We start from the raw sequence: 51,832 nt of genomic DNA on the forward strand, positions 1-51,832 counted from the left end.
CGTTCCTGCCGGCCGGCAGGAAGCGCATAAACCCGCCGACAAGGCAGAGGGGCCGCCTCCGCCCCAGGAAGACTACCTACGAGCAGACCAGATCGAAAGTTTGGCCCGTGAAGTTGCCGACGAGACCGTGCTCCGGCTCATTCACGATCAGCTCGAAGGACACCGGCAAGCCCTGCGCGAAACGCTATCCAATGAGCTAAGCGCAATAAAGGACAGCATCTACGAGCAACGCTACCAAACCGCCGTACAACAGAGTAAACGCTGGCGCGTAGCGGCTGCGCTAACGCCGATCATTGCCTTATCCCTCGCGTTTGTACTTGCAAACTTTCTCGGCAATCGCGACCACCACACCCTCGATGTGCATCTAGCCGCTAGTACAGATATCGATCAAACGGATGTGGGCGAACGTGGCGCGCTGATACAGCGCCTGATCGCATTACGCCTGGAGGCGGACCAGGAGAGACAATCGCTATTGAACGCGCTGGAGTGGTCGCTTAACCAGCACAGCCATTTCGAGTACGGTCGTATTCCGTTTGACGATAGCCGCTTATCGCTACTTAATGAGCTAGCCTACCATTTGCAGCAAAGCGGGTTCGGCGGTGTCGTTCGGCTGGACGCTCATGTGGGTGACTTTTGCCTCGTGCGCGGCGACAACGGAGAGTTGCAACTAGCACCCGATCGACTCCCGGTCGGCGAATGCGATAGCATCGGCTTCGACCCTGCTACTGCCCGCCGCCTAGGCGAGCAACAATCCTTGGCCTTCGCCAATTTCACTCGCAGCTCTCCCTTATTCACCGAAGGCAACATACGCCTTGAGATTCGCTCCCACGGCCGAGCCTACCCACGCGTCGACTATCCCAGCACCGATAGCGATATAAGAGCCGCCGAATGGAATGCTATTGCTCAGCGCAATCAACGCGTTGAAATCTCTTTACTACCCCACTCCACCGCTACCGACGCTTTCGCCAACCGACCTTTAAGAAACATCGAATAATACGTTTGCCTCAACAGCCCCTTGCTGGCATCGCAGAAGGGCGGCACTCGTTCCATTAAACGGCAAGGGCGACGAATGCTACAATCGAATGATTCTTCGCAAGGCGCTCTCGGTGCACGCTGCCGAATTGAGCCTCTCAGCATCGACACGATCCGGACGATACAAGTTCATGAATACCGATCTCGAATTCGACCGCACACACCTGTGGCACCCCTATACGTCAATCAGCGAACCGCTTCCTGCCTATGCGGTAGACCGATGCGAAGGTGTTCATATCATTTTAGAGAACGGCACCCGCTTAATCGATGGGATGTCTTCTTGGTGGGCGGCTATCCATGGCTACAACCACCCCTACCTGAATGCGGCTGCCGAAAAGCAACTCGGGCGTATGGCGCACGTTATGTTCGGGGGTTTAACGCATGCTCCGGCAACCGAGCTGGGCAAGCGCTTGGTCGAACTGACGCCTGCCCCGCTACAGAAGGTCTTTCTTGCCGATAGCGGGTCGGTGGCGGTTGAAGTCGCCATTAAAATGGCGCTCCAGTATTGGCTGAGCCGCGGCCACGCAAACAAGACACGCTTACTTTCGTTGTACCATGGCTACCATGGGGATACCTTCGGTGCGATGGCTGTCTGCGATCCGATCAACGGGATGCATGAGCTATTTCAAGGCATACTGCCCCGGCATTACTTCGCCAAAGCCCCCCAAAGCCGCTACGACGGTGATTGGAATCCCGAAGATATCGACGATGTCCGCACCACCTTGGACAAACACCATGAGGAAATCGCCGCGGTCGTCTTAGAGCCGGTGGTACAAGGCGCCGGCGGTATGCGAATTTATCATCCGGACTATTTGAAAGCCGTCCGCGAGCTATGCGACCAGTACGGCGTGCTGTTGATCTTTGACGAAATCGCGACAGGCTTCGGCCGCACAGGCCGGCTTTTCGCCCTGGAGCATGCCGGTGTTTGTCCGGACATTGCGTGCTTTGGCAAGGCACTGACCGGCGGTTACATGACGCTGGCAGCCACCTTATGCACGGAAGAGGTTGCCAATGGCATCAGCGAAGGGCAAGCAAAGGTTCTTATGCACGGCCCGACCTTTATGGGCAATCCGCTTGCTTGTGCCATCGCCAATGCGAGTATCGACCTCCTGCTCAAGAGCGATTGGAAAAACAAAGTAGCCGCTATCGAAACGCAGCTTAAGGCGGAGCTCGCACCCTGTTTACAGTCGCCGAAAGTGGCTGACGTTCGCGTTCTAGGCGCCATCGGAGTGGTCGAACTGCATGAGCCGGTAGACGTTGCCAAGGCCCAAAGCCTATTTATCGAGCATGGCGTTTGGATCCGTCCTTTCCGCCAATTGATCTATATAATGCCGCCCTATGTTATAGGCGCACAGGATCTAAGCAAACTCACCACCGCCATTCGCGCCGTTACCGCCTGAACCACGACCGGAGGCCAGATTAGATGAGCGCGGAACCGACCGTCGGCCAAAGCGAAATTGACGAAGCCGTTGCCCGCTTGCGCAACGGCGAACAGGTCGTCATGCCTACGGAAACCGTATACGGACTGGCAGCCGATGCGAAAAACCCAATGGCGGTACAAGGGATTTTCCGCCTAAAAGGCCGCCCTCCCAGCCGTCCGCTGATCGTTCACTTAGCGACAGCGGCACAACTCGACGACTGGGCCCGCGACATTCCCGCTTATGCCCGACGGCTAGCGGAGCATTTCTGGCCCGGACCGCTCACTCTGGTACTCAAACGTGCAGCGGACGTCCCGGATGCCGTTACCGGCGGCCAAGACACCGTAGCGTTAAGAGTACCCCAGCACCCCCTTGCTTTAACGCTTCTTGACCAATTCGGCGGTGGCCTTGCCGCCCCCTCTGCCAACCGGTATGGCCACATCAGCCCCACGACGGCAGATCATGTCAAAGGCCAGTTCGGTGCCGAAACGCCTTTAATTCTCGATGGCGGGCCCTGCCATATAGGTATCGAATCGACCATCGTTTCCTGTCTCGGCCAAAGGCCTGAGATACTTCGGCCAGGCATGCTAGATTCCGCGACCCTAGCGGCCGCATTGGGGGAGTCGAGGGCTATCGAGCTGAAGCAGCAGAGCGAGGTGCGCGTACCGGGCCAAACGCTTTCGCATTACGCGCCGAACACGCCTACCTATATGGTTGCGCGAGAAGCTAGCGAAGCCTGGGCTCAGAACCGCCCGGGCCGTGGAGGCTTTCTCGGTTTTTCCGAGCCTCCCGTCAATACTGCGATACATATTGCGCTAAGCCCGGAGCCCGCACAGGCTGCACGTCAGCTATATGCGGCTTTACACCAGCTAGACGCCGCCGGCCTTGATTGGATTCTTATCGAAACACCGCCCGCTACCGCTGCTTGGACAGCGCTGCGAGATCGTTTGACGCGTGCTTGTGCGCCTAAAAGCGCGGAGATATGAGGAGGACGGATCGGGCGGCGATAACGTAGGTCGTTGTTTTCCTAACCGCCAGGGCAGTCGCAATTAGCGCAAGCTACCGGGGGCTTGTTTCCGCTACGGTGTGACACATATCAAAAGCCGCTTCATGATATGAAGCGGCTTTTGAGTCGACCCAAAACCTGAGTCGGTTTATTGCGCCATGGCGCGCTGCTGCAGGTCCATCATCTGCTGTTGCAGCTCTTCAAATTCGGCAATCAATTCTTCGATTTCCGGATTCCGGTCCGTCATGCTGGCCAGCAAATCGTTCTGGAACTGCTCCTGTGCAGCCATAAGATCGCTGTCCTGCATCGCATCGCGTTGCGCGGCCTCCAGAGCCACTTGTTCTTCCTGGGCAGCCGCAAACAGCTCCTGCTGGCGCTCCTGGTCGTCTTGGGCGGCCTGTAGCTGGCCCCGCAGCTCTTCTAAGCGGTTGATGTTACCTTGAGGATCGTGCCCCTTGTCTTCCATCGTCGAGATGGCCAGGGCCTCCAGGTCTTCCAACTGAGCCTGTAAGGCTTCGTCGTCCTCTAGCGCTTGCTGCTGAGCCTGCCCGAGTTCCTGGTGAATCTCCTGCATACGCTGCTGAATACGCTGCGCCTGCTGCATCACCTCCGGGTCAACCTGCTGTTGAGCCTGCGGAGCTTGCCCTTGCGGCTGCCCCATCGGCGCTTCGGCAACCGCGGCGCCGCTAAAGACAATGGCACTGCAAAATGCAACCGTTGCCGTTGCCAGGGCAGCCCGAGCTTTGAAAGTCTCCAGTTTTCGCATGATCGTATTTTACTCCGTTGAAACTAGCCTGACCCTCTCATAAACGGGAAGGCTTTTCAAATCCATGCCACATAAACCACCTATACCGGCGGTTCTTCCCTTCTTCTCAGAGTCCTACCGGCTTGCCCGCATACCGCCACCTCCGCCGCCGCCAGGCGGAGGCGTCCAAACATTCCGAAACGGCTGCCGCAACCGCTCCGGAATGTCTTTAGAAAAACGCAGTTCTTGCCCTGCACCGGTACGCACCGCCCGTATCTCGCCTCGGCTCAGGCCATGCAAGCGGCAAACTTCTTCGCAGGCGGAAGCAAAACCCGGCGGAGGCTTACCTCGGATCACACGAGCCTTGCCATCTTGGATTCGCAGAACAAAAACCACCGCAGCGCGCCGGATGACGATAATAACAACGCCAGCACCGACAGCTAGGAGTATAAGCATGACCGCTATCGGGTCCATCGCTCTCCGCACTCCTTGTGAAAACGCCCGCTACCGACATAGCGGCAGCCCTGATGAGACAGGGCCGTCGCTAAGCAGCTGGCGGGCGTGTTCACGACCAGCGGAGCGAAAGCCCCACTAATACGCTATTAGCAACTGTAATACAAATCAAACTCGACCGGGTGGGTGGTCATCCGTAAACGCTGCACTTCTTCCATCTTCAAAGCGATGTAGGCATCGATTACTTCATCGGTAAACACGCCACCGGCCTTCAGGAACTCCCGATCGGCATCCAGGGCCGTTAACGCCCCTTCCAAGGAGAAAGCCACCTTCGGGATATCTTTCTCCTCTTCCGGCGGCAAGTCGTACAAGTCTTTATCCATCGCATCGCCAGGATGAATCTTGTTCTGAATCCCATCCAGCCCTGCCATTAACATCGCCGCAAACGCGAGGTAGGGATTGGCCGTAGAATCGGGGAAACGCACTTCGACCCGCCGCGCCTTAGGATTAGCCACGTAAGGGATCCGAATCGATGCCGAACGGTTGCTCGCGGAATAAGCCAACAACACCGGCGCTTCAAAATGAGGCACCAAACGCTTGTAGCTATTCGTCGATGCGTTGGTGAATGCATTCAACGCTTGCGCGTGCTTGATGATGCCGCCGATGTAGTACAACGCAGTCTCCGACAAGCCGCCGTACTGGTTGCCGCTGAAAACGTTCTTGCCTTCGCGAGCGAGCGATTGATGAACATGCATGCCGCTGCCGTTATCGCCAACGAGCGGCTTCGGCATAAAAGTCACCGTTTTGCCGTAAGCGTGAGCGATGTTGTGGATGACATACTTAAGCTTCTGCACTTCATCGGCTTTCTTAACCAGCGTATTGAACTTAACGCCGATCTCGCATTGCCCGGCAGTCGCAACCTCATGATGATGAACCTCGACCGGAACGCCCATTTCTTCCAAAGCGCCGCACATCGCACTGCGAATTTCATGCAGGCTATCTACCGGCGGCACCGGGAAATAACCGCCCTTCACCCTCGGACGATGCCCCATATTGCCATCCGGATAGACTTTCTCCGAATTCCAACCGGCTTCTTCGGAGTCGATCTTATAGAAGCTGCCGCTCATATCGGCGCCCCAGCGAACGTCATCGAAAATGAAGAATTCGTTTTCCGGGCCGAAAAAAGCCGTATCGCCGATACCGGTGGATGTCAGATAAGCTTCCGCCCGTTTCGCGATAGAACGAGGATCGCGCTCATAGCCCTGCAACGTCTTAGGTTCGATAACGTCGCAGGTAAGATTCAGCGTCGGATCGATAAAGAAGGGATCGATGGTTGCGGTGCTGGCATCGGGCAGCAGGATCATGTCGGAGTCGTTCACCCCTTTCCAGCCTTGGATCGAGGAGCCGTCGAACATGGTACCCGATTCAAACAGGTCTTCGTCGACCGTAGAGGCCGGCACAGTGAGGTGCTGCTCCTTTCCGGCGGTATCGGTAAACCGAAAATCTACATATCTAATTTCGTGCTCTTCGATGAGCTTAAGAACGTCTGCTGCTGTGCGAGACACGTCTCGACCTCCACTCGGAAAGAAGCAAAAAGAACCGTGGGCGGGAAGGTTTACCAGAATCCGAGCGAAGACGAAAGATCAATATGTTCTTTTTTGGTGCAAGTTGTCCGCAAAAACATCCGGTACCGCACTATATAAAAGCAAAAAACCAGGCGACGCACACACTTAGTGCAAACCCTTCAATGCCGAAAAATCTCCTTCAGGATTGTGCCGCATTCCCCTGATCCATTCGCCGTATGGCCGCCTCTCCCTCGCTAGTCAGTTGTTCAAGCTTATCGATCTGAGCATCTAACTTAGGTAATGCATCGCGACGGTAACGCGACACCTCGTCCAGAGCCTCGATCACATCGGCAAATGCCCCCTGCAGCTGCTCCATATCCAGAACAGAGGAAGCGGCGCGCGTTTGGATTTCGACGCCTTGGCTACGCAAGGCGCGCGAGGTACCGGCAATGAGGTTTCCCGTCGCTGCATTGAGCGCCTCGACACGATCCAACACCAGCCTTTGATTTGCCAAAGCCAATGCAACCGTGACCGCCACATTCAAGGCCGACACCGTGACGTTAATCGCCCTATCGACGCCACGCATCAACTCACGGTTATTGCGAATAACAACTTCCAAAGCCAATATGCCCTGCTGGCAAACGGTTAATTGCTGTTGCAGGTCAACAATCCGCTGCCGAAGCGGAAACAATAACTCTTCTTCGATAAAGCGCCCCGCATCGGCATCCGTCCCTTTCTCAATCAAAATGCTCTGCAAACGCCGATCGATCAGCTTCCCAAGACTAATCTGCCGACGTAACTGCCCTAAGCTGTCACGAAGCGCCTGCTGGTCGTCGGCCAGCGTTAGGTTATCCCGTCGCAACATCTCGCGCCCGGCTTCCAAATCCTTGATGATGGCATCAAGCGCCTCTTGCGAACTCTCGAACTTTCGAAAATAGCGCTTAACCCGGCTGCCGACCCCAGGTAGAAAAGAAAATACCCGCTCAAAGCGGCTTATCGAGAAATCACGCCGATTAGGGTCAAGATCCTCCATCTTGCCCCTGAGCTCCAACAAAGCCTCAGCCACCGGCCCCCATCGTCGCCCTGATGCGCCAGGTTACGGATCGGAGTCTGTAACATCGCACTGCGGTGAGCCGCTTGCTGCTGAACGTCCGCCCCCATGCGGTCCACCGCTTGGCGTTGCTGTTCGGCACCCTCCCCGTTACCGGAAGACAATACTTGCCGCACAAAGGCGTCAGCTATCGCTATCAGGTCCGGGTCCGCTTCAAACGAATCGGCACTCCCCTCCCGCTTAACGTCAGCCGCCAATGATTCCACCGGCGGCAAGGAAAGATTAAGCTTGGGGTCGGCAGCCTCTTTATCTTCCGACTGACGCATGAAGCCCTCCTCATTGGCCGTCCCTTCCCGTCCATCGGATAGCCATCCGTTCGCGGCTATTCTTTGCGGCTATAAGCACTCGCCTTATCGACAAATCGGCGCAAATCCTGCAAGGCTTGATCGGCCGCCAACGATGCGTGAGGGCGATCCGTCTCAATAGCGGAAACCGCAACCGCCACATCGTCCAGCGCTGTCAATACCGCTTCGTTGCGACCGCTCAACTCGCGCAATCGCTGCTCTCCCTCATGGACAAGCTCTAGGCGTCGCTGTAAGGCCGCACGTTCCGCACCCGCCAAATGCCCCCTTCGCCGGCCAACCGGCGCTCGACGTAAGCAAGGTCGATACCGCCAATGCCAGAAGCCAACGATGCCATAGCTCCCAAGTTGTCGATGGCGGTCGAACTCACTTCTGCAATCATGCCGCGGGCGCGGTCGTACGTAAGCTCCTTTGCGTCGAAAGTGCTGCCAAGGCTATCCAGCGCGCGCACGTAACGGGTATATAGGCGATCGGCCTGAATCGCCAAGTCCGGGCGCCTCACATCCAGTAATCGTTGCTTAGCCGAGCAGAGATTGATAACCACCGAGTCGGCATCCGCAGGCGGCTTTGCTGGATTCAGCACGGCCACACCTGCTTCGCGCTGCTCCCCCTCCAGCTCAGCCTGCCGTCTCGCCGCCGCTTTAGCACGGGCAGCTTCATGGCGCCTCTGCCTCCACGCCTCGCGCCAGCGCCGCCAACGACGCTCTAAAGGCACTTCGACAGCGATGGCGGCAAGCCCAACCAGCCAACCTATTAAACTGGGGCTAAATCCGCCCCAGAGCGAGGTTAGCCAAAGCAAAAAAGCAATGAACGGGATAATGAGCCAGTAGCGGACAAGTACCTGCCAGCGCCGCGGCGGCTCGTAAGGCACGGCCAACCTAGGGTTGACCATCCCTATGAAAAACCAAAAGAAACAAGAAAGGAATAAGCCGTATGCGAAACCTTGAAGAAAACCTAGCATCCACTCAGCACTCTGGCAGCAGAAAGGAAAATACCGCCGGTTCCGGCATGGCCAGCTGCGACCACGACCTAATAAACCGCTTTCTGCTAACCCTATCGCATTGCGCGCTCAAAAAGGAGCCCTGGACAATCGCCGCAAAACACGCCGCAAAGGCTGGTCTTTAACGCCTCAGGATCGCATAGAGTAGCCACACCACGATAACGATCAGCAAGATACCTACGACACCGACCCAGACGCCGGCTTCAAAATCGTCGCAATGACTTCGCATCCTGCAAGGCCGACCAGAAAAAACAAGAGTAACGTATAGCCCAGTACACGCATCGAAAGCCTCCCTGCACCTTCCAGTGGCCGAACACCTGGCCGCTTTACGCGTACCGGCGACTAGTCCTCGACCGGCTCTAACCGATACACACCTCCGTCCGCTTCGTCGGTGGCCACATACAGCATTCCGTCGGGGCCTTGCCTAACGTCGCGAATACGACCGACAACGCCGTCTAACAAAATTTCGTCGTCGACGACTTCATCGCCATTAAGGGTTAAACGATGCAAGCGCTCCTGCGCCAATGAGCCGGCGAACAGATTACCCCGCCACTGTGGGAAAGACTCGCCGTCGTAAAAGGTCAGCCCCGACGGGGCCATTGACTCTTCCCACCAGTAGGCAGGCTCGACCACGCCCGGCGCTTGAGATCCGATCCCGGTAAATTGCCCCGTCGAGTACTCGGTACCATAAGCAACCTGCGGCCAGCCGTAATTGGCTCCCGCCTCAATCCGATAAAGCAAATCGCCGCCAAGCGGGCCGTGATCGACCGCCCAAATGGCACCCGACCCAGGGTCTATGGCTATACCCTGCTTATTTCGATGCCCAAACGAGTAGATCTCCGGACGCAGATTCCCTGGCTCTCGATTAACGAAAGGATTGTCCTCCGTCGCGCCTCCGTCTTCGTGCAACCGAATCATCGATCCGGCCGGATCCGTTAGATCTTGCGAGGGGTAACGCAGCCCTCTATCTCCTATCGAGAACATCACGGTGCCGTCGCCCGGGAAAACGATTCGAGATCCGTAGTGCCTACCGGGGTCGGTTCTCGGCGCTTGGACGTATAGCGGCTCTACATCTACTAGCTCGCTTCCGTCCTGGCTTAAACGCCCACGCGCCAGCGCCGTGCCGGTGCCGTATTCGGCGTCGCCGAGCACGGCATCGTCGTCGCCCGGGCTGGAGTAGGTAAAGTAAATCCAGCCGTTATTCTCGTAATCGGGGTGCAAAGCAATATCCAACAAACCACCCTGCCCCTCCCCTTCGGCGGGATCGTCTTCCTCGGTAGCAACGCCGATCATGGGCAGACCGGATACTTCGGTGACTTGCGAGCCGTCCACCAACTGTAATCGCCCTGGCCGTTCGGTCACGAGCATTCGCCCGTCAGGCAACCACGCCATCGCCCAAGGATGCTCAAGACCGCCCACAACCCGCACAACGCGAAACGACGCTTCGTCGCTCTCAAGAGCCGACTCTACGACCTCGTTGACAACTTCAACCTCTGCCTGAACGTGAAAGCTGACTCCTATAGCTACCCCCCCGCGATAAGACCTGTCCCAAACCATTTAGGGCATCCTTGCTGCATCTACCGACCTCCTAGCTACGCATCCCGATCCGCCGCAACCGCGGCCTACCGCTCTATAACAGCGGCTGAGCACTGCCTAAAATACCTTGAGGAACACGTTCGGAATTTCTCCAAGAACTGGGGCGATAGAAACCGCTCTACAAGTACACAGGGGCCAACCTGCCCACCTACCCGAGCCTATGAAACAAAAAACAAATTCGCATCACGTTCTGCAGCGAATATAAGTCATGCTTACGGTGACAGAGGCGTCATATTTGACGTAATGTCGCCCAAGGCATCGCGCAGGTACTAGCCTCTGTAACAAATCACTGTTATGTTTCAGCAGAAAAGCCCAAACGGCTTAGCAGGCTGCTGAACTATTGCAAAAGCGAAGGAAGGGAACCACTGACAAGCCGAGGGAGCGTACCGCGAGGTAACGTTGTCAGCGGTCCTAAAAACGACCGACTCAGCTTTTTGAAGCTTGAAAGGCCATAATAATAAAACAATACGATAATAACGAACGAGGAGAACTCATGAATCTTCCCCAATCGGTATACGATAGTCGGCCGTGGATTCAGCACTATGGTTCGATGCCGGCAGAGTTGAAGACGCCAGAATATAATAATGTGGTCGAGATGATCGTCCGCAGCGCGGAGCAGTTTGCCGCTCGCAAGGCCTTCACCGCCGTTACCGCCAATGGCATGAACGGCACATTGAGCTACGCCAAGGCCGACGAGCACTCGGATGCTTTCGCGGTTTATCTAAGAGAACACCTAGGACTCAAGGAAGGCGCGCGGGTCGCTATCCAAATGCCCAATTGCCTTACGTTTCCGGTTGCCGCCTTCGGCATACTCAAAGCCGGTTGCGTCCTGGTCAACGTCAATCCGCTCTACACTGCGGTAGAGATGGAAAAACAATTTATCGACAGCGGCGTCGAGGCGCTCGTTATTGTCGATATGTTCGCGGATAAACTCACAGATATCTTGCCGCGGACGCAGGTGAAGCACGTCATACTCACCAGTGTTTCCGAGATGTTCCCGCCTGTTGTGAAACAGGTGATTAAACTCGTTCAGCGCTACTGGAACCGGATGATTCCAAAGTGCGAGGTCCAAACTACGCCGTTTCGGGAAACGCTGCACAAAGGGTACGAGCTGAAGCAGAATCGGCAGATCGCAGTTAAAACGTATTGGGAGCACCTGACCCGCGACTCCGTTGCCGTATTACAATATACTGGCGGCACCACCGGCATCGCCAAAGGCGCGATGCTTACGCATGGCAATCTGCTGACCAACGTCGACCAAATACATGCAACGGGCGTGGCCCATAACGACGAACGCCAGGAGGTAATGCTAACGGCGCTGCCGCTTTACCATATCTTCGCCTTCTCGGTTAACTTGCTCGCCTTCCACCACATGGGCGGGAATAACATCCTGATTCCGAGCCCACGCCCCATAAGCAACTTACGGCGGGCGATCGAAAACTATCCAGTCACATGGATGACCGGGGTAAACACCTTATTCAACGCCCTCCTGAATGAAGATTGGTTCAAGGTCTATCCGCCCAAGCACCTACACGCGGCCATCGCCGGCGGTGCCGCCTTGCATCAAGCCGTCGCTAAACGCTGGGCGGAGGTGACCGGTACTCGGCTGGTAGAAGGTTACGGGCTTACCGAAACGTCGCCGGTTATTACGTTCAATCCTCTAGAAGGCAAGGTGCGCCCGGGCAGCATTGGGGTTCCCGTTCCTGGGACGGACGTACGCATCGTAGACGACCAAGGTCGTCCCGTACCGGTCGGAGAATCCGGCGAACTCATCGTTCAAGGCCCACAGGTAATGCTTGGATATTGGAACAGGGACGAAGAAACGGCGAAAGCGGTCAAGGACGGCTGGTTCTACACCGGCGATATGGCGCGCATGGACGAAGACGGCTTCTTCTATATCGTCGACCGTAAAAAGGACATGATCCTCGTTAGCGGGTTTAACGTCTATCCGAACGAGGTTGAAGACTGCATTGCTAAGATCGACGCCGTACAGGAAGTCGCCGTGATCGGCGTACCGGACCAGGGTACCGGCGAAGCGGTTCGGGCCTATGTGGTCAAACGCGACGAAGTCACTGCCGAAGAAGTACGGCAACACTGCCTGAAAGCCCTCGCCCGCTATAAAGTGCCGAAGCAAGTCGAGTTCCGCGACGAGCTACCGAAGACGCCCATCGGCAAAGTCCTACGGAAAGACCTGCGCCAGGAATACCTGCAGCAGCACGCACAATAAGACAATAATAATTAGAGGAGAAAAACATGTTACAACCGTGGGAACAATCCCTGCTGAACCTGATGATGATCGTCATCATGTTGGGTATGGGGGCTTCGTTAACGTTCAAAGACTTCCGCTTAGCCTTTCGGCAACCGCAGGCCATCCTGATCGGTTTCGCCTCGCAATATTTATTCATGCCACTGATTGCATTCATCTTGGCCCGCAGCCTGGGCCTGTCTCAACTGCATACGGTTGCGTTAGTACTCATGGGCTGTATACCCGGCGGCACCACGTCCAACCTGTTTGCCTATTTCTCGCGCAGCGTGCTGGGCTTGAGCATTCTGATGACGGTTTGCTCGACCTTAGCGGCCGTCATCATGGTTCCCGCCACGCTTGCCCTCTATACCGCAGGCATCGATGCCGAGTTCAGGATTCCGTCGGATAACGTAGCGGCAATTCTATTCGTACTACTGATACCGACCGTACTCGGTATTGTTCTGCGAAGGAGCAACGCTAATGTTGGAGCGGTTACGGAATTGATCGGCGGCGTTGTCGGGGTTCTTGTCATTCTCTTCCTGATCGGCGCCTATATCCCGCGCAACCTCGATCTGCTAAGCACAACGCCGAAGGAGATTTACATTGCGGCGATCGGGCTCGGCCTGTGCGGCTTCCTCATCGGCTACTGGTTCAGCCGGGCTCTGCGTTTGAACTCGGCCAAAGCGCGTACCGTTTCCCTCGAAACAGGGATTCAGAACGGCCCCTTAGCCATCCTTATCGTCGGTATGACCTTTGAAGGCACGCAACAACAAGAAATGCTCTTGATCCCAGTGCTGTACTCGATGTTTATCGTATTTACATCCAGTTTAATAACGATTTATTATCGTGCACGCAGCTTGAAAGAAGAACTGGCAAGAGACCAAGCTAAGGTAGAACCGGCATAAGCGCAGAAAGCCGGAGCCGGCAGTAAGTGCCGGCTCCGGCTTTCTCATACTGAGCTGGACAAGGACTAAAAGCGCATTCCGGCCGTCACCATCATGCCGGCAACCCCGAACACGATCACATCCGCCTCCACGGCTCGCCACCTAACCCCAATCGACGGCAAAGCTGCTGGAGCGACACCAAAGTCGTTGAATGGAATCTTGTTCTGATACTCGCCTTTGTAACCGCGTATAAACCCCGCGCTAAGCTTTGCTCTTACCTCTAAGTCCTGCTCCGAGCGCCACAGCGGGAACTCGTGCCCAACATAGAAGTACCAAGTAGGCTGGTCAAAAGAATTCTTAAACCAGCTCACTCCGGCTAGCCATCGATCAGGATTATGTACTTCCAGACTTATCAGATTCTGCGTGTTGTTATGTTCAGGGTCAGGACTAAAGTGGGTCGTCCAGATACTTGTCTGTAAGTAACTATGACTATACTCCAACTCTGGCCAAGGCAACGGGTAGAAGGAAGAAAAGCCTGCCTTCGCCGGAGCACTCAAGCCGAGGCTCCCTAGCAACAACAATACCCCTATCAACGGGCTGGGTAAGCCCTTCGACTTTAAGCGTTCGTTACCGCTCATCATAAATCACTCAGACCTAACACCAGCCATCGTTAAACAGAAGCGGCGTAAGAGTACGGTTAAGCTTTGCACGACACAAGTGCACAAATCACGCTGCCTAAACGACCCGGCCCGCCGTCGCTGCAAGCGAGACCCGCAGGCATCTTCATACACAAAGGTGACGACAGGCGCCGCCAAGGTTTACAACGAACCCTCCACGAGCGCGACTAGCGAAAACAAAGAACATAAAAGACAACTAATCGCCTTCACAAAAAAGCCAATTAACTCATCAAAAAAACCAAACAAAATAGTTTCGCACAGCAGAACAGATCTAGAAAAACACAAACAGGCAAGGAGCGAAACCTCTTCTCAATTTCATAAATCCTCTAGGAGAAACAAAGAAAATATATTAAAAAACAGCAACTTAACTATAAAATTGATAACAAAACCCGCATCCGCTAATCTTAGTCCGGCAATACAACATCGCGGCCAAACAACAAAACGCACCCTAAAAGGAGAAGAGAAAATGAAAAAATCCGCATTACTTGCACTGTTTTTAATCGGCCTTCCCTTAGCCACCGTTAAAGCGGCCAACGAAGATGCGGCCGGTGCTTGTACGTTTGCACAACTGGCCTACCATGAAGATCGGGGGTTACCCGCGGATACTTGGGACGACGACGACGTTTACGCCTACTGCAACGACACACCCTATTCCGCAGAGAAATGGACTTGCGTACTTGACGAACTCGATGCCGGCGAAAGCTATGCCGAGGCCGAAGCAGCGTGCGGCCTCAGCGACTCCGGGTTTGATTGGTAAGCGCACGGACTCGGTAAGCGACGCTCAGCCTGGCCGGATATTCGTTCCGACCAGGCCTCACTCGCCTATTTTCCCCTCCATCGACACCAAGAGCACCTCCTTCGCGAACGACACTTAGCCACGTAAGCCTTCAGCTCCTCCACCGACTGCCGCTATTTAAAAAGAGAACTGCCGATGTCTAAGCAATGGAGTTCCTTAGCCTGTTTAAGGCGCTGCACAGGCGACAATGGCAGGTCGGTATGGATCGGCTACGAGGTGGACTTCAGGTATGCCCCACGGGGAACCGGTAACCAATCACCGCATCTCTCATCATGGAGCGGAGATGCGCAACGGAAATCTGCGGGCCTACTTAATACGGCAACTTTTCGAGTCGTTTCGCGGTGTTTATACCCTGACGGTTGCCGCCTCCATCGCTGCCGCCATCATCTTATGGCCCTATTTACCGGCTTGGCTGATCCTTAGCTGGGTTACCGCTGTCGCCGCTGCCGAATGCTTCAAAGCCGCGATTGGCTACGCCTATCTTTACTTCGACTCTCCCAACAACATTAAGCGATGGAACAGGCTGTTTGGCACCGCCACGAGGCTCGGTAGCGCGGCCTGGAGCTTCTGTGCGCTTTTTCTAATCTGGCCTCTTCCCGACATGATGGCCTTAATCCTCGGCATGGCTAGCTTGTGCCTGGCGGCCGTTACCCTGAATCCGTTAATCGGCTTCCACCGCATTTATCGCGACTGCACGCTTATCCTGATTATTCCCATCAGCACCGCCCTAATGTTAATGCCGCCGGCGTTTGGCAAAGATGCGTGGGCGGGCTTAGTCATTTTAACGTCTGGGCTGTACTTGATCGTTCTGTCGGTACGGCTCCAACGACGACGGTTGCGCGCCTTGAAGGCATTCTTTAATTATCGAGGCCTTTCGCGACAACTCCATTTCGAGCGCGACCGGCGCCGTGAGATTCAGGAACGTCTTGCCCAAGCAACCACCATCGACATGCTCACGGGCCTACCGAATCAGAAACGTTTTTTGGAACAAGCCCAGGAGTTACTTAATCGCGAACTGGAAACAATACCCTCGCGCGACATAGTGATTCTACTCATCGATCTTGAAGGCTTCACTCAGATCAACAGCAGCATCGGGCGCGCCGGGGGCGATTATCTGTTGCTCCAAACCGGACTTAGGCTCAAATACGTAATTTCCGAAGGAGCTATCGGTCGTATTGGCAACGACGAGTTTGCGATAGCCACTCCGCTCCCTCCCGGCGCAACCCATGCCGGACGACTAATAAACCATTTACGAAGCGCGTTAGAAGCGCCGGTTCGTTGGGACGAACGCAATGTCGAAACGGCGGTGAGCATAGGTTACAGCCTGGCACCTAAACATGGCACCGACATCGAAACGGTGCTGCGTAAAGCCGACATAGCCCTTCATCAGGCTCGCATATCCAGTAGCAATCAACCGCTTGAGTTCAAACTCGAAATGGAAACGCATATCGCAAACCGATTTGCGCTACAGCGGGCACTGCGACACGCGATGGAAAATAATGAGCTGAGCTTAGCGTATCAACCGTTGATTCATCTAAATACCGGGCAGGTCGTCGGGGCAGAGACGCTGCTGCGATGGCACAGCAAAGAGTTCGGTCCCGTCTCGCCAGTCCAGTTTATTCCATTAGCCGAACAAACTGGGCTAATCAATGAGATCGGCCGCTGGGTGCTGCGCGAAGCCTGTCGGCAAGCGGCGCTATGGATGTCGAGCCGGAAAGATTTCGCTATCTCTGTGAATGTGTCCTTAGAGCAATTGGCCGATACCAGCTTCTCCGACACCGTTCGCGATGCACTTCGAATGTCCGGCCTCCCGCCTAAAGCGCTGCTAATAGAAATTACCGAGAGCGTTTTAATGACGGACCCGGCTTCGATTATCCGTTTGTTACGCGAAATCCGCCAGCTAGGCGTTCGGATTGCTCTGGACGACTTCGGTACCGGCTATTCGGCGCTTAGTTACCTGATTCAGCTCGATATCGATTACCTCAAACTGGATAAGACGTTTATAAGTAACCTTACCCGTAGCGACAGAGCCGCTACAATTGTCCGCTCTACTATGGCGCTGGCAAAAGCCTTACGCCTACAGGTAATCGCCGAAGGCATCGAAACGCCGGATGACTGGCACCGACTGAACGACGAACACTGCATGTTCGGGCAAGGCTTTCATTTCAGTCGCCCCGTGCCGGCAGCCCAGTTCGAAGCGTTACCGGAACGTTATCCACTGCCGCGACGAAGAGAACAGGCGTACTAATACACCTGCTAATCCTTACGCTCATATTCGCCTTCAATTATATGGGAGCCGTCCGCCTCCCGCCCCTGCGGCCGACGTGTCGTACTGTCATAAGCCCCAGCCCCCATCGCGGAAACCACGGTAACCCGTCGCAAAACATGGCTTACCAGCCAACGGCGGGTGAATGGCAGCAGACACATAAAGCCTACCGCATCGGTGGCAAATCCTGGCGTTACCAACAGCGCCCCGCCAATTCCCAGGGCGATGCCTTCGAGCATTTCGTGCGCCGGCAACTGGCCCTGATCCAAGTTATGGCGCGCCCGCGCCATAGTCCGAACACCTTGCTGTCGTAACAAGGCACCGCCAAGCACCGCCGTCAAAACGCAAAGCCCGATCGTGGGCAATGCGCCGATTACCTGACCGACCTGAATCAACAAGTAAATTTCCACAAACGGAACAATCAAGAACAGCAAGATAAAAATAGGCAAGTTCGCCTCCTATGCTAAAAAGCCGAGCGCCACCCATGGCCGGGCGGCAACGTCAAAATCATAACGGAGAAACGATCTTTTACACCCTCTCTCGCGCCGGTTGTTGAAAACGCCTCATGTAGCCAACAAACCGTGATCAAGGAAACGCGCTCAGTTGGTCGTTAGGCAACTGAAATGGGACTTAGTGCCCGAAAAAACGCGCTGCACAGCTCAGACAAACGCTATCGATGACAACGCTTCGCCCTAACACCTGGAAGGCGTAACGGGATAAGCAGCGCTCACGCCCTGATCACTAAGAGTACGCCTTCACGCTTAGATTTGCCTATTCAGCGGGCGTCTTAGCACACCCCTCCAGGGCATTTGGATATAGCGATAAACATCCCTCAGAGGATTACTGCGGAGCAGCAGGCCCACAAAGCCCAAGATGGACTTTGGCAGCACCCGCTTGGCACGACAAGGACGATGTCACCCGATAAGGATACGGCCATGGCAACACGTCCAAGGAAAGCCCTTGGCAGAACAGTTGGGTTGCTCACCGGGCTAGCCGGAATTTGTGCCGTCGCGGCGGAACCGCCGGAGCGAGGCATACTGGTCATTAACTATGAAAACGATCTCTTTGCCGGCGAAGACCGCTATTACACAAACGGATTTCGAGCAACCTGGATCACGCCGCCACGCCCCCGCCGCGGCCGTATCGCGACAACAGCATCCGCTATCCCAGCCTTTCCGGCTCACGATACCGTACGCTACAGCTACAGTGTAGGGCAGAATATCTATACGCCCGAAGACTTAAATAGCTCTATTCCGCCACCCGACGATAGACCTTACGCCGGTTGGCTTTATTTTAATCTCGGCGTCGGCGCCAAGACTGCGCATCGATTGGACCGTTTGCAACTGAGTCTCGGCGTTGTCGGCCCAGCCTCTCATGCGGGTAACACTCAGCGGGAAATGCATCGGCTGGCGAATGCAACACTCCCTCAAGGGTGGAACTCCGAATTACGCAACGAACCGGCCGTCATGGTGAGCTACGAACATCAATGGCGTCTGCTCAAGCTGGGACAAGATCAAGGCTGGGGCTTTGAGATGAGCCCCTCGGCATCCGCAGCAGTGGGCAACGTGTTTACCCAAGCCAACCTGGGGCTTACTTTGCGCTTTGGCGAAGCGCTCCCCTACGACTGGGGCCCCCCTCGCATAACCCCAACCTTATCCGGTTCCGGCGTCTTTACCGCTGCGGACGACTTCGGGTGGTATATCTTTGTAAGCGCTGACGGCCGAGTGGTTGCACACAATATTTTTCTTGACGGCAACACCTTCCGCGATAGCCCAAGCGTTGACAAAAAACCTTCGTGGGAGAGCTGCAAATTGGCGGTGCATTAAACATTGGGCGTTCGCTTCGGCTTAGCTACACCCATGTTCTCTCAACGCCCGAGTTCGAAACGCAGCGTGGCTCCTCGACCCAGTTCGGCAGCATAGCGCTCTCGATCAAGCTGTAGAAAGGCGCTAGGGCGGACATAGTCATGTCTTTGCGGGCCGGCTAGTAGCCGGCCCGCCCTTACCCTCTAGCTAAGCATTAATCCTGTTCGGCTTCCGCGCGCTCCTCATCCTGCGCTTCGCGCTCGCGAGCATACTGGGCAATATCGTCCCGCGCCTGATCGACCTCATCCCCCATGCGGGAGAACAAGTCACGGGCTTCATCGCCTGTCCATTCCGCACCGCGCGCGACATCGTCGGCGCCGTCTTTCACCGCATCGATTGCGTCACGGCTGCCCTCGTCGATCTCATGCCCTGTCCAGGCAAAGGCATGTTCTAAGTGATGCGCTGCCGCACGCAAGTAATAGCCAGCATGACGACTCTCGCCTTCGTCTTCGGCTGCCTCAGCAAGCTCATGATAACGCTCCGCCAACGCATGATTGGTTTCCGCCGCCAACGAACCCAGCTCGTTCAAATCATGCACGTCTTCATCCCGTACACGCTCGGCCAGATCCTCCAACCGGTCCGCAACCTGCCCTAACTCCTCTTCCGCCGGCCGCCCAACACGCTCCGCCTCGATTCTTAAGAATGCCGCAGCGGCTGCAATATCGTCGGCCGCTTCATCATAGTCCCGGCGCACGAACGATTCGCGAGCACGCTCTAAGGTCAAGGACGGTTGGGCCAGTACGGGCAACCACATTTCTTCGGTAATGACGAGATAACCATCCGGCGCATCCACTTCAGCCCGTTGTTCGTCATTTTCCTCTGCCTGCGTTGCCGTCATCGCAAACCCTAGAACCAGGGCAGATAAAGGCGCCAGCCAAATCCCTTTCATAGATCGCATACAACCTCCTTGTCCTTACCGGCGCTTGTCGGACAGGCTGCTAGAAGGTGTCCGCCAAACTTTACTCTTGCTTTCCCAACAACCTGATAACGCAGGTGTTGGGGCATAGCCAGCAGAAAACAACAAGTTGCTAAACTACTAAACCAAAACCACGGAAACGCTACCGAAGCATAGCTTCATGGCTGATAACCAAGCCCGTGCGCAGCAGATTGGACACCGGACAATGCGCATCGGCCTCCTGAACGGCCTTTTGAAAATCCTGCTCTCGCAAACCGGGCACGCGCCCTTCGGTTACCAAATGCACTCTGGTGATTGCTTGATTCTCCAGACTCACCGTGGCTTTCGTCGAGATTTCCTCTGGCTCATGCCCCTGCTCGCTCAAGTAAGCCGATAAGGCCATGCTAAAACACCCCGCATGAGCGGCGGCGATGAGTTCCTCAGGGTTAGTACCTTTTGCATTCTCAAAACGCGTCGCAAACGTAAAAGGCGCATCGCGTAAAACCCCGCTCGCTGCTTTGATCTCGCCTGAGCCGTGCGGCAAATTCCCGCGCCACACTCCGGAAGACGTTCGCTCGATGGCTTTCATAACTCCCTCCTCTAGACATAAAGACCGTTAACAAAGCGGAGGCAATCGCTGGAACTTATCCGTCAACGCTCCTTAAAAGACCTGCTACGATCAGATAGGCCCTAGCAGGGCATCGTATGCAACGAATCGGCACTTCTTGCATCCAAGCGGATGCTTGGTGGCAAGATCACGGAGACACAAGCTAAATACGCCGGCATGTAGCACACTCAACATGCCGGGCATTCTGTGTTGCAATACATTATTTGTTAAACAGTGTAGGCACCGGCAACGAATGTATCTCAACAACCACGCTTCTCAGGCTGGACACAGCGTACAGTCCACGCAGGCCGAAACGATTGTGCGCATAGAAGGCTTATCGAAAGTCTACGAGTCGGGTTTTCAAGCGCTGAAAAACGTTGACCTGGAGATCCGTCGGGGCGAAATTTTCGCGTTGCTAGGCCCCAATGGGGCAGGCAAAACCACCTTGATCAGCATCATTTGCGGCTTAGTCAACCCCAGTAGCGGCACGGTGCACGTCGATGGACACCACATTCTGCACGACTACCGTGCCGCTCGCAGCAAGATCGGTTTGGTACCGCAAGAACTGACGACGGATGCGTTCGAAACCGTCTGGTCCACCGTAACGCTCAGCCGCGGACTCTTCGGGAAGCGGTCGAATCCGGCCCACATCGAAAAGGTACTCAAGGATCTTACGCTATGGGATAAGCGAAACAATAAACTGATGACCCTGTCAGGCGGCATGAAACGACGGGTACTTATCGCGAAAGCCTTGTCTCACGAACCCCAAGTTTTGTTTCTAGACGAGCCGACCGCCGGGGTAGACGTCGAGCTTCGGCGCGACATGTGGAATGTCGTCGCAGCGCTGCGGGCCAGCGGCGTCACCATCATTTTAACAACGCACTATATCGAAGAAGCCGAAGAAATGGCCGATCGAGTCGGCGTTATCAATAACGGCGAGATAGTGCTGGTTGAAGGGAAAAACGAGCTTATGCGTAAGCTCGGCAGCAAGCAACTGACTTTGCACTTACCCGAGAAGCTTAGCCAGCTACCCCCGCACCTTGCTCAGCATCAGTTGGAAATCGCGGACGACGGGCACGAGTTAGTCTACACCTACGATGCACAGGGGGAAGATGCCGGTATAGCCAATTTACTGGCCGACTTAAACCAAGCCGGAATCCACTTCACCGATTTACAGACCAGGCAGAGTTCCTTGGAAGAGATCTTCGTTAACCTGGTAAAGGAACGTTCATGAACCTTTATGCGGTTCGCGCAATTTATAAGTTCGAAATGGCGCGTACCCGGCGCACTCTGCTGCAAAGCATCGTCTCGCCGGTCATCACCACCTCCCTCTACTTTTTAGTATTCGGCGCTGCCATCGGTTCTCGGATTCAGGAGATCGGCGGTGTCAGCTACGGTGCCTTCATTGTTCCGGGGCTGATCATGCTGATGCTGCTCACGCAAAGCGTGTCGAACGCCTCGTTTGCTATTTTTTCCCAAAGTTCTCTGGCACCATCTACGAAATTCTATCGGCCCCAGTATCCCCGTTCGAGATCGTGCTGGGCTACGTCGGAGCCGCCGCAACCAAGGCAATGATCCTGGGGTTATTGATTCTAATAACCGCCAGATTCTTCGTATCCTTCGATATTCTCCATCCATTCTGGATGCTCGCATTCCTCGTTCTGACGGCGATCAGCTTCAGCTTGCTAGGTTTTATCATTGGAATATGGGCCGATAATTTCGAGAAACTTCAACTGGTTCCACTCCTTATCATCACCCCGCTGACCTTTTTAGGCGGCACGTTCTACTCCATCGACATGCTCCCCCCGGCCTGGCAAACGGTTACGCTGTTTAACCCGGTCCTCTATCTGATCAGCGGCTTCCGCTGGAGCTTCTACGGAATTGCCGACGTCAACGTCGCCATTAGTCTGACCATGATCCTAAGCTTCCTGATCGTTTGCCTTGCCATCATAGCTTGGATATTCAAAAGCGGTTACCGCCTGAAGAGTTAAGCAAACTCAGAACGACGGCGCCTTGCCTACTGTAGGGGTTACCCAGATGAGCAAGGCGCCGTTGCGCCGAAAATAGCCGCACTCCGCTACTGCCGAACCGATTTCTTCTGACATCTTTGCAAAACTAGTCTATCCTTGGCAGCAGAAACGGGAATGAACATTCATTCCTATTGAGGCCGAGTTAGCTAAACCCAGCCATTAGGGCAATCTTCATCCAATGCCCTACGAACCACAGACAGACAAGCAGCATGAGCACACAGAGCAAGACTCAGTCCGCCAAAGTATCCGCCAAACGCGAGGCTATTTTAACCGCCGCTTTAGAAACCTTTGCAGAACGCGGGGTCAACGGAGTCGCCGTACCTGAGATCGCAACCCATGCCAAGGTTGGGACGGGCACGATCTATCGCTACTTTCCAAGCAAAGAAGCACTGGTCAATGCGCTTTTCATGCAGGAGAAAAGCGCACTCGCCGAGCGGCTATCGGAAAGCATGGAAGTGTACACCGCACCGAAAGCGATGTTTGACGAATTTTGGCGACGTCTAGTCGCCTTTGCACGCCAACGCCCCCAAGCTTTCCGCTTTCTGGAGCTGCAAGACCACCTGCCTTATCTCGACAAGGAAAGCCGTGCCCTGGAGCGCCGCCTTCTCGTACCGATAGCCAAACACCAAAAGCGGCTGCAAGAACAAGGCGTATTCCGCGACGACATACGAGTAGAGGTGCTGATGGCACTCATATGGGGTGCCTTCGTGAATCTCTTTAAAGCCGAACGAGGAGGCTATCTCACCCTGAGCGAGGACGACATTAGCGCCGCCCGAGATGCTTGCTGGCAGCTGTGCACAAGACAAGCGTAACGGTAACCGCAGGCGGGACGAAGTGCCCGCCATAGAGATGTCGTGACTTGGGGGCGGGAGATTGCCGAGCGCCAGCGGCTTGGCGCCGAGGTAAAGCTCGCCCCGGGTCCATCAAGAATAACGAACTACTGGAAGTTAATAATAACCGACTATAATCCGGAGGAGAATCAATGGGTGACCCAGTCAACATCCTGCTGGACATTATCCTGCCGCTAACGCTGATTCTGATCATGTTCGGCATGGGCATGACCTTAACGCCGAAGGATTTTATTCGCCTAAAGGAATACCCTCGCGCTATCTTCGCCGGCCTCGGCGGTCAACTTCTCTTACTGCCCATCGTCGGGGCTGCGTTGGCTGTTCTCTGGAACCTGAGCCCCGAGCTAGCCGTCGGCTTAATAATTCTAGCGGCATGTCCGGGCGGCACCACGTCTAACCTCATCTCGCACCTGGCACATGGCGACCGGCCGCTGTCCATCACGTTAACGGCCGTTAACAGTTGCATCGTCGTATTTACCATTCCCTTATTTGCCGCTTTAGCTATCGGTTACTTTGCCGATGGCGGTACCGCCGGGGTTCCGGTGCCGGTTGCGGAAGTCATGGGCGGTGTCTTTATTTTCACGATTGTTCCTGTCGGCTTGGGCATGATCGTGAGATCGATTGCGCCCCGGTTTTCAACGCGGATCGGCCCCCTCTACGACCGTTTCGCTGCCCTATCCTTCTTGCTCATCGTGCTGATTATCCTATGGACAACCCGTCAGGATCTCTTCGCCATGCTGCCGGCAGTCGGGAGTGTCACCATTGCCCTGAGCCTCATTATGACCGGGCTTGGTTTGTTCTTAGGCTTTATCCTTGCGCTAAAACTCCGCCAAGCGCTAACCATCGGCATTGAAGTCGGGATTCAAAATACCGTACTTGGGATGGCAGTTGCGGGCTTGCTGACCGGGGTTGGCGGTCTCAACGGTATGGTTATGATGATCCCCTCGGCATTATACGGTTTGATTATGTTCGCGCCGGCCATCGCGCTGATTGCGTTCGGCCGCCGCCGTTTAAGCTCGCCTTTAGCGGAACCAAAAACTAGCGAGCACCCCTCTCGCACCCCCCAACAACAGCCGTCGAGCTAACGTATCCACACACCTTGACGACCTCCCCAGGCGGAGGTCGTCCGCCAAACAATTGATCTACTTTCTTGTTTAATTATCCAGATATTTTCCGCTATTAAGTTATTTTTTAGTTGCTAATCTATATGCCTGTCGCTTTCAGTTCGCAACAGGAGATCACGTAAAATGGCGAAAGTACTTGTGCTCTACTACAGCTTCTACGGCCACATTGAGAAAATGGCACAAGCCGTCGCGGATGGGGTGCGCGAAGTCCCCGGCGCCGAAGTCGTCGTTAAACGCGTACCGGAGACTATTCCCGCCGACATTCTCAAAGAAGCGGGAGCCAAAACCGAGCAAGCGGCTCCGGTTGCGGACGTCAACGAATTGCCCGACTACGATGCCATCATCTTCGGAACGCCGACCCGGTTCGGAAACGCCGTCGCTCAGATGCGCAACTTCCTGGACCAAACCGGCGGGCTGTGGGCCGAAGGCAAATTGATCGGGAAAGTCGGTAGCGTTTTCACGGCAACGGCCAGTCAACACGGCGGTCAGGAAAGCACCTTGTTAACCTTCCACCCCACTCTGCTCCACCACGGTATGGTAGTCGTCGGCCTACCTTATAGCTGCCAGGAGCAGCTTGGCCTAGATGAAATTAAAGGCGGCAGCCCCTATGGCGCCGGCACGATCACCGGAGGTCAAGGCGAACGCATGGCCAGCGAGCAAGAAATCGCTATGGCGCGCTTCCAAGGTCGCCACGTCGCGGAGATTGCGAGCAAACTGGCCGCTAAGTAAGCGGCCAGTGGCCCTTGCATGGCTCTTAGCGCGCTCAATAGATCGCAACGCCGCCATGGCGGCGTTGCATCTCTTGCGTGCCACCCGGCTCTTACTCAAGGATAATTCACCGTAGTAGCTTGCTTATCCCCAGGCAATGCCAAACGCTCGGTTTCCTCCGCAACCCGAGGGAAACGCCCCGCCTTCCAATCTCCCTTCGCCTGTTCGATACGCGACTTTGAGCTAGAGACAAAATTCCACCAAATATGACGTTGCTCCGGAAAAGCTTGCCCTCCTAATAGGAGTAATCGCGCGTCGCCCTCCAGCGCCTGCAATGTGACGCTAATTTGGGGTTTGAGCACCAGCAAGTGCCCACTTTCGTACACTTTCCCATCAGGTAAAACAAGTTTGCCTTCCACTAGATAGATAGCCTGCTCCTCATGCTCTGGAGGAACGTCGTAGCGTGCATCCACAGCTAAAGCAATATCGGCATACACACTATCGGAGCAGGTTCTCGCTGGCGATCTCAGTCCTTGCCACGACCCGGCGATCAGACGCAAGCGCATCCCCGACTGTTCATAGACCGGCAGCGCCCCCACAGCGTAATGCGCAAACGCCGGCTCGCTTTCCTCATACGCCCTCGGCAACGCTACCCAGGCTTGAATACCGAACAGTCGATGCTCCACCCGCCGCAGCGATGCCGGCGTCCGCTCAGAATGCGCAATCCCTCGCCCGGCGCTCATCCAATTCAACTCTCCGGGCTTAATCGTCTGCACCGTTCCCAGACTATCCCGATGCACCAACTCGCCATCGAAGAGATAGGTTACTGTCGCCAAACCTATATGAGGGTGGGGCAATACGTCCAAGCCCTGACCGGGCTGTATGATCGTCGGCCCCATTTGATCAAGAAAGACGAAGGGTCCGACCATCCTGCGCTTACGCGACGGCAATAGCCTACTAACCTGGAATCCACCGCCTAAATCGCTCTGCCTCGGCGCAATAACCGTATCGACATATCGGCTGTCAGATGGCGAGGTAGCGGACACGGAGCGACGACTCATAGACTCTACTCCTTATCGAGAGACGCGAAACGATTCATCCGTTCTGCTGACGGCGCCGGCAGCTGAACGGCGGAACGGCACGCTGCCTTATCAAGCCCGGCTACCACTCAGCGTGCGGATGGCTCTCTGTTAGAATACACACATACTCCTTCGAACAAGGTCGACATACGCGATGGCCAGCCATATCCCCCGAATCACCCTTGAGCAGTGGGCGGTGCTACAAGCAATCGCCGACGAGGGAAGCTTCGCCAAAGCGGCTGACGCGCTTAATAAGAGTCAATCATCCATCAGCTATACGGTCAAAATCCTGCAAGACCAGCTACCGGTCGAAGTATTAGCTAGCCAAGGACGTCGAACCGTACTAACCGAAGCCGGGCACGCCCTCTTAAGGCGTGCTCGGGCATTGCTTGAAGAAGCGCATCATCTGGAAAGCTTCGCTGCCAAACTTGGCGAAGGCTGGGAATCCGAAGTGCGGTTAGCCGTGGATATCGTTTTCCCCGAGTCGCTATTAATACAAGCGATGGCGGAGTTCGCACCGCAAAGCCTCGGCTGCAGAGTGCAGCTTATCGAAGCGGTTCTCTCCGGTACCCAAGAGGCGATTTTCAACCAACAGGCTGACCTTGCCATCACGCATAGGATTCCACCGGGCCATCTTGGCGAGCCCCTGCTAGCCGTCGCCTTCACCGCTGTCGCGCACCCCGACCATCCCTTACACCACCTCGGCCGCCCCGTCACCGAAAGAGACTTACAGCTGCACCGGCAAATGGTCGTCCGCGATTCCGGCTCGAAGCGTAAAGAAGATGCCGGCACCTTGGTTGCCGAGCAACGCTGGACCGTCTCGCAGCTTCGCACGTCAATCCAATTCGTCAAACAGGGCTTTGGCTTTGCCTGGCTACCCAGAGCTTACATTGAACAAGAATTAGCCAATGGCACATTAAAACCGCTGCCTCTGATTGCCGCGCCGATCGCAGCGACAATCTCTATCTCGTCTTTACAGCCCGCGACGGCGCCGGCCCGGCAACGCGAGCGCTGGCGGACGCGCTGCGGCTCGTCTGCCAAAAAGAGGCTGCCGCTAAAACACTATATTCACGCTAACAAAGCCAAGGCTATACAACCGCAACGTTATCGCTTAGGTTTAGTTGCTCCAGCGTCGAACGCCTCAAGTACCGCGTTGTACATCCGACTCGACTCAAAAAGTCGCCTGCGCGCCGGATCGGACGACAATAGCGACAACCAAGGAACTGGAATGATCAGGCTTAAGGACAACAAGCACGGCTTTGCCATCGACCATATCGCTACCTGCGACTTCGATCGCCTGGTAAGCGTTGATAATGCAAGCATCCTCGCGGCATCCGGACATGCCAACCGGAAACGGCTGACGAACTTCATCGAGCGAGAAATGGGGATCGTGCACCGTTACCACTGCCCGGCCGAGAAAGATGCGCTGGATCTTGCCAGGGACGCACTTTGCAAACTCCTGGAGCTGGCTCCCGAACTTCGGGAAGAAGCCGACTTCGTTATCTACGCCGGTATTTCAAACCCGCTCCCCGTGAGCACGCACAGCGCGCTTTTGGCACACGAATTCGAGTTCAGCGGCAAACCAAGCTGCTGGGATATAAAGTCCGGTTGTTCTTCCGGCGTGCTTGCATTAATCCAGGCGGCGCAATATATGAGTATGGGCGCTCGCCGCGGGGTGCTGATCGCCAGCGAAACTTTAAGTAAGTTCAACAATCCCAACGCACTTCAGATGACGGCCGCCGTCGGCGACGGTGCGGTCGCTCTGGACTTGCGGGCTTCTTCGCAATGGCTGATCAAATCGATCGTTCACGGCACCGACCCAAGATTCGCCAAAGGCATGCAGGTGCCGGGTAAATACCCCTACCCCAGCTCAACGCTCGAACCGGACCAGTACCATTTTCACTTTGAAGAAAAAGCGCAAGGTCTACAAACACTTGCCGGCTATTGGCAAAGCTCGCTAAGAGATTTGCTAGAACTCGCGGAGCTGGACGGAGCGGACATTGCTTACTACATCGCACATCAGATCGACGGCCGGAAAAATCGTGCCTTTGCCCACGCCTGCGGAATTCCCGATCATGCGATAGCCAGCAACTTTCGCCGCTACGGCAACATGGGCTGCCCCACGGTATTCATTAATCAATACGCTTGGCAGCAAGCCCCGAGTTTCTCGCCCGCAGCCGGCGAACACTGGATATGGCACGCGGTCGGCGGCGGCTTTAGCTGGGCAGGTTTATGCATGCAATACACCGGTTAGCCGACTTCCATCAGCGGCGGCGGCGAGGTGGCGAATAACGTCTTCATGACGACGCCGGCCAAGCCGTCGATACTAATGATGCCGTCGAGAATACCTGCCTCGACCACATCGCTGCAGTCGTCTTTCTCCTCGGCACGAGCAGCATTCCATTGCGCTAGCAACGGTGCCGACCCGGACAGCAACTGCTCAATGATCGAGTGATGCATAACGCCAAGTTGCAAACCGGCCAGCCCGTAAGTCGCTTCCGCACCGTATACCTTGGGCATGCCTAACGAATTAGCGCCGCCGAAACCACGACCGATGACAACCCCCATCTTGCGGTAAGGATAATTAATCACCTCTTCCGTCACGCTCAGCAGCTGCTCCAGCACCCGCTGATTTTGACCGTCGAACCGAGGGTCGACACCGGGCGTATCGAGCAACACCAATAACGGTAGCCTTAGTGCCCGAAATAGCTGCAAGGCCTCCCGGTATAGCACCAGGGAACGAAAAGCGAACATATTGTTCACCTGCCCGGGCGGGTTTAGTAACACTCCCAGCCGACGCCCACCAAGTTCGGCAACGAACGCCTGGAGCCGAGAGTCGTACCCTGGAAATACCTCCAGCGCTCGGCCACCAAGTGCCTGCAAAAGCGAGGAGACGGTCAGCGCTTGCCCCGGCGCTACTTCTTCGTAAGGTATTGCCGGTAACGGTCGGTCGCCGCCTAAGTACTTGAGCACGTATGCCGCTCGCATCATCATATCGCCCAACCGATCAGGTAGCTCATGAATCAACCCGGAGCGGTGGTATTCCGCTTCGGTAGCGGCCACTTCGGAGAATGCTATACGCTGGCCGAAAAACAATTGAAAGACTTCCGGCCCGGTTAAGCTCAATGTCGCTCCCGTCCCCGCCGCTAACCGGTAGTGCCCTAAGCCGAACACTAGGGCTCCGAAACCAAGACAACGCCCCTGGCACGCAGTAACTAATAACTGCCGTCGTTTAAAACGGAGCAACGCGGGAATAAGACCGAACACATCGGCGAAGATCGTGCGCCCTTCCATAAAGCGCAAGCCAAGGGAGTTAACCACCAACAACAGCGGCTGATGGCGTTGTTCGACGGCTCGTAAGAAGGCAAGAAACCGCCGGCACACCGAGCGGCCGAAGCTTCCCCCTTTGACGCGAAAGTCCCACCAGCCCACGGCAACCGGTTGCCCGTCTATCGTTCCGGATAACAACCAAATACCGTCCGCGCGCAGGCGGTCGGGACGCTCGCAGTCGACGGGCATGAACAATTCGACCTCGTCGTCCAAACACCCCTGCAAGGCCTTGATCGCCGGTAAATTCTTAAGACTGGCGCTGAGCCAATGATAATCGCTCGCTGTCGTTTCGACCTGATATTCCATAAACCTTCTTCCTTGAACCCGGGGTAGCTCCCCGCCGTCCCTATCGGTTTGGTAAAACGAGAAAATGCAGATTCCCGGTAAACCTCGCTTTGGCAACTACCGCGACTTGCCGAAAAATGTGTTTTGCAAACGCACCCTGGTCGAGCTCAGGCGGCAGGAACATTGAGCTCGGCCCCGTTTCCAAACTGCTCCGGTTGCCACAAAGCCTGGCAAACGGCAGCCGCCACCTCGGCTTCGCTGATGGTTTGCTCGGCAACCGTTGCTCGCAGTCGCCGGGTACGCTCGTTCAACACCAATCCTGGATTCACTAATTGACAATAAATGCCGCGCTTACCGTATTCGCTAACCAGGCTATTTTTTAACCCGACCAAACCGCTTTTCGATACGTTATATGCTATTTGGCCGGGAATCCCATAGCGATAAGCCTGCGAGCCTATTAAAACGATATTTCCCCCTCTCGAACGCCACTCCTTTATACATAACTGCAACAAATAAAGGGTATTAACGAGGTTAGTGCGCAGGCAGGAAAGCAGTACGTCGTAATCGGCATTATGCGCTTTGCGCGGCCCTAAACGATGCACGGGGTTATCCCCCACGTTGGCGATAACTCCTGCCGGTGGCCCCGTCAACTGCAAGAGCCGCTCCCAACTATTCGCTATCTGCTTGCTGTCGGCATGATCGCACTGCAGCGCGATGACCCGCCCTTTCTCCGCCAACTGTTGGCGGGCCGCCTCCAACCCGGCTGGATCGCGCGCGGTGATCGCAACCTGGCAACCGTACTCGCTCAGCAAGCGCTCCGCGCAGGCAAAGCCAATACCTCGGCTTGCCCCTGTGACCAACACCGTATCCTGTCGCATCAATGCCATCGCAGTAGCGCCGCCCCGCCGGTAAAACCTGCCCCCACCGCGCACAACAAGACGCGGTCGCCCGAACCGATCTTGCCCTCGGCCACTGCTTCCGCCAACGCAATCGGCACACTACCGGCCACCGTATTGCCGTAACGAGGAAAATTAATATGTGTTTTGGCCGGAGGAACCCCGAGTTGCTCAATCACTTTCTGCAGCAAGCGACCGTTGGGCTGATGAAAAACAAAGAAGTCGATGTCCTCTAACCGTAGAGCATTGCGCTCCAGCAGCTGCTCCGTCAGGCCGATAAAACCCTGCGCGGCATTGGTCGCAACGCGCGCGCCATCGGGCATCGATAACCGATGCCGACCTTGCCGAATGCTCTCCTCCGTACAAGGTTCGGCAGCACCGCCGGCCGGCACCATAACGGCATCGAAACCGCTCCCGTCGGCCATTAAAAGACAATCTTCAAAACCCTGCGTGCGGCCCGGGAGCGCGCTCACAACAACAGCGCCGGCACCGTCGCCATAGAGAAACGCAGTCCGTTTGTCGGACAAATTGAGTGTACGGGAGCGGCAGTCCGCTCCGATAACCAGCACCTTGCGATCGCCTGTAGCCACGCAGCGCAGCGCTTGTTCTAGGCCATATAGGAAACCGCTACAAGCAGCGACGACATCGTGTGCGGGGAAACCCGAGCCGCCCAGCTTGTGCTGAACGATACAAGCCGTAGACGGCGTCGCATGATCCGGGGTTGAAGTGGCGACGATGAGACGGTCAAGCTCATCGAGCGAACAGTCGGCGTTATCTAGCGCTTGCCGCGCGGCCGCGACTGCCAAGTCGGATGTCGTCATGCCATCGGCCAGAAAACACCGGCTTTCGATCCCGATACGGCTGCGGATGAAACGTTCGCTTAACGTCAACCCGCTAAGCCGCATCAGATCGTCGTTGCTTAATCGGTTGGGGCCTAAAGCATAGCCGGTACCAACTATACCCATCCCTAAAGGCAAGCTGGCAAACAAGTCCTTCAACGTATTCTCCCCCTAAAACGCGCTCCCAGCGACGGCCGGATGTGTCGCTGCGCCGGCATTTACACGCAGCGCCGGGTTAATGATGGTGATGATGATCGTGCGACGTAGCGCTCGGCTCCGCAGCCGTACGATCGCCATGGCGCAATTCCATATAACGCGCCGTCTGCTCCTCCGTGAGAATAGCCGCTTGCCGCAGATGGGCCCGCAAATGGCTTTCGCGAATAACGCCCCGCAAACGAGCAATTTCCTGCACCGCGGCATTCAGCTTCACATCGTCGATCTGACCGGAAGTGAAAAGCTGTTGCAATTCATGTTCTTTCGCAACCAGCTCGGAGCCCCGACGACTTGTTTCGGCACGCATAGCGTCGAATAGCGCTTTGCTCATCTCCCGTTGCTCGTCGCTGAGGGAAAGCTCCTGCGCCAACTCCAGCACATGTCTCGGCCCTGGATAGCCGTTGAGTTCGGCTACGTTGGCAAACCCCATCCCTTGCCCGGCCAGAAACCCCTCCACCTCCTCCGGAGTTAATGCCTTCAGAGCGCGAGAGTCCTGGGCCAACGCCACAGAGCCGATAGCAAGCAAGAAAAGCGCCCAATAAACCTTACGACCGAAGCCCATCATTCTCTTTCCCTTATCGAAAGCCGTTCGATAAACGGCCTATACGGCACCTAACCCCTACGCCCGTAGAGATCCAAACTTTTTCTAACGAACACCAGACGGTCAATCCGCTACGGAAATAATGAAGCGCGCGCAAAAACCGTAAAACCAGCTCTGGGCAATTGATTAAACGACTCGACATCGCCGCCCATAAAGACGTGATCGCCCGCAACAACAAGGGTTTGCGGCGATGAGAAATCATGCGTTAAGCGAGAGTTGCCGCCCACTGCGCGCATGCTCTTGCGCTCGATCACTAAAATACTTTGCTCGGGCATCGCATGCGCCCGACGGTCGAAACCACCGACAAAAAGCCAGTCATCGGCGGCGGTCACAGCCGTAATTTCCATTTCCCCTTGGATAACGGGGTTGCCGCCGGCGACGGTCTGCCACGCCCCGGTGGCCGGATCGAACGACGCAACGCCAGCGAGAACATCCTCTCCCGTGCCATCGGGGTTTGGGTTGACAGCCGCGAAAGCACTCCCCAAGTAAAGCCGACCGTCGGCAACGGTAAGCGCATGTACCGGCCCGACGGTGGCAGGGCTCCACTCGGAATCGCGCGTACCGTTGCGTGCATCCAAGGCGATAAGATCGACACCGGCGATGTAGACTGTCTCGTCAAGGTAAGCCATAGCCGCTACCGGCCCCGCTGCGGTGCCGGTTGGCTGCCAGGCGTTATCGAACGCTCCGCCGCTGAGCCCAAAGGCTGCCAACCCTGCCCGTTCTACGCCCTCCACCTTAGCGAAATCGCCGCCGACGAATAACCGTTGCGGCGACGCGGCGAGCGCGGTGACACTACCCTCCACTTTTGGATACCAGACAAGTCGCGCTTCGTTTGGCGTTGCAAAGCCCGCAAGGCCTTGCTGGGGTTCGCCGTCGATGTACGAGAATGCCCCACCGACGTAGAGCCTATCCTCCGCCACCAACAGCGCGTGCACCGGCGCATCCGGATTCGGCCGCCAGTCCTCGTCAAGGGTGCCGGCGGCAAGATCGAATGCTGCCAGATTCTTATGATCCGTTGTTTGCACCAACCGAAAGGCGCCGGCGACCATCACCCGCTCGTCGTGCGCGGCCAGCGCGAGCACAGGCTCGTCCACCGTCGGGCTGAACGGTTTCAAGCCACCGCTGGCAATATCGAAAGCGGCGAGCGTGAAACGCGGCTCCTCGTCCACCTCGGTAAAACTACCCGCCACAAACAAGGTGTTGTCATCAACCGCTAAGCGCTCGGCAAACCCTGCTTCAGGGCGCCCATCGGGGCCAGTCAGCGTTAGCGCCGGCCGCCAATCGTCAATTGGTCTTCCGTCTAGCGCTACGACGGCCGCAAGCCCGGCCTGCTCGCGGCCGCCGATCTCGTCGAACTCTCCAGCGACGAACAGGACGCCCTCTGCCAGGTAGAGATCCCGAATAGTCGGCGCATCGCCACGGCTAGATCGCAAATCGACATGCCAATCGCTTCTAAGGGCACCGTCGGCCAACGTCAGCGCCGCCAGTGCTTGCCGTGTCTCGCTCTCGGCGGTATAGCGAAAGCGCCCTCCGACATAAAGCGTCTCGGCATCGGCCGTTAACGCCCAGACCCGAGGCTGAACGGCAAACTCGCCGAAATCCGGCTCCCAGTCCAGCAAACGCCCCCCTCGGGCAAGGTCGAATGCCGCCAAACCGGGCCGAGAAACGCCACCCGCCTCAGCGAAGTCGCCGCCGACGAACAGGGTCTCGCCACGCATTGCCAATGCCTGAACGCTACCGCCCTGCAACTCTGCGTCCCAGTCGAGCAACTGACCCGTTTGGCTATCGAGGACAGCCACATGCGAGCGTTGATCGCCGTTGACACGATCGAACTCGCCGCCGATGACCACATAATCCCCTGCCGCGAGGATACGCTCGATACGAGGTTCCGCAGCTTGGCTATAGCGAATGGAAGGTGCCCATTCGCGGTCGAGGCTGCCGTCGGGTAAGAACCGGGCTATACGTTCGCGGGCCGATCCATCGACGACAGCAAAGTCTCCCGCGACATACCATCGACCGCTACCGTCGCTCGCCGCCGCCGTGACAGGCCCCCAATTGCCCACCGCCGGCAAAGGCCCCACCGGCTCGCCCTTGCCGCTAAATAACGCCGCGCCACCGGTGACCATCCCCAACTGTTCGAAGGCACCGCCGACTAACAAACGGTCTTCCCATACGGCGCCGGTAATAATTCGCGGAAGGCGTTCGGCCCCGCCGCCGGCACCAAATCCAGGCAAGGTAGCCCGCGCGGCAACGTGCCGGCTGCGCTCTCGGTCATGCTCGGCAACAAAGTAATATACGGTATCCGGATCCAGCTCGTCGCCGAATGCGGTTAGCGTGAGCTTGCCGCCGTCGGCGCGACGAAAGCCGCTGTGCGGGCAGCTTGCGTAGTTTTCCCACTCGCAATTCGGGTCGGAGGAATAAACGATGTTGACGGGGCGTTCGCTGCTCCAACGCAAATGAATCTGCATAATATCTGAGCGTGCGTTGAGGGTCAGCGCCGTGCCGGCATCTGGTCGGTCTCGACTTTCGCCGTCACAGCCTGCGGCGAGCCCAAGCAGCAAAGCGAGCATGACCCCTGCGCCTAATTCCCGATAGCACCGCAGCCTCATTCCCTTCCCTCGCGCTGTCCGTTTCCCGGGGAAACCTATATTTATTAATAGTGCATCAAATAATACAACGAATTGATCTTTTTGGAAGGCGAAATATATTGGCAATAATTTAATTATTTAATATATAAATTCTAAAACGGCATTCCCGATAACAGCGCCGGCGGGCTCTGCGAGATACACCCCCCGTGCAGCGCGGAAGGCAAAGCGCGCGGCTTAGCGGTTCCCTTGCCTATGCCTATAGAGCGGGATACCGTAGGTTTATGGGCAACAAAGGCGGTCAAATACCTATGAGCGAGATCGATCTGCGGCAGCCGGACCTCTACACCAACCGTCAACTTAGCTTGCTCGAATTCAACCGCCGCGTTCTCGCTCAAGCGGAAGATAACAGGCTGCCCTTGCTTGAGCGGTTGAAAATGCTGTGCATCTCCAGCACCAACCTCGACGAATTCTTCGAAATACGGGTCGCCGGGCTTAAGCAGGCCATGGCGATGGGTTCGGTACAAGCCGGGCCGGATAACCACAGCGCACAGGAAGTCCTCACGGCGATCAGCCAGCGCGCTCATCAGTTGGTCGAGGATCAGTATAGGATCCTCAATAGCGTCCTGATCCCGCAGTTGGCCGAACAGGACATCCGCTTTTTGCGCCGTAGCGAGTGGAGCCCGTCTCAGCGCCTCTGGCTACAAGAATATTTTGAAGAGGATCTGTTGCCGATTATCAGCCCTATCGGGCTAGATCCTGCCCATCCCTTTCCGCGCGTACTTAATAAAAGCCTCAATTTCATTGTCTCGCTCGACGGGAAAGATGCGTTCGGGCGCTCCAGCGGGTATGCCGTCGTGCAAGCGCCGCGCGCGCTACCGAGGCTCATTCAGCTACCTGCCAACGAGGCCGGCAACGGACCGTTCGATTTCGTCTTTCTCTCGTCCGTCATCCACGCCTTCGTCGGTCAGGAATTATTCCCTGGCATGCGGGTTAAGGGCTGCTATCAGTTCAGGGTCACCCGCAATAGCGATTTGTTTGTCGACGAAGAGGAAGTCGACGATCTTCTGCGAGCCATGGAAGGCGAACTTTTGTCGCGCCGCTATGGCGATGCGGTACGCCTGGAGGTCGCCGCTAATTGTCCTGACCATCTGGCCGACTACCTGCTGGATGAATTTAACCTCAGCCGCGACGACCTCCACCAAGTTAATGGCCCGGTGAATTTAAACCGCTTGATGGCCATCTATGACTTGGTTGATCGGCCCGAACTTAAATTCACGTCCTTCGTCTCGGGGCTGCCGCGAGAGCTTGCACCGACCAGCGACATTTTCGAGCGCATTCGCCGCAGCGACATTCTGTTGCACCACCCGTTCCACAGCTTCTTACCCGTTATCGATTTTCTCCGGCAAGCCGCGCAAGACCCGCAGGTGCTCGCCATCAAGCAAACGCTATACCGCACCGGGCCGGACTCGGCTATCGTCGATGCCTTAGTCGCAGCCGCTCGCTCCGGTAAAGAAGTGACGGTCGTCATCGAGCTACGGGCCCGGTTCGACGAAGAGGCCAACATCGCGCTGGCTAATCGATTACAAGAAGCCGGGGCCCATGTGGTGTATGGCGTTGTCGGCCACAAAACTCACGCCAAAATGATGCTGGTCGTTCGGCGGGAGGGGCGCGACCTGAACCATTACGTTCATTTGGGCACCGGCAACTACCATTCGCGCACAGCACGACTCTATACCGACTATGGTTTGCTGACGTGCAACGAGGATATTGGCGAAGACGTTCGCCGCGTGTTCTTGCAACTAACCAGCCTTGGCAAGGTGTCCGAACTTAATTGTTTGCTACAGGCGCCGTTTACGCTGCACGACCAATTGCTGGGCAAGATTGAGCGCGAGGCGCGTCATGCACAAGCCGGGCGGCCCGCTCGCATCATTGCCAAGCTCAACTCGCTGGTTGAGCCGCAAATCATCCAAGCGCTCTACGCAGCCTCCTGCGCGGGCGTGAAAATCGATCTCGTCGTCCGGGGTATGTGCTCGCTCAAGCCGGGCCTCCCCGGCGTCTCGGAACGCATCACGGTACGCTCGGTCATCGGACGATTTCTTGAGCATACGCGGGTTTACTACTTCGAGAACGACGGCGATCCGCAAGTATTCTGTTCAAGCGCCGATTGGATGGAGCGCAACTTCTTCCGTCGAGTGGAAGTTGCCTTTCCTTTGCTAAACCCCGAGGTACGCGCGCAGGTTATTCGCGATCTCGACTATTACCTGCGCGATAACACGCAAGCCTGGGTGTTGACCGCCGAAGGGCATTACGAGCGGCTGCAGCCGGCCGAAGGCGAACAGCCCCTCTCCGCTCAAACCGCCTTACTCGAAGAATTGACCAGCCTCAGCTAAACGGCGACTAACGGTCGATCGCCGCAATCTCAAACCCGAAAGAGAACCGTACCGTTAGTAATACAGCCGAAAACCGGCCGTTGCTAGCTGTTTTGCTTCCTCCTGCAAGTCGGCGACCAGCAAGGGATGCTCGGCCAACCACGACGGGGCAAACCGCAACGTCACACGCTTTCCCTCGACCTCCAGCCGCGGCAAAGACTGCGGACCGACATCCCGCGACCGATGCAAGAGCACGGCGAGACGTAACAACACTAACAATCGATAGGCTTGCTTTTGTTGCCGAGGCGGCAGACTTTTGATTCGTTTATGCGGCAAACGGCGCCGGTGTCCCTGTACCAGCACCGCGAGCAAGGCTTGCTCTTGCTGAGAAAACCCGGCTAAGTCGGCGTGCCTAACAACATAGGCTCCATGCTTATGATACTGCGCATGCGAGATATCGAGGCCGATCTCATGCAACTCCGCCGCCCACCGCAACAGACGGCGACTCTCCGAATCGCCCAAACCCCAGGTTACTGCCACGGCCTGGCGCAAACGATCGGCCGTTTCGCGAACGCGCTCGGCCTGCCCAGCATCGACGTGGTAGCGGGCCCGTAAACTGTCGATGCTCCCACCCCGCACCTCGCGCCGCTGAATACGCCCCAATAAGTCATACATAACGCCTTCGCGCAGAGCGCCTTGTGCCGTTTCCATCTCGTCCAAAGCCAAGGCCTGGAAAACGGCGCTTAATGCCGCTACGCCACCGGCAAAAACGGGTGCTCGCTCGGAGCCGACGCTGCAAAAACCGGCGCGTTCGACACTGCCGGCAGCCAGCAGCGTTTTGCGCAGCTTAGCGAGCGCCGACGCCGTAATCGTGCCCTCGCTCCAGCCGGCTTCAAACACGGTTCGTTGTACAGCCTGGATGGTGCCGGAAGCTCCGATCACCCGCTGCCAGCCGCTCTCGCGAAAGCTCTGCGCCACCGGCTCCAGCTCTCGTCTAGCCGCGAGCACGGCCTCCTGCCAGCGCGCCCGGTCGATCTTACCGTCCGCAAATGCCTGCTGCGTGAGCGTTACGCAACCAACCTCCAAGCTCTCCAGCAACGACGGCTCAACCCCCTCGCCGATAATCAGCTCCGTGCTCCCCCACCGATATCGACAACCAAGCGTCGACGGCCCTCGTCGGCGACGCTATAGGCGACGCCCAGGTAAACTAACCGCGCCTCCTCAAAACCCGACACCACTTCAATCGGATGCCCTAACGCCTTCTCCGCTCGTTTGAGGAATCCCCGGCTATGGCGCGCACGACGCAGGGTGTTCGTTCCCACCGCTCGCACCGTGCCAGCCTCGAATTGCCGCAACCGCTGACCGAAACGCTGCAACGCTGCCAACGCGCGCTCTTCCGCGTCTTGGGCAATACGCCCATCGTCGGTTAAGCCTGCCGCCAATCGCACCGGCTCTTTAAGCCGATCCAGCACCTGCAATTGCCCGTGATGATCGCGCCCTATCAACATGTGAAAACTGTTCGAGCCGAGGTCTACCGCCGCTACGGGGCGGGACAGTTTCGCTGGCGACTCGTCGGCAATCGCTCCGAAAGGCGGCCCCTGTTTCATAAGGTTTCCTCGCTCGTCGCTCACCGCGGGGGAATACGCGCTGTTGGCGCGGCAACCCGCTTGACCATTGTGCCACCATGTCGGCTCGGCCCGCAGCTTCTTAGCGTAGTTAATTTTTCAGCATTTACTTGCAATGTACCTACTCAGCCTCGACTAGTTGCGAAAGAGAGGTACTGCCTCTTCTTCTTGTTCGACCAGGCCGCCAGGGTGTCCCGCGGTGCGCCTAAGGAATCTGTTCAGCTTAGGAGAAGTAAGGATTATGCAATCGGCAGCCAGCCAAGCCCAGAAAGCCCCACAAGCCATGCTTGCGGCCGTTCTCACGGAAGCCGGCCACTTCGAATTACAACAGGTTCCGCGCCCGCAACCGGGGCCGAACCAAGTAAGAATTCGTCTGCAAGGCTGCGGCATCTGCGCCTCCAACATACCCGCTTTCGAGGGGCGCGAATGGTTCCAATACCCCTTATCCCCCGGTGAGCTTGGCCACGAAGGTTGGGGTACGATCGACGCCATCGGCGACGAGGTCGATCACTTACGCGTTGGAGAGCGTGTGGCCGCCTTAAGTTTCCATGCCTATGCCGAGTACGACATCGCCGATGCCGACAAGGTAGTCCGGCTGCCGCCGGCACTCGACGGCCAACCTATCCCCGGCGAAGCGCTCGGTTGCATCATGAACATATTCCGGCGCGCCCAAATAACGCAGGGTCAGACCGTTGGCATCGTCGGCTCCGGATTTCTCGGCAGCGGGCTGCTTCAGCTTGCGAAAGCGGCCGGCGCCCGCGTGATTGCGATTTCCCGCTCGGAAAGCTCTTGCGCCTTGGCGGAACGTCTCGGTGCCGATCATGTCGTGCCGATGCAAGATCATTGGGAAATTATCGACCAGGTCAAACAACTGACCGAGGAGCGTTTCTGCGAGCGCGTACTGGAATGCACCGGCAAGCAATGGCCGCTCGATCTCGCCGGCGAACTCACCGCCTTCAGCGGTCGGCTGGTCATCGCCGGCTTTCATCAAGACGGGCCACGCTCGGTTAATATGCAACTCTGGAACTGGCGCGGTATCGACGTCGTCAACGCTCACGAACGCGACCCCGCTGTAGCGGTGCGGGGAATGCAAGAAGCCGTTGCCGCCGTCGCCGACGGTCGCCTTCAAATCGCGCCTCTACTCAGCCATCGCTTCGGCCTCCAGGACTTGACTCGCGGTTTGCACGCAGCGGCCACCCGACCCGAGGGCTTCACCAAAGCCGTGCTGATGATGGAGGAGGCTAACCGTGGATAAGCATCGCAAACTCCGCCTCGGCTTTCTCGGCACCGGCTGGATCGGTCGCCATAGGCTTCAGAAATTGGCCGAGTCCGGTCTCGCCGATATCGTTGCCATCGCCGACCCAAGCCCGGACTGCCTGCAACAGGCCGCAGCGATTGCACCAACGGCTATCCAAGCGACAAGTTTAGACGAGCTTCTCCAGCTCGACCTGGACGGGCTTGTGATTGCCACCCCAAGCGCCCTTCACGCCGAGCAATGCCGGCGCGCCTTCGACGCCGGGCTTGCGGTATTTTGCCAAAAGCCCCTAGGCCGCAACGCCGCTGAGGTAGCCTCGGTCGTTAATGCCGCCCACCGCGCCGACCGCTTACTAGGCGTGGATTTTTCCTATCGCTATGTCGCCGGTATGGACGAGATCCGCCGTCGTATTCAAGCCGGAGAACTCGGCCGTGCCTTTGCAGGGCGGCTAGTATTTCACAACGCTTACGGGCCCGATAAAGCCTGGTTCTACGACCGCGACCTGGCCGGCGGCGGCTGCCTGATGGACCTGGGCGTGCACTTGGTCGACCTCGCTTTATGGCTGTTTGATTTCCCGCGCGTGGAGCAGATTACCAGCCGCTGTTTCGCCGCAGCCGAGCGTTTGTCGTTAAGCTCGAACGCGGTGGAAGACTACGCGCTCGCGCAACTCGATTTAGCCAACGGGGTGAGCCTTGAACTGGCGTGTTCGTGGAATTTGTCCGCCGGTTGCGACGCTGAGATCGAGGCGAGTTTCTTCGGCGATCGAGCCGGCGCGCGTTGGCGTAACGTTAACGGCTCCTTCTTCGACTTCAACGCCGAGTGGCATCAAGGCACCGAGCGAGAGACGCTCGGCTCGCCACCGGATGATTGGGGCGGTCGAGCGGCGCTGGCCTGGGCCGAGCAACTTATCGCCAACCCTGCCCATGATCGCGCGCGGGCCGCCCATTATATATATGTGGCAGAAGTGCTCGATCGGATCTATCAGCAAGCAGATCCGACACCGCAAGCCGTGTCCGCGGCTCGCAGCGCCGTTAACTGACGGGGGCGGGGCTTGTCGCCCTACCCCTGCGCCGCCCGCAAGCGTTCGTCCAAGCTCGCCAGCCGTAAACGCGCCTGTTCGACAGTCAAGCCAAGGCCCGTGTCGAACGTCACCTGCGGGCGCCACCCTAAGAGCTGCTGCGCCAGGCTGATATCCGGTTTCCGGCGTAGCGGATCGTTCTCCGGTAACGGGCAGAAACATATCTCCGCCGCCGTTCCGGTCGCCAATTTCACCTGCTCGGCAATGGCCAATACGCTGAACTCCTCAGGATTACCGAGGTTTATCGGGCCGCTGTGGTCGACTCCCAGATAACGCACTATGCCTTCCACCAGATCGTCGACATACTGCAAGCTACGTGTTTGATTGCCGTTGCCGTAAATCGTAAGCGGTTTACCGGTCAGGGCCTGGCGAATAAAATTGGTAACTACCCGCCCGTCGTACAGGTCCATCCTAGGACCATAAGTATTAAAGATGCGGATAATCCGCACCGGCATACCGAGTGCTCGGTGGTAAGCCATCACCAGACTTTCGGCGAACCGTTTCGACTCGTCGTACACCGCGCGCGCCCAATCGGATTGACATTACCCCAATACGCCTCCCGCTGAGGATGCTCCAACGGGTCGCCATAGACCTCGCTCGTACTGGCAAGAAAAAAGGCCGCTCCGCGACCTTTTGCTAGCTCCAGTAGTTGATAGGTGCCCCGGCTATTTACCAGCATGGTCTCAACCGGCCGCTCCAAATACTTCGGCGGCGAGGCCGGGCTGGCAAAGTGCATCACCCAATCGAGGCTGCGTTTGAGCATGAGCGGTTCGCAAACGTCGTGCTCGATAAACTCAAACCGCGGGTGCCGGTAAAGATGGCGAAGATTATCCAAGTTGCCGGTACTGAGGTTATCGACACCGATGACGCGGTGCCCCTCCGCCAGTAAACGATCTACCACGTGACTGCCGACGAAACCAGCCGCACCAGTCAATAAGATGGTCAACGCACGGCCTTTTTTCGGCTTGTAGCATAGAGCCTTTTCATCGACAGTTTTCCTCCTTGTCCACCCGCCTCCTGGACCGTCGGCAAAACCCGCAGAAACACGGCAGGAAGCGGTTCTTGAATCTCCGTCGTCAGGCATTACATAAGGTCTTACGAATACTGTTCAACCAGCAGTAAATGCTAATGAAGATCGGACAGCGATAGCTTTCAGAACAGGGAGTTAGAACGGCATATTTTGAATAGCTATTTTAGAAATTATGTTTTTCACGCGTTGCAGCGCACAACTCTTCAGCCGGCGTTATTGTAGGGAAAGACAAAACCGGCTAGCGGCCGATCTCCTTTCGATTCGCCGCATCCATACATGGACATGTAAAAGCACATGACTTGCATGACGCTGGAAACGAAACAAGCCTTAGTTAGCGGGGGGAGTTCCGGGATTGGCATGGCCATTTGCAAGGCGCTAAGCGCTGCGGGGGCCCGGGTTGCAAATGCCGATATCGCACCGCCGGCCGTCGGGCTTCCTGCCGGGATTACCCATCACCGTACCGATATTCGTATCGGTGCGGAGGTCGATAGGCTGTTCGATCGCCTCCATAGCGCACAAGCATTACCCGATATTCTTGTACTCAATGCCGGCATCGGACTGTACGAGCCTTTATGCGAAGGCGATCCGGAGAAATGGCAGCGCCTCGTCGATACCAATTTTCTTGGCGCCTTGCGCTTAATCCGCGCCTTTGTCCCGCCCATGCTGGAGAACCAGGGCGGCGATGTCGTATTCATCGGCTCGGTCTCCGCTCGCCAACCGCACCCCAGCGGCGGCGTATACAGCGCTAGCAAATCCGCACTTGCCGACATCGCCGAGACGCTGCGAATGGAAGCGCAATCCGCTCTTCGAGTATGCACCGTGTCCCCCGGCGTGGTTGACACATCGTTTTTCGACAATCTGCTCGCAGGCGAGCAAAGCGTGGAAGAGATCGGCTACGGGAGTCTGGACCCCGCCCACATAGCTGAACTTGTAGTTTTCGCGCTGACGCGGGCACCGGAAGTGGCCATTAACCACATCACGGTTCGGCCACGGAAGCAGGTGTTCTGATCACCGAAGGGCCATCGAGCGGATGAGCCAGGGAAGGGAGACGGCGATGAGCAAGAGAGTACTGATTACCGGCGGTGCAGGCTTTATCGGGTCGCATGTAGCCGACGAACTCATCAAGCAGGGATATCGTGTCCGGGCATTGGACAACCTGAGCGAACAAGTCCATGGCCAATCACGGCGTCGCCCCGATTACCTGGATTCCGACATCGAGTTGATAGAAGGCGACATCCGCGATCCGGAAACGGTTGCGCATGCCTTGCAAGGCGTCGATGCCGTCTTCCACTTTGCCGCTGCCGTAGGCGTCGGCCAAAGCATGTACGAAATCGCTCAGTACACGGAAACCAATAACTTTGGAACCGCCGTTTTACTGGAGCAATTAGCCAAGCAGCGCGTCGAAAAGCTGGTATTGGCGTCCAGCATGAGTCTGTACGGAGAAGGCTTATACCAAGACGCCAGCGGAGCGGCGACCGATACCGTCCGCCGCAGTCGGGGCCAGTTGCGAGAGCACCGCTGGGAGCCTCTCAGCCCGAGTGGCGAGCAACTCACGCCTGTCCCGACCCCGGAAAGCAAACCTGCCGATCTCGCGTCGATTTATGCGCTATCGAAGTTCGACCAGGAACGGATGTGCCTCCTTATCGGCGAAGCCTACGATATACCGACCACGGCGCTGCGCTTCTTTAACGTGTACGGCCCGCGCCAGGCGCTATCGAACCCCTACACGGGCGTGCTGGCCATCTTTGCCTCCCGTTACCTCAATGGCCAACCGCCGCTGATTTTCGAAGACGGCGAACAGCGCCGCGATTTCGTCAGCGTACACGACGTCAGCCGGGCAGCGCGCCTTGCACTGGAAGCAAACGCTGCTACCGGGCGCGTGTTCAATATCGGCAGCGGCCAGGCTTACACCGTATCCGGTATCGCACGGCGTATGGCCCAGGCGCTGAACTGTCCGGACATCGAGCCGCAAATTACCGGCGATTACCGGGTCGGCGATATACGACATTGTTTTGCCGATATCGCTTTAGCGGAAGAAATTCTCGGTTATCGGCCTCAAGTAGATCTGGAAGACGGCCTGCAGGAACTTGCCGACTGGCTGCCCAGAACATCGGCAATCGACCGTGTTCCCCAAGCGAGAGAGGAACTGACTCGGCGGGGGCTCAGCCTTTGAGGCGGGTAAAAGCAAACGGGACGGCAAACACCGGCGACACCGCCGGCGGCCAAGGCCGTTGTTGCTCAAAAGCCTTTTAGTCCCGGGAGGGAGATCATCATGGCCAAACATCTCGCACCGGAGAGAAACTCGGAAACCCTGATGGGACTGCTAGAGTGGTTCTGGCTAGGCGACTACGAGGCGGTGGAAGAAGCGCTTGCAGACATCCGCCGTTTAGGCGTGCAGCGCTTACGCCTCGGTGTTTCTTGGGCCGATTACCTCACCGAGACGGGAGAACGCTGGTACGACTGGCTACTGCCGAAACTCGCCAAAGAGGTCGAGCTACTGCCCTGTTTCGTTTATACGCCGCCTTCGCTCGCCGAGCTCCCGGCAACCGCCGCGCCACCGCGTAATCCCAAGGACTATGCCGACTTCCTCGATGTTTGCATCACCCGCTACGGCGACTTTTTCGAGTATGTCGAGCTGTGGAACGAACCGAATAATATGCGGGAATGGGACTTCACCCTCGATAACACCTGGGAGAAGTTCGCTGCAACCATCGGCGGCGCCGCCTACTGGGCGCGCCAACGCGGCAAACGCACCGCACTCGGCGGCATGAGCCCCATTGACCCCAACTGGCTCCACACCATGTTTCAGCTCGGGGTTATGGAGCACATCGATGTCGTCGGCATCCACGCTTTTCCCGATAGTTACGACGTCACGCACGAAGACTTATTAAGCCAAATCGCACGGATTGAGCGCGTTCTTAAGCAATACGGATCGAAAGCACGCATCTGGCTGACCGAAGTGGGCTATCCCACCTGGCGTAACGACGAATACCGGCAGCTAAAAGTATTTAACGATGCACTAAATTTACCGGTCGAGCGTGCCTATTGGCTTTCCTTACGCGATCTGCTGATGGAGCGCCCCTCCACAGCCGGCTACCACAACGACCCCCGCGATTATCACTTCGGTCTGAAAACCGCCTCAGGCCGGGAAAAACTATTGTTCCGACACTGGGCGCAATATGGCCTCGAAGGCATACGCCAAACGGCCACCTGGGCACAAACGCCGGGCACTTTACAACCGGCACCGGAAGTGATGGTAACCGGCGGCGCGGGTTTTATCGGCAGCAACCTCGTCGAGCGGCTGGTAAAAGCCGGACGTCGGGTGCGTGTCGTCGATAACCTCGACCGGCCTGGGGTCGAGCACAACCTTCGCTGGCTACGCGAACACTATGGCGATCACATCGAATTCGTTCCCGCCGACATGCGCAATACATTCGCGCTGGAACCGGCGATAAAGGGCATCAAGCACATTTACCACCTCGCCGCACAAGTGGCCGTTACCACCAGCCTCGACGATCCGATGATGGATTTTCGAATTAACTTGCACGGCACTCTTAATCTGTTGGAGGCGGCCCGCAAGCAACCGCAACCGCCCAGCATTGCCTTTGCCTCTACCAACAAGGTCTACGGCAGTCTGCCCGATGTCGCACTGGACATCATCGACGATCGCTACCAGCCCAGCGACCCGGAGCTGCGTCGCTACGGTATCGACGAGCGTCGCAATCTTGATTTCCATAGCCCCTACGGCTGCTCCAAAGGCGGAGCCGATCAGTATCTGATCGACTACGCGCGCTGTCTCGGCGTGCCGGCTGTCGTCTTAAGAATGAGCTGTATCTACGGCCCTCGCCAGTTCGGCACCGAAGACCAGGGCTGGGTCGCGCACTTTCTCATCCGCGCTCAGAAAGGCGAACCCATTACCTTATACGGCGACGGCCGCCAAACGCGGGACATACTCTTTGTCCAAGATTTACTTGATGCCTTTCTCCTCGCCGAGCAGCGAATGGACAGCTTGGCAGGTCGGGCATTCAATATCGGAGGCGGGCCGAGCAACTGCGTCAGCCTGCTGCAACTGATCGAGTTGATCGGCCAACTCCAGGGTAACAAACCCGACATCGCGTTCGCCGACTGGCGCCCCGGCGACCAACGTTATTACGTCTCCGATACCCGCCTGTTTCAGGCAGCGACAGGATGGCAGCCACAAGTCAGTGTTGAGCAAGGCATTCAACGCCTACACCAATGGCTTACGGATTCTTATGTCGTACGCGCCGATCCACGTGTCCGGAGCACCGCTTAATGCAGCAACTCGCCCCAAAGCGCATATTAATGAGCACCGACGCCGTCGGCGGCGTTTGGCAATTCGCCCTCGAACTAGCGCGAGACTTGGCCAGTCACGGCATAGGCACAGACTTGGTTTGCTTAGGCCCGGCACCGAGCGCAGAACAGCGGCGACAAGCGGATGCCATTCCGGAATTGACGCTGCATAGCCGCCCCGGCCGCCTAGAGTGGATGCAATCCCCGTGGCAGGAACTGGCCGAACTCGACGCCTGGCTGCTGACGCTGGCCGAACGTCTCCGCCCCGACGTCATTCACCTCAACCATTACTACCACGGCCACCTCAATTGGCCGGCGCCACTCCTGATAACCGCCCACTCCTGCGTCTGGTCCTGGTACCGGCATGTCAAAGGACACTTACCCGACAACGACTGGCAACTTTATCTTCAGCACGTTCGTCGCGGTTTACGCAGCGCCGACCTGGTAACCGCGCCGTCCGGCGCCATGCTGGCCGACGCCGAAGTATTCTACGGACCGTTCCGGGCCGCGCGGGTAATCGCTAACGGCCGCCGCCCCGAGGATTACCCGCCCGCCCCTAAACAGGCCCGAATCGTCTCGGCCGGACGGCTTTGGGACGAAGCAAAGAACGCGGCGGCGCTGGCAAGCATAGCTCCCGAGCTGTCTTGGCCGGTCGAAATTGTCGGCGATAGTAAACATCCCGACGGCGGCCAACGCCAATACCGCAACGTCGAACTCCCCGGTCCGCTCGCTACCGAAGCGCTCGCTCGGCGGTTCGGCCGTGCCGCCATTTATGCCCTCCCCGCCCGCTACGAACCCTTCGGACTTTCCGTACTGGAAGCGGCGCTGGCCGGCTGCGCCCTGGTGCTAGGCGATATACCCTCGCTCAGAGAAATCTGGGGCGATACGGCCTTGTTCGTCCCGCCGGACGACACAAGGGCCTTGCGCGACACGCTGCAAGCGCTCATCGATCAACCCCGACTACGCCAATACTACGCCACGCTCGCTCGCCGCCGTGCCCTTCACTTTAGTAGCGCGCGCATGACGGCCGGCTACTTGCGCGCCTACCGTCATTTGCAGCAGCAATCGGGCTCGCCGCGCGACCTCGACCAGCTCGGTAGCACCGCCTGATCCGACCAGGAGAAGAAGGAGCTTTTCGACATGCATATCGTCATGTTCTATCACTCGCTGATTTCCGATTGGAATCACGGCAATGCCCACTTTCTCCGCGGCGTAGTGACGGAGCTACAGGCGCGCGGCCATAGCGTCGCCGTGTATGAACCCCGCGATGGCTGGAGCCTACAGAACCTTCGCCAGGCCCACGGCCCGGAAGCTATCGAGCGTTTTCATCGACGACTACCCACCCTGCGCAGCGCGTTTTACGAACTGGACAGCCTCGATCTAGATCGCGCCCTGGATAATGCCGACCTGGTGCTGGTTCACGAATGGAGCCCGCACGAGCTGGTCGCGAGGATCGGCCGCCATCGCGCCCATCGAGGCCGCTACAGGCTATTATTTCACGACACGCACCACCGTACCGTCAGCGACCCGAGCGCCATGGCCGATTACCCGCTAGACGCCTACGACGGCGTATTGGCGTTTGGCGAAGCCGTTCGCGAACGTTACCAAGCCGCCGGCTGGAGCCGTCAGGCCTGGACCTGGCACGAGGCGGCCGACACCCGTATTTTCCACCCCATGCCGCAGATCGATACCGAAGCCGACCTGGTCTGGATCGGCAACTGGGGCGACAACGAACGCAGCGAAGAGCTACAGGAATTTCTGCTAGAGCCGGTTCGGCAACTCAAACTTAGCGCCAACCTACACGGCGTACGCTACCCCGAATCGGCGCTTGTCGCCCTTCGCGCGGCGGGCATCGGATACCGAGACTGGCTACCGAACTTCGAGGTCCCGCACGCTTTTGCCCGCCACCGCTTTACCGTGCATGTACCACGCCGACCGTATGTCAAAACCTTGCCCGGCATTCCCACCATTCGCGTTTTTGAAGCGCTGGCCTGCGGCATTCCCCTGGTGTCCGCCCCCTGGCAAGACAGCGAAGGCCTATTTCGCCCCGGCCGCGATTACCTCGTCGCCAACAACGGTCAGTCGATGCAAAAGCACCTCCGAGCACTCAAGCACGAACCCGCGCTCGGCGAAGAACTCGCCCGACATGGATTAAGCACCATCCAACAAAAGCACACCTGCGCGCACCGAGTCGACGAATTGCTTGCCATTTATCGCCAGCTCGACTCATCGGAACTAAAGGAACAAACCGCATGAAGTTCGCATTTTTCGGCTCCAGCTTGGTTTCTGCCTATTGGAACGGCGCCGCCACCTACTACCGAGGCTTGGTGCGCAATCTCCATGAGCGTGGCCACGACGTCAGCTTCTATGAGCCCGACGCGTTCGAACGCCAGCAACACCGCGACCTCCCCGACCCGCAATGGGCGCGCGTCGTGGTCTACGATACCGAACAAACCGCGGTGGACCGTGCCTTGGCGGAGGCCGCGAATGCGGACGTCATCATTAAAGCCAGCGGCGTCGGCGTCTTCGACAACTATCTGGAGCAAGCTATCGCCGACCTCAAACGCCCGAGCAACATCGTCATATTCTGGGATGTGGACGCACCGGCAACCCTAGATCGCATAGAAGCCTCTCCCGACGACCCGGCACGCAAGCAAATACCCCGTTACGACATGATTCTGACCTACGGCGGCGGCGATCCCGTTATTCGCGCCTATAGCGCACTCGGGGCCAAGCACTGCATCCCCATCTACAACGGCCTGGATGTAAGCACCCATCATCCCGTTGCCGCCGACCCGCGCTTCGCCGCCGACCTTACCTTTGTCGGCAACCGCCTGCCGGATCGCGAAGCACGAGTCGAACGCTTCTTCCTCGAACCGGCTGCCAGCCGCCCCCGCCACCGCTTCTTACTCGGCGGAAGTGGCTGGGACGACAAGCCGATGAGTACCAATATCGACTACATCGGCCATGTTTACACCCGTGACCATAACGCCATCAACGCCAGCGCCCGAGCCGTCCTTAACATCAGCCGAGCCAGCATGGCCCGCTACGGATTCTCGCCCGCCACGCGGGTTTTCGAAGCCGCCGGTGCCGGCGCCTGCATCGTCACCGACGCCTGGGAAGGCATCGAGCTCTTTCTCGAGCCCGAGCGAGAGATATTAGTTGCCCACAACGGACAAGACGTGGCGGCCCTACTCGACGACCTTACCGAAGAGCGCGCACGCCATATCGGCCAACAAGCCCTTAAACGCGTCGTCAACGAGCACACCTACGCGCATCGAGCGGCCGAAGTCGAAGCTTTACTGGAAGGACGCCGTTACCGTCCAGAACAAGCAGGGAGAACGCTACACGTATGAAACGCCCGAACCTCGTTATTATCGGCTTATCCATCACCTCATCCTGGGGCAACGGCCACGCCACCACCTATCGTAGCCTCGTGCGCGAGCTTTGCCGACAAGGTCAGGACGTTTTATTTCTCGAACGCGACGTGCCCTGGTATGCCCAGCACCGGGATCTGCCCAATCCCCCCTATGGGCAAACCCGCTTATACCGGGATCTGGCGGAACTTAAGCGCAAGTATGCCGATGCTATCGCCAACGCCGACGCCGTTATCGTCGGCTCGTTCACGCCCGAAGGCGTTGCCGTAGGCGAATGGGTGACCCACATCGCCGATGGCGTGACCGCCTTCTACGACATCGACACACCGGCAACCCTTAGTAAACTGGCGCGGGGCGATTACGAATACCTAAGCCCCAGCCTCATACCCCATTATCAGCTGTATTTATCCTTTACCGGCGGCCCGATTTTAACGCAGCTGGAGCAACAGTACGGCGCCGCGCACGCGCGCGCCTTGTATTGCTCGTTCGACCCCGAATTGTACTACCCGGAACCGACCTCCCCGACATGGGATATCGGCTATCTCGGCACCTATAGCACCGACCGCCAACCGCGGGTTGAAACGCTGCTGCTAGAACCCGCCCGCCGCCGACCGCAGTCCTCGTTTATTGTCGCCGGCGCCCAGTACCCTGCAGACATCAACTGGCCTGCGAACGTCGAACATCGCGAACACATACCCCCGTCGGCACATAGAGCGTTCTACAATGCCCAGCGCTTCACGCTTAATGTCACACGCGACGACATGATCCGCGCCGGCTACTCTCCCAGCGTACGCTTATTCGAAGCCGCCGCCTGCGCCACCCCGGTGATCTCGGATCGTTGGGCCGGACTGGAGACCCTGTTCGAACCCGGCACAGAAATCCTCCTCGCCGACAGCAGCAACGATGCCCTGCTTTATCTAGAAGAAGTCTCGGAGACACGACGCCGGGCAATCGGCCAAGCCGCCCGCGAACGTGTACTCGCCGAGCACACTGCCGCTCACCGCGCCCGGCAACTCCAAGCGTACCTACAGGAGGTTGCGCAAAAAGTCGCCTAACGGCACGAACCTAAACCTCGAATAGATTTTTTCTACGTCATAGATCGCGGGGCCGAGCCGATCAAGCCGGCACCCGCGAGCCCAGCTAAGCGTCGCACTTGACATGCCTGACGCCATCTAAAAGAATCGTCCCTAATAAAAGCAACCGACAACATATCAAGGAAGGCTCTATGAACCCGGGGGATACGGATTTCTCACGTCTGTCGCTGGAGGTGGCGGACTTCCCGCCGCTCAATGCCATCGCCTTACACGGCACCGAACGCTTCTCTCACCCCTTCCGCTTCGAGATCGACATCAAAATCCCCCGCGGCTATCCGGTCCAGCAGTTGGCGGGCCAGCGCGCCCGGCTGCGCTGGCAAACGCCCGATTTGGGCGCGGGGTTGCGGATCGGCGTGATCACCGGCGGGCGCGATCTGACCTGTGCCGCCCAGCCGGAGGTGATCACGCGGCTGTATCTGGAGCCGCCGTTGGCGCTGACGGGTAAGACCGTCCACACGCGGGTGTTGCGCGGGCTGAGCTTGCCGCAGCTGATCGAGCTGATCTTGGGCGAGTGCGGCGTGCCGCGCCAGGCGATTGATTGGCGGCTCTCGGGACAGTACCCGGTGCGCGATTATGTGCTGCAGGCGTTCGAGAGTAATTTCGCCTTTCTCCAGCGCCAGCTCGCCGAGGCGGGGGTGTTTTATTGGTTCGAGGTCGACGCCGCACAGCGCCGGGAGCGGCTGTGCGTG

Annotated in this window: 46 protein-coding genes and 2 pseudogenes; 26 read left to right on the plus strand and 22 right to left on the minus strand. The window is 57.3% G+C overall.

What is annotated here, in order from left to right; genetic code table 11:
• The 3 genes from CAI21_RS23390 to CAI21_RS19285 form a co-directional block, all read left to right on the plus strand.
• On the plus strand, positions 1 to 994 hold a 994-nt coding region (locus tag CAI21_RS23390), incomplete at its 5' end, for a hypothetical protein (RefSeq protein WP_181919541.1).
• 169 nt (positions 995 to 1,163) lie between these two features.
• Positions 1,164 to 2,432: an adenosylmethionine--8-amino-7-oxononanoate transaminase gene (bioA, locus tag CAI21_RS19280; RefSeq protein ID WP_116303793.1), complete on the plus strand. Its 1,269-nt coding sequence runs from the start codon at positions 1,164 to 1,166 to the stop codon at positions 2,430 to 2,432.
• A gap of 23 nt (positions 2,433 to 2,455) precedes the next feature.
• Entirely contained in the window at positions 2,456 to 3,436 is a 981-nt protein-coding gene (locus tag CAI21_RS19285; RefSeq protein WP_116303794.1) for an L-threonylcarbamoyladenylate synthase, read from the plus strand.
• Between the two features lie 168 nt (positions 3,437 to 3,604).
• Here CAI21_RS19285 and CAI21_RS19290 read toward each other — a convergent pair whose 3' ends face one another.
• The 8 genes from CAI21_RS19290 to CAI21_RS19315 all read right to left on the minus strand — a co-directional run bounded on the left by CAI21_RS19290 (position 3,605) and on the right by CAI21_RS19315 (position 10,189).
• Complete coding sequence (locus CAI21_RS19290; protein ID WP_116303795.1) at positions 3,605 to 4,222, minus strand: hypothetical protein; 618 nt, start codon at positions 4,220 to 4,222, stop codon at positions 3,605 to 3,607.
• Positions 4,223 to 4,336: 114 nt separating this feature from the next.
• Positions 4,337 to 4,675, minus strand: coding sequence for a DUF3634 family protein (locus CAI21_RS19295; RefSeq protein WP_116303796.1), 339 nt, complete (start codon positions 4,673 to 4,675; stop codon positions 4,337 to 4,339).
• A 128-nt stretch (positions 4,676 to 4,803) separates the two neighbouring features.
• The gene (glnA, locus tag CAI21_RS19300) at positions 4,804 to 6,219 is read right to left on the minus strand and encodes a glutamate--ammonia ligase (protein WP_116303797.1); all 1,416 of its coding nucleotides are present in this window, start codon (positions 6,217 to 6,219) and stop codon (positions 4,804 to 4,806) included.
• A gap of 199 nt (positions 6,220 to 6,418) precedes the next feature.
• Complete coding sequence (locus CAI21_RS19305; RefSeq protein ID WP_258869006.1) at positions 6,419 to 7,252, minus strand: toxic anion resistance protein; 834 nt, start codon at positions 7,250 to 7,252, stop codon at positions 6,419 to 6,421.
• Positions 7,213 to 7,596, minus strand: a complete 384-nt coding sequence (locus CAI21_RS25290) for a hypothetical protein (RefSeq protein WP_258869007.1) — start codon at positions 7,594 to 7,596, stop codon at positions 7,213 to 7,215. The genes CAI21_RS19305 and CAI21_RS25290 overlap by 40 nt, the downstream gene beginning before the upstream one ends.
• Positions 7,597 to 7,652: 56 nt before the next feature.
• A complete protein-coding gene (locus CAI21_RS25295) occupies positions 7,653 to 7,826 on the minus strand; it encodes a hypothetical protein (protein WP_258868231.1) in 174 nt (57 codons plus the stop codon).
• A 26-nt stretch (positions 7,827 to 7,852) separates the two neighbouring features.
• Entirely contained in the window at positions 7,853 to 8,524 is a 672-nt protein-coding gene (locus tag CAI21_RS19310; RefSeq protein ID WP_258869008.1) for a hypothetical protein, read from the minus strand.
• Positions 8,525 to 8,974: 450 nt separating this feature from the next.
• Complete coding sequence (locus CAI21_RS19315) at positions 8,975 to 10,189, minus strand: PQQ-dependent sugar dehydrogenase (protein WP_116303798.1); 1,215 nt, start codon at positions 10,187 to 10,189, stop codon at positions 8,975 to 8,977.
• A gap of 532 nt (positions 10,190 to 10,721) precedes the next feature.
• Between CAI21_RS19315 and CAI21_RS19320 the strand changes: the two genes are divergently transcribed.
• Together CAI21_RS19320 and CAI21_RS19325 are read left to right on the plus strand one after the other, a co-directional pair.
• Positions 10,722 to 12,455, plus strand: coding sequence for an AMP-binding protein (locus CAI21_RS19320; RefSeq protein WP_116303799.1), 1,734 nt, complete (start codon positions 10,722 to 10,724; stop codon positions 12,453 to 12,455).
• 26 nt (positions 12,456 to 12,481) lie between these two features.
• Positions 12,482 to 13,378 carry a bile acid:sodium symporter family protein gene (locus tag CAI21_RS19325; protein WP_116303800.1) on the plus strand — a complete coding sequence of 299 codons (897 nt, stop codon included), beginning with the start codon at positions 12,482 to 12,484 and terminating at the stop codon, positions 13,376 to 13,378.
• 65 nt (positions 13,379 to 13,443) lie between these two features.
• Here the strand turns inward: CAI21_RS19325 and CAI21_RS19330 are convergent, their stop codons facing one another.
• The gene (locus CAI21_RS19330) at positions 13,444 to 13,998 is read right to left on the minus strand and encodes a hypothetical protein (protein WP_220348873.1); all 555 of its coding nucleotides are present in this window, start codon (positions 13,996 to 13,998) and stop codon (positions 13,444 to 13,446) included.
• A gap of 502 nt (positions 13,999 to 14,500) precedes the next feature.
• Here CAI21_RS19330 and CAI21_RS19335 point away from each other — a divergent pair.
• Positions 14,501 to 14,791, plus strand: coding sequence for a hypothetical protein (locus CAI21_RS19335; RefSeq protein WP_116303801.1), 291 nt, complete (start codon positions 14,501 to 14,503; stop codon positions 14,789 to 14,791).
• 322 nt (positions 14,792 to 15,113) lie between these two features.
• Positions 15,114 to 17,078 (plus strand): putative bifunctional diguanylate cyclase/phosphodiesterase, encoded by a 1,965-nt coding sequence (locus CAI21_RS19340; RefSeq protein WP_181919716.1) that lies wholly within the window; start codon positions 15,114 to 15,116, stop codon positions 17,076 to 17,078.
• 8 nt (positions 17,079 to 17,086) lie between these two features.
• Here CAI21_RS19340 and CAI21_RS19345 read toward each other — a convergent pair whose 3' ends face one another.
• Entirely contained in the window at positions 17,087 to 17,545 is a 459-nt protein-coding gene (locus CAI21_RS19345; protein ID WP_116303803.1) for an FxsA family protein, read from the minus strand.
• 486 nt (positions 17,546 to 18,031) lie between these two features.
• Here CAI21_RS19345 and CAI21_RS19350 point away from each other — a divergent pair.
• A pseudogene (locus tag CAI21_RS19350) lies at positions 18,032 to 19,038 on the plus strand (lipid A deacylase LpxR family protein).
• A 77-nt stretch (positions 19,039 to 19,115) separates the two neighbouring features.
• Here CAI21_RS19350 and CAI21_RS19355 read toward each other — a convergent pair.
• Positions 19,116 to 19,859, minus strand: a complete 744-nt coding sequence (locus CAI21_RS19355; RefSeq protein ID WP_147305178.1) for a hypothetical protein — start codon at positions 19,857 to 19,859, stop codon at positions 19,116 to 19,118.
• 160 nt (positions 19,860 to 20,019) lie between these two features.
• The gene (locus CAI21_RS19360; protein WP_116303805.1) at positions 20,020 to 20,445 is read right to left on the minus strand and encodes an OsmC family protein; all 426 of its coding nucleotides are present in this window, start codon (positions 20,443 to 20,445) and stop codon (positions 20,020 to 20,022) included.
• Positions 20,446 to 20,716: 271 nt separating this feature from the next.
• Here CAI21_RS19360 and CAI21_RS19365 point away from each other — a divergent pair, with 271 nt between their 5' ends.
• The 6 genes from CAI21_RS19365 (at position 20,717) to wrbA (ending at position 25,194) form a co-directional block, all read left to right on the plus strand.
• Positions 20,717 to 21,697, plus strand: coding sequence for an ABC transporter ATP-binding protein (locus tag CAI21_RS19365; protein ID WP_116303806.1), 981 nt, complete (start codon positions 20,717 to 20,719; stop codon positions 21,695 to 21,697).
• On the plus strand, positions 21,694 to 22,038 hold the full coding sequence (locus CAI21_RS25300; protein ID WP_258868235.1) for an ABC-2 transporter permease: 345 nt from the start codon (positions 21,694 to 21,696) through the stop codon (positions 22,036 to 22,038). Before CAI21_RS19365 ends, CAI21_RS25300 begins: the two co-directional genes overlap by 4 nt.
• Positions 21,966 to 22,454 (plus strand): ABC transporter permease, encoded by a 489-nt coding sequence (locus tag CAI21_RS25305; protein ID WP_258868239.1) that lies wholly within the window; start codon positions 21,966 to 21,968, stop codon positions 22,452 to 22,454. Before CAI21_RS25300 ends, CAI21_RS25305 begins: the two co-directional genes overlap by 73 nt.
• 248 nt (positions 22,455 to 22,702) lie before the next feature.
• Positions 22,703 to 23,305: a TetR/AcrR family transcriptional regulator gene (locus CAI21_RS19375; protein ID WP_116303807.1), complete on the plus strand. Its 603-nt coding sequence runs from the start codon at positions 22,703 to 22,705 to the stop codon at positions 23,303 to 23,305.
• Between the two features lie 170 nt (positions 23,306 to 23,475).
• Positions 23,476 to 24,426, plus strand: a complete 951-nt coding sequence (locus tag CAI21_RS19380) for a bile acid:sodium symporter family protein (protein WP_116303808.1) — start codon at positions 23,476 to 23,478, stop codon at positions 24,424 to 24,426.
• 162 nt (positions 24,427 to 24,588) lie between these two features.
• A complete protein-coding gene (gene wrbA / locus CAI21_RS19385) occupies positions 24,589 to 25,194 on the plus strand; it encodes an NAD(P)H:quinone oxidoreductase (protein ID WP_116303809.1) in 606 nt (201 codons plus the stop codon).
• A gap of 95 nt (positions 25,195 to 25,289) precedes the next feature.
• On the opposite strand, the gene CAI21_RS19390 is transcribed toward wrbA, so the two are convergent.
• Entirely contained in the window at positions 25,290 to 26,234 is a 945-nt protein-coding gene (locus CAI21_RS19390; protein WP_116303810.1) for a pirin family protein, read from the minus strand.
• 172 nt (positions 26,235 to 26,406) lie between these two features.
• Between CAI21_RS19390 and CAI21_RS25310 the strand changes: the two genes are divergently transcribed.
• Positions 26,407 to 28,506, plus strand: a complete 2,100-nt coding sequence (locus tag CAI21_RS25310) for a LysR substrate-binding domain-containing protein (RefSeq protein WP_258868236.1) — start codon at positions 26,407 to 26,409, stop codon at positions 28,504 to 28,506.
• Here the strand turns inward: CAI21_RS25310 and CAI21_RS19405 are convergent.
• The 5 genes from CAI21_RS19405 to CAI21_RS19425 form a co-directional block, all read right to left on the minus strand.
• Positions 28,503 to 29,888, minus strand: coding sequence for a carboxyl transferase domain-containing protein (locus tag CAI21_RS19405; RefSeq protein WP_116303812.1), 1,386 nt, complete (start codon positions 29,886 to 29,888; stop codon positions 28,503 to 28,505). The genes CAI21_RS25310 and CAI21_RS19405 overlap by 4 nt on opposite strands.
• A 146-nt stretch (positions 29,889 to 30,034) precedes the next feature.
• Positions 30,035 to 30,754, minus strand: coding sequence for an SDR family oxidoreductase (locus CAI21_RS19410; protein ID WP_116303813.1), 720 nt, complete (start codon positions 30,752 to 30,754; stop codon positions 30,035 to 30,037).
• Positions 30,745 to 31,761 carry a 3-oxoacyl-ACP synthase III family protein gene (locus tag CAI21_RS19415; RefSeq protein ID WP_116303814.1) on the minus strand — a complete coding sequence of 339 codons (1,017 nt, stop codon included), beginning with the start codon at positions 31,759 to 31,761 and terminating at the stop codon, positions 30,745 to 30,747. Before CAI21_RS19415 ends, CAI21_RS19410 begins: the two co-directional genes overlap by 10 nt.
• A gap of 76 nt (positions 31,762 to 31,837) precedes the next feature.
• Positions 31,838 to 32,380, minus strand: a complete 543-nt coding sequence (locus CAI21_RS19420) for a Spy/CpxP family protein refolding chaperone (RefSeq protein ID WP_116303815.1) — start codon at positions 32,378 to 32,380, stop codon at positions 31,838 to 31,840.
• Positions 32,381 to 32,487: 107 nt separating this feature from the next.
• Entirely contained in the window at positions 32,488 to 35,025 is a 2,538-nt protein-coding gene (locus tag CAI21_RS19425; RefSeq protein ID WP_116303816.1) for an outer membrane protein assembly factor BamB family protein, read from the minus strand.
• A gap of 287 nt (positions 35,026 to 35,312) precedes the next feature.
• On the opposite strand from CAI21_RS19425, the gene ppk1 reads away from it, so the two are divergent.
• On the plus strand, positions 35,313 to 37,394 hold the full coding sequence (gene ppk1, locus CAI21_RS19430) for a polyphosphate kinase 1 (protein ID WP_116303817.1): 2,082 nt from the start codon (positions 35,313 to 35,315) through the stop codon (positions 37,392 to 37,394).
• A gap of 54 nt (positions 37,395 to 37,448) precedes the next feature.
• Here the strand turns inward: ppk1 and CAI21_RS26165 are convergent, their stop codons facing one another.
• Both CAI21_RS26165 and CAI21_RS26170 read right to left on the minus strand, forming a co-directional pair.
• Positions 37,449 to 38,084: a hypothetical protein gene (locus tag CAI21_RS26165; protein WP_404840899.1), complete on the minus strand. Its 636-nt coding sequence runs from the start codon at positions 38,082 to 38,084 to the stop codon at positions 37,449 to 37,451.
• A gap of 6 nt (positions 38,085 to 38,090) precedes the next feature.
• Positions 38,091 to 38,980 (minus strand): annotated as a pseudogene (locus tag CAI21_RS26170) (Ppx/GppA phosphatase family protein); the annotation flags it as partial.
• Between the two features lie 259 nt (positions 38,981 to 39,239).
• On the opposite strand from CAI21_RS26170, the gene CAI21_RS19440 reads away from it, so the two are divergent.
• Together CAI21_RS19440 and CAI21_RS19445 are read left to right on the plus strand one after the other, a co-directional pair.
• On the plus strand, positions 39,240 to 40,253 hold the full coding sequence (locus CAI21_RS19440; RefSeq protein ID WP_220348881.1) for an MDR/zinc-dependent alcohol dehydrogenase-like family protein: 1,014 nt from the start codon (positions 39,240 to 39,242) through the stop codon (positions 40,251 to 40,253).
• A complete protein-coding gene (locus CAI21_RS19445; RefSeq protein ID WP_116303818.1) occupies positions 40,246 to 41,292 on the plus strand; it encodes a Gfo/Idh/MocA family protein in 1,047 nt (348 codons plus the stop codon). The genes CAI21_RS19440 and CAI21_RS19445 overlap by 8 nt, the downstream gene beginning before the upstream one ends.
• A 20-nt stretch (positions 41,293 to 41,312) precedes the next feature.
• Here the strand turns inward: CAI21_RS19445 and CAI21_RS25720 are convergent, their stop codons facing one another.
• Complete coding sequence (locus CAI21_RS25720) at positions 41,313 to 41,849, minus strand: GDP-mannose 4,6-dehydratase (RefSeq protein WP_309544972.1); 537 nt, start codon at positions 41,847 to 41,849, stop codon at positions 41,313 to 41,315.
• Positions 41,810 to 42,277, minus strand: coding sequence for a GDP-mannose 4,6-dehydratase (locus CAI21_RS25725; protein WP_309544973.1), 468 nt, complete (start codon positions 42,275 to 42,277; stop codon positions 41,810 to 41,812). Before CAI21_RS25725 ends, CAI21_RS25720 begins: the two co-directional genes overlap by 40 nt.
• A 378-nt stretch (positions 42,278 to 42,655) precedes the next feature.
• On the opposite strand from CAI21_RS25725, the gene CAI21_RS19455 reads away from it, so the two are divergent.
• From CAI21_RS19455 to CAI21_RS19490, 8 genes are all read left to right on the plus strand, one after another.
• On the plus strand, positions 42,656 to 43,369 hold the full coding sequence (locus CAI21_RS19455) for an SDR family oxidoreductase (RefSeq protein ID WP_116303819.1): 714 nt from the start codon (positions 42,656 to 42,658) through the stop codon (positions 43,367 to 43,369).
• A 46-nt stretch (positions 43,370 to 43,415) separates the two neighbouring features.
• The gene (locus CAI21_RS19460; protein ID WP_116303820.1) at positions 43,416 to 44,534 is read left to right on the plus strand and encodes an SDR family NAD(P)-dependent oxidoreductase; all 1,119 of its coding nucleotides are present in this window, start codon (positions 43,416 to 43,418) and stop codon (positions 44,532 to 44,534) included.
• Between the two features lie 99 nt (positions 44,535 to 44,633).
• Entirely contained in the window at positions 44,634 to 46,655 is a 2,022-nt protein-coding gene (locus CAI21_RS19465; RefSeq protein ID WP_116303821.1) for a GDP-mannose 4,6-dehydratase, read from the plus strand.
• Positions 46,656 to 46,684: 29 nt separating this feature from the next.
• Positions 46,685 to 47,782, plus strand: coding sequence for a glycosyltransferase family 4 protein (locus CAI21_RS19470; RefSeq protein ID WP_116303827.1), 1,098 nt, complete (start codon positions 46,685 to 46,687; stop codon positions 47,780 to 47,782).
• A 30-nt stretch (positions 47,783 to 47,812) separates the two neighbouring features.
• Positions 47,813 to 48,928, plus strand: coding sequence for a CgeB family protein (locus CAI21_RS19475; protein WP_116303822.1), 1,116 nt, complete (start codon positions 47,813 to 47,815; stop codon positions 48,926 to 48,928).
• On the plus strand, positions 48,925 to 50,028 hold the full coding sequence (locus tag CAI21_RS19480; RefSeq protein ID WP_116303823.1) for a CgeB family protein: 1,104 nt from the start codon (positions 48,925 to 48,927) through the stop codon (positions 50,026 to 50,028). The genes CAI21_RS19475 and CAI21_RS19480 overlap by 4 nt, the downstream gene beginning before the upstream one ends.
• Positions 50,025 to 51,104: a CgeB family protein gene (locus CAI21_RS19485; protein ID WP_116303824.1), complete on the plus strand. Its 1,080-nt coding sequence runs from the start codon at positions 50,025 to 50,027 to the stop codon at positions 51,102 to 51,104. Before CAI21_RS19480 ends, CAI21_RS19485 begins: the two co-directional genes overlap by 4 nt.
• A gap of 170 nt (positions 51,105 to 51,274) precedes the next feature.
• Positions 51,275 to 51,832: contractile injection system protein, VgrG/Pvc8 family (locus CAI21_RS19490; protein ID WP_181919543.1), on the plus strand; the 558-nt coding region annotated here is incomplete at its 3' end.

This window comes from Alkalilimnicola ehrlichii (assembly GCF_003399765.1).
Lineage (GTDB): Bacteria > Pseudomonadota > Gammaproteobacteria > Nitrococcales > AK92 > AK92.

Excerpts from the sequence above, each read along its gene's own strand:
- ppk1 (WP_116303817.1), top strand. The coding sequence starts at position 35,313 with ATGAGCGAGATCGATCTGCGGCAGCCGGACCTCTACACCAACCGTCAA.
- CAI21_RS19465 (WP_116303821.1), top strand. The coding sequence starts at position 44,634 with ATGGCCAAACATCTCGCACCGGAGAGAAACTCGGAAACCCTGATGGGA.
- CAI21_RS26165 (WP_404840899.1), bottom strand. The coding sequence starts at position 38,084 with ATGGAAACGGCACAAGGCGCTCTGCGCGAAGGCGTTATGTATGACTTA.
- CAI21_RS19485 (WP_116303824.1), top strand. The coding sequence starts at position 50,025 with ATGAAACGCCCGAACCTCGTTATTATCGGCTTATCCATCACCTCATCC.
- CAI21_RS19390 (WP_116303810.1), bottom strand. The coding sequence starts at position 26,234 with ATGAGTCGTCGCTCCGTGTCCGCTACCTCGCCATCTGACAGCCGATAT.
- CAI21_RS19380 (WP_116303808.1), top strand. The coding sequence starts at position 23,476 with ATGGGTGACCCAGTCAACATCCTGCTGGACATTATCCTGCCGCTAACG.
- CAI21_RS19340 (WP_181919716.1), top strand. The coding sequence starts at position 15,114 with ATGCGCAACGGAAATCTGCGGGCCTACTTAATACGGCAACTTTTCGAG.
- CAI21_RS19315 (WP_116303798.1), bottom strand. The coding sequence starts at position 10,189 with ATGGTTTGGGACAGGTCTTATCGCGGGGGGGTAGCTATAGGAGTCAGC.
- CAI21_RS19410 (WP_116303813.1), bottom strand. The coding sequence starts at position 30,754 with ATGGCATTGATGCGACAGGATACGGTGTTGGTCACAGGGGCAAGCCGA.
- CAI21_RS19330 (WP_220348873.1), bottom strand. The coding sequence starts at position 13,998 with ATGATGAGCGGTAACGAACGCTTAAAGTCGAAGGGCTTACCCAGCCCG.
- CAI21_RS19460 (WP_116303820.1), top strand. The coding sequence starts at position 43,416 with ATGAGCAAGAGAGTACTGATTACCGGCGGTGCAGGCTTTATCGGGTCG.
- CAI21_RS25300 (WP_258868235.1), top strand. The coding sequence starts at position 21,694 with ATGAACCTTTATGCGGTTCGCGCAATTTATAAGTTCGAAATGGCGCGT.
- CAI21_RS19320 (WP_116303799.1), top strand. The coding sequence starts at position 10,722 with ATGAATCTTCCCCAATCGGTATACGATAGTCGGCCGTGGATTCAGCAC.
- CAI21_RS19440 (WP_220348881.1), top strand. The coding sequence starts at position 39,240 with ATGCAATCGGCAGCCAGCCAAGCCCAGAAAGCCCCACAAGCCATGCTT.
- CAI21_RS19325 (WP_116303800.1), top strand. The coding sequence starts at position 12,482 with ATGTTACAACCGTGGGAACAATCCCTGCTGAACCTGATGATGATCGTC.
- CAI21_RS19310 (WP_258869008.1), bottom strand. The coding sequence starts at position 8,524 with ATGGTCAACCCTAGGTTGGCCGTGCCTTACGAGCCGCCGCGGCGCTGG.
- CAI21_RS19290 (WP_116303795.1), bottom strand. The coding sequence starts at position 4,222 with ATGCGAAAACTGGAGACTTTCAAAGCTCGGGCTGCCCTGGCAACGGCA.
- CAI21_RS19475 (WP_116303822.1), top strand. The coding sequence starts at position 47,813 with ATGCATATCGTCATGTTCTATCACTCGCTGATTTCCGATTGGAATCAC.
- CAI21_RS19360 (WP_116303805.1), bottom strand. The coding sequence starts at position 20,445 with ATGAAAGCCATCGAGCGAACGTCTTCCGGAGTGTGGCGCGGGAATTTG.
- CAI21_RS25310 (WP_258868236.1), top strand. The coding sequence starts at position 26,407 with ATGGCCAGCCATATCCCCCGAATCACCCTTGAGCAGTGGGCGGTGCTA.
- CAI21_RS19365 (WP_116303806.1), top strand. The coding sequence starts at position 20,717 with ATGTATCTCAACAACCACGCTTCTCAGGCTGGACACAGCGTACAGTCC.
- CAI21_RS19405 (WP_116303812.1), bottom strand. The coding sequence starts at position 29,888 with ATGGAATATCAGGTCGAAACGACAGCGAGCGATTATCATTGGCTCAGC.
- CAI21_RS19425 (WP_116303816.1), bottom strand. The coding sequence starts at position 35,025 with ATGAGGCTGCGGTGCTATCGGGAATTAGGCGCAGGGGTCATGCTCGCT.
- CAI21_RS19420 (WP_116303815.1), bottom strand. The coding sequence starts at position 32,380 with ATGATGGGCTTCGGTCGTAAGGTTTATTGGGCGCTTTTCTTGCTTGCT.
- CAI21_RS19480 (WP_116303823.1), top strand. The coding sequence starts at position 48,925 with ATGAAGTTCGCATTTTTCGGCTCCAGCTTGGTTTCTGCCTATTGGAAC.
- CAI21_RS19305 (WP_258869006.1), bottom strand. The coding sequence starts at position 7,252 with ATGGAGGATCTTGACCCTAATCGGCGTGATTTCTCGATAAGCCGCTTT.
- CAI21_RS19375 (WP_116303807.1), top strand. The coding sequence starts at position 22,703 with ATGAGCACACAGAGCAAGACTCAGTCCGCCAAAGTATCCGCCAAACGC.
- wrbA (WP_116303809.1), top strand. The coding sequence starts at position 24,589 with ATGGCGAAAGTACTTGTGCTCTACTACAGCTTCTACGGCCACATTGAG.
- CAI21_RS19295 (WP_116303796.1), bottom strand. The coding sequence starts at position 4,675 with ATGGACCCGATAGCGGTCATGCTTATACTCCTAGCTGTCGGTGCTGGC.
- bioA (WP_116303793.1), top strand. The coding sequence starts at position 1,164 with ATGAATACCGATCTCGAATTCGACCGCACACACCTGTGGCACCCCTAT.
- CAI21_RS19335 (WP_116303801.1), top strand. The coding sequence starts at position 14,501 with ATGAAAAAATCCGCATTACTTGCACTGTTTTTAATCGGCCTTCCCTTA.
- CAI21_RS25290 (WP_258869007.1), bottom strand. The coding sequence starts at position 7,596 with ATGCGTCAGTCGGAAGATAAAGAGGCTGCCGACCCCAAGCTTAATCTT.
- CAI21_RS19470 (WP_116303827.1), top strand. The coding sequence starts at position 46,685 with ATGAGCACCGACGCCGTCGGCGGCGTTTGGCAATTCGCCCTCGAACTA.
- CAI21_RS19455 (WP_116303819.1), top strand. The coding sequence starts at position 42,656 with ATGACTTGCATGACGCTGGAAACGAAACAAGCCTTAGTTAGCGGGGGG.
- CAI21_RS19285 (WP_116303794.1), top strand. The coding sequence starts at position 2,456 with ATGAGCGCGGAACCGACCGTCGGCCAAAGCGAAATTGACGAAGCCGTT.
- CAI21_RS19355 (WP_147305178.1), bottom strand. The coding sequence starts at position 19,859 with ATGCGATCTATGAAAGGGATTTGGCTGGCGCCTTTATCTGCCCTGGTT.